Origin of the sequence: Croceivirga lutea, assembly GCF_014235875.1 — a bacterium.
Lineage (GTDB): Bacteria > Bacteroidota > Bacteroidia > Flavobacteriales > Flavobacteriaceae > Croceivirga > Croceivirga lutea.
In genome coordinates this window covers 115,344-173,014 of sequence record NZ_JACJUK010000004.1, presented here as the reverse complement: position 1 = coordinate 173,014, position 57,671 = coordinate 115,344, and the positions used below count along the sequence as shown (strand labels likewise).

Annotated in this window: 58 protein-coding genes (2 of these 58 cut by a window edge); 27 read left to right on the top strand and 31 right to left on the bottom strand. The window is 34.3% G+C overall.

Annotated elements, in window-relative coordinates; genetic code table 11:
• From H5V42_RS09160 to uvrB, 7 genes are all read left to right on the top strand, one after another.
• Positions 1 to 461, top strand: partial view of a T9SS type B sorting domain-containing protein gene (locus H5V42_RS09160; RefSeq protein WP_185782861.1) — the 3' portion only. Its footprint begins 11,917 nt before the window's first position; only the last 461 of its 12,378 coding nucleotides appear in the window; its start codon lies off the left edge, out of view; it ends in the stop codon at positions 459 to 461.
• 27 nt (positions 462 to 488) lie between these two features.
• A complete protein-coding gene (locus tag H5V42_RS09155) occupies positions 489 to 2,567 on the top strand; it encodes a DUF11 domain-containing protein (protein ID WP_185782860.1) in 2,079 nt (692 codons plus the stop codon).
• Positions 2,568 to 2,632: 65 nt separating this feature from the next.
• Complete coding sequence (locus tag H5V42_RS09150; RefSeq protein WP_185782859.1) at positions 2,633 to 3,529, top strand: ABC transporter ATP-binding protein; 897 nt, start codon at positions 2,633 to 2,635, stop codon at positions 3,527 to 3,529.
• 2 nt (positions 3,530 to 3,531) lie between these two features.
• Positions 3,532 to 4,365, top strand: a complete 834-nt coding sequence (locus H5V42_RS09145; RefSeq protein ID WP_185782858.1) for an ABC transporter permease — start codon at positions 3,532 to 3,534, stop codon at positions 4,363 to 4,365.
• A gap of 26 nt (positions 4,366 to 4,391) precedes the next feature.
• A complete protein-coding gene (locus H5V42_RS09140; protein WP_185782857.1) occupies positions 4,392 to 6,125 on the top strand; it encodes a T9SS type B sorting domain-containing protein in 1,734 nt (577 codons plus the stop codon).
• Positions 6,126 to 6,154: 29 nt separating this feature from the next.
• On the top strand, positions 6,155 to 7,612 hold the full coding sequence (locus H5V42_RS09135) for a T9SS type B sorting domain-containing protein (RefSeq protein ID WP_185782856.1): 1,458 nt from the start codon (positions 6,155 to 6,157) through the stop codon (positions 7,610 to 7,612).
• A 22-nt stretch (positions 7,613 to 7,634) separates the two neighbouring features.
• Positions 7,635 to 9,623, top strand: a complete 1,989-nt coding sequence (uvrB, locus tag H5V42_RS09130; RefSeq protein ID WP_185782855.1) for an excinuclease ABC subunit UvrB — start codon at positions 7,635 to 7,637, stop codon at positions 9,621 to 9,623.
• A 149-nt stretch (positions 9,624 to 9,772) separates the two neighbouring features.
• Here uvrB and H5V42_RS09125 read toward each other — a convergent pair whose 3' ends face one another.
• From H5V42_RS09125 to H5V42_RS09105, 5 genes are all read right to left on the bottom strand, one after another.
• Positions 9,773 to 10,198, bottom strand: coding sequence for an Hsp20/alpha crystallin family protein (locus tag H5V42_RS09125; RefSeq protein WP_185782854.1), 426 nt, complete (start codon positions 10,196 to 10,198; stop codon positions 9,773 to 9,775).
• Positions 10,199 to 10,319: 121 nt separating this feature from the next.
• Entirely contained in the window at positions 10,320 to 10,721 is a 402-nt protein-coding gene (locus H5V42_RS09120; RefSeq protein WP_185782853.1) for a TerB family tellurite resistance protein, read from the bottom strand.
• 111 nt (positions 10,722 to 10,832) lie between these two features.
• A complete protein-coding gene (locus H5V42_RS09115; RefSeq protein WP_185782852.1) occupies positions 10,833 to 11,162 on the bottom strand; it encodes a hypothetical protein in 330 nt (109 codons plus the stop codon).
• 483 nt (positions 11,163 to 11,645) lie between these two features.
• Complete coding sequence (gene sucC / locus H5V42_RS09110) at positions 11,646 to 12,842, bottom strand: ADP-forming succinate--CoA ligase subunit beta (RefSeq protein WP_185782851.1); 1,197 nt, start codon at positions 12,840 to 12,842, stop codon at positions 11,646 to 11,648.
• Between the two features lie 98 nt (positions 12,843 to 12,940).
• Entirely contained in the window at positions 12,941 to 13,579 is a 639-nt protein-coding gene (locus H5V42_RS09105; RefSeq protein ID WP_185782850.1) for an LON peptidase substrate-binding domain-containing protein, read from the bottom strand.
• 151 nt (positions 13,580 to 13,730) lie between these two features.
• Here H5V42_RS09105 and lysA point away from each other — a divergent pair, with 151 nt between their 5' ends.
• Entirely contained in the window at positions 13,731 to 14,972 is a 1,242-nt protein-coding gene (gene lysA / locus H5V42_RS09100; protein WP_185783028.1) for a diaminopimelate decarboxylase, read from the top strand.
• A 62-nt stretch (positions 14,973 to 15,034) separates the two neighbouring features.
• Positions 15,035 to 15,547: a thioredoxin family protein gene (locus H5V42_RS09095; protein ID WP_185782849.1), complete on the top strand. Its 513-nt coding sequence runs from the start codon at positions 15,035 to 15,037 to the stop codon at positions 15,545 to 15,547.
• A 64-nt stretch (positions 15,548 to 15,611) separates the two neighbouring features.
• Here the strand turns inward: H5V42_RS09095 and guaB are convergent, their stop codons facing one another.
• Positions 15,612 to 17,084 (bottom strand): IMP dehydrogenase, encoded by a 1,473-nt coding sequence (gene guaB / locus H5V42_RS09090; protein ID WP_185782848.1) that lies wholly within the window; start codon positions 17,082 to 17,084, stop codon positions 15,612 to 15,614.
• Positions 17,085 to 17,220: 136 nt separating this feature from the next.
• Here guaB and H5V42_RS09085 point away from each other — a divergent pair, with 136 nt between their 5' ends.
• Both H5V42_RS09085 and H5V42_RS09080 read left to right on the top strand, forming a co-directional pair.
• On the top strand, positions 17,221 to 17,568 hold the full coding sequence (locus H5V42_RS09085; protein ID WP_185782847.1) for a DUF6686 family protein: 348 nt from the start codon (positions 17,221 to 17,223) through the stop codon (positions 17,566 to 17,568).
• A 191-nt stretch (positions 17,569 to 17,759) separates the two neighbouring features.
• Entirely contained in the window at positions 17,760 to 19,970 is a 2,211-nt protein-coding gene (locus H5V42_RS09080; protein WP_185782846.1) for a TonB-dependent receptor family protein, read from the top strand.
• A gap of 48 nt (positions 19,971 to 20,018) precedes the next feature.
• On the opposite strand, the gene H5V42_RS09075 is transcribed toward H5V42_RS09080, so the two are convergent.
• Both H5V42_RS09075 and H5V42_RS09070 read right to left on the bottom strand, forming a co-directional pair.
• Positions 20,019 to 20,888: a hydroxymethylglutaryl-CoA lyase gene (locus tag H5V42_RS09075; RefSeq protein ID WP_185782845.1), complete on the bottom strand. Its 870-nt coding sequence runs from the start codon at positions 20,886 to 20,888 to the stop codon at positions 20,019 to 20,021.
• A gap of 68 nt (positions 20,889 to 20,956) precedes the next feature.
• Positions 20,957 to 21,577 (bottom strand): LysE family translocator, encoded by a 621-nt coding sequence (locus H5V42_RS09070; protein ID WP_185782844.1) that lies wholly within the window; start codon positions 21,575 to 21,577, stop codon positions 20,957 to 20,959.
• 163 nt (positions 21,578 to 21,740) lie between these two features.
• Here H5V42_RS09070 and H5V42_RS09065 point away from each other — a divergent pair, with 163 nt between their 5' ends.
• Positions 21,741 to 22,064, top strand: a complete 324-nt coding sequence (locus H5V42_RS09065; RefSeq protein ID WP_313792143.1) for a Dabb family protein — start codon at positions 21,741 to 21,743, stop codon at positions 22,062 to 22,064.
• Here the strand turns inward: H5V42_RS09065 and H5V42_RS09060 are convergent, their stop codons facing one another.
• The 3 genes from H5V42_RS09060 to H5V42_RS09050 are packed head-to-tail and all read right to left on the bottom strand — an operon-like array spanning position 22,065 to position 24,123.
• Positions 22,065 to 22,598 carry a DinB family protein gene (locus H5V42_RS09060; RefSeq protein ID WP_185782842.1) on the bottom strand — a complete coding sequence of 178 codons (534 nt, stop codon included), beginning with the start codon at positions 22,596 to 22,598 and terminating at the stop codon, positions 22,065 to 22,067.
• A gap of 10 nt (positions 22,599 to 22,608) precedes the next feature.
• Positions 22,609 to 23,649 (bottom strand): quinone-dependent dihydroorotate dehydrogenase, encoded by a 1,041-nt coding sequence (locus tag H5V42_RS09055; RefSeq protein WP_185782841.1) that lies wholly within the window; start codon positions 23,647 to 23,649, stop codon positions 22,609 to 22,611.
• Between the two features lie 51 nt (positions 23,650 to 23,700).
• Positions 23,701 to 24,123, bottom strand: coding sequence for a hypothetical protein (locus tag H5V42_RS09050; RefSeq protein WP_185782840.1), 423 nt, complete (start codon positions 24,121 to 24,123; stop codon positions 23,701 to 23,703).
• A 96-nt stretch (positions 24,124 to 24,219) separates the two neighbouring features.
• Between H5V42_RS09050 and pepT the strand changes: the two genes are divergently transcribed.
• Together pepT and H5V42_RS09040 are read left to right on the top strand one after the other, a co-directional pair.
• Positions 24,220 to 25,464: a peptidase T gene (gene pepT, locus H5V42_RS09045; protein ID WP_185782839.1), complete on the top strand. Its 1,245-nt coding sequence runs from the start codon at positions 24,220 to 24,222 to the stop codon at positions 25,462 to 25,464.
• Positions 25,451 to 26,050 carry a YdeI/OmpD-associated family protein gene (locus H5V42_RS09040; RefSeq protein WP_185782838.1) on the top strand — a complete coding sequence of 200 codons (600 nt, stop codon included), beginning with the start codon at positions 25,451 to 25,453 and terminating at the stop codon, positions 26,048 to 26,050. The genes pepT and H5V42_RS09040 overlap by 14 nt, the downstream gene beginning before the upstream one ends.
• 1 nt (position 26,051) lies before the next feature.
• Here H5V42_RS09040 and H5V42_RS09035 read toward each other — a convergent pair whose 3' ends face one another.
• From H5V42_RS09035 to nusB, 4 genes are all read right to left on the bottom strand, one after another.
• Positions 26,052 to 27,398 carry a Gfo/Idh/MocA family protein gene (locus H5V42_RS09035; protein WP_185782837.1) on the bottom strand — a complete coding sequence of 449 codons (1,347 nt, stop codon included), beginning with the start codon at positions 27,396 to 27,398 and terminating at the stop codon, positions 26,052 to 26,054.
• 90 nt (positions 27,399 to 27,488) lie between these two features.
• On the bottom strand, positions 27,489 to 27,779 hold the full coding sequence (yajC, locus tag H5V42_RS09030) for a preprotein translocase subunit YajC (RefSeq protein WP_185782836.1): 291 nt from the start codon (positions 27,777 to 27,779) through the stop codon (positions 27,489 to 27,491).
• A 7-nt stretch (positions 27,780 to 27,786) separates the two neighbouring features.
• A complete protein-coding gene (locus H5V42_RS09025) occupies positions 27,787 to 28,266 on the bottom strand; it encodes a DUF1573 domain-containing protein (protein ID WP_185782835.1) in 480 nt (159 codons plus the stop codon).
• Between the two features lie 41 nt (positions 28,267 to 28,307).
• The gene (gene nusB / locus H5V42_RS09020) at positions 28,308 to 29,249 is read right to left on the bottom strand and encodes a transcription antitermination factor NusB (RefSeq protein ID WP_185782834.1); all 942 of its coding nucleotides are present in this window, start codon (positions 29,247 to 29,249) and stop codon (positions 28,308 to 28,310) included.
• Between the two features lie 168 nt (positions 29,250 to 29,417).
• On the opposite strand from nusB, the gene H5V42_RS09015 reads away from it, so the two are divergent.
• The 3 genes from H5V42_RS09015 to H5V42_RS09005 all read left to right on the top strand — a co-directional run bounded on the left by H5V42_RS09015 (position 29,418) and on the right by H5V42_RS09005 (position 34,216).
• Positions 29,418 to 31,184, top strand: a complete 1,767-nt coding sequence (locus H5V42_RS09015; RefSeq protein WP_185782833.1) for an ABC transporter ATP-binding protein — start codon at positions 29,418 to 29,420, stop codon at positions 31,182 to 31,184.
• Positions 31,185 to 31,243: 59 nt separating this feature from the next.
• On the top strand, positions 31,244 to 31,606 hold the full coding sequence (locus tag H5V42_RS09010) for a PUR family DNA/RNA-binding protein (protein WP_185782832.1): 363 nt from the start codon (positions 31,244 to 31,246) through the stop codon (positions 31,604 to 31,606).
• An 84-nt stretch (positions 31,607 to 31,690) separates the two neighbouring features.
• Positions 31,691 to 34,216 (top strand): M14 family metallopeptidase, encoded by a 2,526-nt coding sequence (locus H5V42_RS09005; RefSeq protein ID WP_185782831.1) that lies wholly within the window; start codon positions 31,691 to 31,693, stop codon positions 34,214 to 34,216.
• Here H5V42_RS09005 and H5V42_RS09000 read toward each other — a convergent pair.
• Positions 34,191 to 35,216 carry a 1-acyl-sn-glycerol-3-phosphate acyltransferase gene (locus H5V42_RS09000; RefSeq protein ID WP_185782830.1) on the bottom strand — a complete coding sequence of 342 codons (1,026 nt, stop codon included), beginning with the start codon at positions 35,214 to 35,216 and terminating at the stop codon, positions 34,191 to 34,193. The genes H5V42_RS09005 and H5V42_RS09000 overlap by 26 nt on opposite strands.
• A 166-nt stretch (positions 35,217 to 35,382) precedes the next feature.
• On the opposite strand from H5V42_RS09000, the gene H5V42_RS08995 reads away from it, so the two are divergent.
• The gene (locus H5V42_RS08995) at positions 35,383 to 35,940 is read left to right on the top strand and encodes a thioredoxin family protein (RefSeq protein WP_185782829.1); all 558 of its coding nucleotides are present in this window, start codon (positions 35,383 to 35,385) and stop codon (positions 35,938 to 35,940) included.
• Between the two features lie 12 nt (positions 35,941 to 35,952).
• Here the strand turns inward: H5V42_RS08995 and H5V42_RS08990 are convergent, their stop codons facing one another.
• Positions 35,953 to 36,480, bottom strand: coding sequence for a YfiT family bacillithiol transferase (locus H5V42_RS08990; RefSeq protein ID WP_185782828.1), 528 nt, complete (start codon positions 36,478 to 36,480; stop codon positions 35,953 to 35,955).
• Between the two features lie 112 nt (positions 36,481 to 36,592).
• Here H5V42_RS08990 and H5V42_RS08985 point away from each other — a divergent pair, with 112 nt between their 5' ends.
• Entirely contained in the window at positions 36,593 to 37,243 is a 651-nt protein-coding gene (locus H5V42_RS08985; protein WP_185782827.1) for a peroxiredoxin, read from the top strand.
• Positions 37,244 to 37,601: 358 nt separating this feature from the next.
• Here the strand turns inward: H5V42_RS08985 and H5V42_RS08980 are convergent, their stop codons facing one another.
• The gene (locus H5V42_RS08980) at positions 37,602 to 38,534 is read right to left on the bottom strand and encodes a peptidylprolyl isomerase (RefSeq protein WP_185782826.1); all 933 of its coding nucleotides are present in this window, start codon (positions 38,532 to 38,534) and stop codon (positions 37,602 to 37,604) included.
• A gap of 150 nt (positions 38,535 to 38,684) precedes the next feature.
• Between H5V42_RS08980 and H5V42_RS08975 the strand changes: the two genes are divergently transcribed.
• Positions 38,685 to 39,812, top strand: a complete 1,128-nt coding sequence (locus tag H5V42_RS08975; protein WP_185782825.1) for an acyltransferase family protein — start codon at positions 38,685 to 38,687, stop codon at positions 39,810 to 39,812.
• Here the strand turns inward: H5V42_RS08975 and H5V42_RS08970 are convergent.
• Together H5V42_RS08970 and H5V42_RS08965 are read right to left on the bottom strand one after the other, a co-directional pair.
• A complete protein-coding gene (locus H5V42_RS08970) occupies positions 39,809 to 41,206 on the bottom strand; it encodes a M28 family peptidase (RefSeq protein WP_185782824.1) in 1,398 nt (465 codons plus the stop codon). The genes H5V42_RS08975 and H5V42_RS08970 overlap by 4 nt on opposite strands.
• Positions 41,203 to 42,084, bottom strand: coding sequence for a PPK2 family polyphosphate kinase (locus tag H5V42_RS08965; protein WP_185782823.1), 882 nt, complete (start codon positions 42,082 to 42,084; stop codon positions 41,203 to 41,205). The genes H5V42_RS08970 and H5V42_RS08965 overlap by 4 nt, the downstream gene beginning before the upstream one ends.
• 166 nt (positions 42,085 to 42,250) lie before the next feature.
• Here H5V42_RS08965 and H5V42_RS08960 point away from each other — a divergent pair, with 166 nt between their 5' ends.
• Positions 42,251 to 42,970 (top strand): hypothetical protein, encoded by a 720-nt coding sequence (locus H5V42_RS08960; RefSeq protein ID WP_185782822.1) that lies wholly within the window; start codon positions 42,251 to 42,253, stop codon positions 42,968 to 42,970.
• Between the two features lies 1 nt (position 42,971).
• Here the strand turns inward: H5V42_RS08960 and H5V42_RS08955 are convergent, their stop codons facing one another.
• The 10 genes from H5V42_RS08955 to H5V42_RS08910 form a co-directional block, all read right to left on the bottom strand.
• Complete coding sequence (locus H5V42_RS08955; protein ID WP_185782821.1) at positions 42,972 to 44,135, bottom strand: sigma-54-dependent transcriptional regulator; 1,164 nt, start codon at positions 44,133 to 44,135, stop codon at positions 42,972 to 42,974.
• Between the two features lie 10 nt (positions 44,136 to 44,145).
• Positions 44,146 to 44,976 (bottom strand): DUF6268 family outer membrane beta-barrel protein, encoded by an 831-nt coding sequence (locus H5V42_RS08950; RefSeq protein ID WP_229665662.1) that lies wholly within the window; start codon positions 44,974 to 44,976, stop codon positions 44,146 to 44,148.
• Positions 44,977 to 45,027: 51 nt separating this feature from the next.
• Positions 45,028 to 45,933, bottom strand: coding sequence for a mechanosensitive ion channel family protein (locus H5V42_RS08945; protein WP_185782819.1), 906 nt, complete (start codon positions 45,931 to 45,933; stop codon positions 45,028 to 45,030).
• Entirely contained in the window at positions 45,918 to 47,258 is a 1,341-nt protein-coding gene (locus H5V42_RS08940) for an ABC transporter permease (RefSeq protein WP_185782818.1), read from the bottom strand. Before H5V42_RS08940 ends, H5V42_RS08945 begins: the two co-directional genes overlap by 16 nt.
• Complete coding sequence (locus H5V42_RS08935) at positions 47,258 to 48,187, bottom strand: ABC transporter ATP-binding protein (RefSeq protein ID WP_185782817.1); 930 nt, start codon at positions 48,185 to 48,187, stop codon at positions 47,258 to 47,260. Before H5V42_RS08935 ends, H5V42_RS08940 begins: the two co-directional genes overlap by 1 nt.
• Before the next feature lie 211 nt (positions 48,188 to 48,398).
• Positions 48,399 to 49,511: a molecular chaperone DnaJ gene (gene dnaJ / locus H5V42_RS08930; protein ID WP_185782816.1), complete on the bottom strand. Its 1,113-nt coding sequence runs from the start codon at positions 49,509 to 49,511 to the stop codon at positions 48,399 to 48,401.
• 9 nt (positions 49,512 to 49,520) lie between these two features.
• Positions 49,521 to 50,090, bottom strand: coding sequence for a nucleotide exchange factor GrpE (locus H5V42_RS08925; RefSeq protein WP_185782815.1), 570 nt, complete (start codon positions 50,088 to 50,090; stop codon positions 49,521 to 49,523).
• Between the two features lie 127 nt (positions 50,091 to 50,217).
• A complete protein-coding gene (locus H5V42_RS08920) occupies positions 50,218 to 51,174 on the bottom strand; it encodes a TIGR01777 family oxidoreductase (protein WP_185782814.1) in 957 nt (318 codons plus the stop codon).
• 140 nt (positions 51,175 to 51,314) lie between these two features.
• The gene (gene mnmD / locus H5V42_RS08915; RefSeq protein WP_185782813.1) at positions 51,315 to 51,977 is read right to left on the bottom strand and encodes a tRNA (5-methylaminomethyl-2-thiouridine)(34)-methyltransferase MnmD; all 663 of its coding nucleotides are present in this window, start codon (positions 51,975 to 51,977) and stop codon (positions 51,315 to 51,317) included.
• 5 nt (positions 51,978 to 51,982) lie between these two features.
• Complete coding sequence (locus H5V42_RS08910) at positions 51,983 to 52,447, bottom strand: DUF4920 domain-containing protein (RefSeq protein ID WP_185782812.1); 465 nt, start codon at positions 52,445 to 52,447, stop codon at positions 51,983 to 51,985.
• Between the two features lie 105 nt (positions 52,448 to 52,552).
• Here H5V42_RS08910 and H5V42_RS08905 point away from each other — a divergent pair, with 105 nt between their 5' ends.
• Positions 52,553 to 53,620: a branched-chain amino acid aminotransferase gene (locus H5V42_RS08905; protein WP_185782811.1), complete on the top strand. Its 1,068-nt coding sequence runs from the start codon at positions 52,553 to 52,555 to the stop codon at positions 53,618 to 53,620.
• Positions 53,621 to 53,646: 26 nt separating this feature from the next.
• Here H5V42_RS08905 and H5V42_RS08900 read toward each other — a convergent pair whose 3' ends face one another.
• Positions 53,647 to 54,033 carry a pyrophosphohydrolase domain-containing protein gene (locus H5V42_RS08900; protein WP_185782810.1) on the bottom strand — a complete coding sequence of 129 codons (387 nt, stop codon included), beginning with the start codon at positions 54,031 to 54,033 and terminating at the stop codon, positions 53,647 to 53,649.
• A gap of 331 nt (positions 54,034 to 54,364) precedes the next feature.
• Between H5V42_RS08900 and H5V42_RS08895 the strand changes: the two genes are divergently transcribed.
• The 5 genes from H5V42_RS08895 to H5V42_RS08875 form a co-directional block, all read left to right on the top strand.
• The gene (locus tag H5V42_RS08895) at positions 54,365 to 54,544 is read left to right on the top strand and encodes a hypothetical protein (protein WP_185782809.1); all 180 of its coding nucleotides are present in this window, start codon (positions 54,365 to 54,367) and stop codon (positions 54,542 to 54,544) included.
• A 16-nt stretch (positions 54,545 to 54,560) separates the two neighbouring features.
• Positions 54,561 to 54,926, top strand: coding sequence for a fluoride efflux transporter CrcB (gene crcB / locus H5V42_RS08890; RefSeq protein WP_185782808.1), 366 nt, complete (start codon positions 54,561 to 54,563; stop codon positions 54,924 to 54,926).
• Positions 54,927 to 55,178: 252 nt separating this feature from the next.
• Complete coding sequence (locus H5V42_RS08885; protein WP_185782807.1) at positions 55,179 to 55,517, top strand: P-II family nitrogen regulator; 339 nt, start codon at positions 55,179 to 55,181, stop codon at positions 55,515 to 55,517.
• Positions 55,518 to 55,542: 25 nt separating this feature from the next.
• On the top strand, positions 55,543 to 56,799 hold the full coding sequence (locus H5V42_RS08880; RefSeq protein WP_185782806.1) for an ammonium transporter: 1,257 nt from the start codon (positions 55,543 to 55,545) through the stop codon (positions 56,797 to 56,799).
• 105 nt (positions 56,800 to 56,904) lie between these two features.
• Positions 56,905 to 57,671: the 5' portion of an outer membrane beta-barrel protein gene (locus tag H5V42_RS08875; RefSeq protein ID WP_185782805.1), read on the top strand. 268 nt of this gene lie beyond the right edge of the window; only the first 767 of its 1,035 coding nucleotides appear in the window; it begins with the start codon at positions 56,905 to 56,907; its stop codon lies off the right edge, out of view.

The window sequence follows — 57,671 nt, the reverse complement described above, 5'->3', positions numbered from 1 at the left end:
AAACTGATATTAATGAATTTACAGCCATAGCAATTGGCGGTACAGGTCAAGGTACTTATACCTTTACCGTAGATGATAACCCACCTACAAATTCAGAAGTGTTCTATATAACAGAGACAAAGACCTATTTTGTAACTGTTACAGATGAAAATGGTTGTAGCGTTTCTGCCCAGATAGCAATGGAATTTATTGATATTGAAATCCCAGATTTCTTTACCCCAGATGGTGATTCTCTAAATGATACTTGGGCACCTAGAAATATAGAATCATACGAAAACATTTTTATCAAGATTTATGATAGATACGGTCGTACTTTATATTTCTTTAATGGAAATCAAGATGGATGGGACGGTAGATATAATCTTGAAAATATGCCAACGGGTGATTATTGGTATATCATCAAACTAAATGGTCCGCAAGATGAACGAGAGTTTATTGGGCATTTTACCCTATATCGATAATTAAATAGTATAAAATTAGCTAATTAAATGAGTTCGGTTAAATATTTGTACCAACTATTACTTACACTAGTTATTCTATTAACAGCGGGTCAAATTCAAGCGCAGCTGAGTGATTTGCATTATTTACCACCGCTAAAACAAGGAACGAACAATGGCGCAATTCAACAGCAATTAATTTATCTATCAACACCTGAAACTACCGCATTTACAGTAAACGCCTATAGAGGAACGGCTACAACACCAATTGCAACATTTACAATTTCCAATGTTAGTCCTGGAGTTTATAATTTACCAAATGGAAATAATAATATTACCCTTGTAGATAACAATCATACAGGTATTGAATTAACAGACGCCGGACTACGTTTTGAAGCACCTAGCGGAAACAATTTCTACGTAAATTATAGGGGGCGTTCGAATTCACAAGCGGCTTCATTAACTTCTAAGGGTAGGGCTGCTTTAGGTAGAAATTTTAAATGGGGAGGGGTACCAAATTTGGGTTCTGAAAATTCTAAATCAAACACTTTGGGCATTATGGCTACAGAGGATAATACAATTATTGATTTAACAGGTTATGACCCTAATTGTGAGTTTAGAGTAGGTAATGATAGAGCTGGCATTACAGCAGATACTTACCAAATTGAGCTAAACGCTAACGAATCATTTGTTTTTGAAACATATATTGGTAAATCTCCAACTCAAGCTCATGAAGATGGCTGGATTGGTGCATCTATAATAGCAAATAAAGACATTGTTATAAGTAATGGTTCGCTTAACTATGGTAGACAAGCAAATAATAGTAATAGAGATGCAGGTATTGACCAACCTGTTCCTGTAAATAGATTAGGTAAAGAATATGTATTTATAAGAGGTAACGGAAATTCTAATGGTTGGACAGAATTTCCATTAATTATAGCAACAGCCAATAATACAGAGATTTTTGTTAACGGTTCCACAACAGCTATTGCAACAATTAATGAAGGAGAATATTTTGAAGTTCCAAGTAGTAATTATTCTTCCAATACAGCTGGTGCAAATATGTATGTGCGTACCTCTAAAGATGCCTATGCCTATCAATGTATTGGTGGGTCAACCGCCGCATACACTCAAGGTTTAAACTTTGTGGCTCCGGTAAGTTGTCTTTTACCAGATACTATGGATAACATTCCAAATATTGAAGATGGTGCTGGTGTAAATATGACTGGTGGGGTCACAATTATAGCTGCAAGTATAACCCCAGATGCTAATATTACAGTAACTGATGACACTGGAGTAGTAACACTACCCTCTTCCACAGCTGTTGTGGGAACAACAGATTGGAAAACTTTTTACATTCCTAACCTTACTGGTAATGTAAGTGTGACATCTACTGGTCCTATAGCAGTTGGCTTTATAGGTTTTAATGGCGCAAGAGGTATAGCTGGGTATTTCTCGGGCTTTGATAATGCACCTGATGTTGATTTAGCAATAACCGGTAATAACTGCCTTCCAGGAGCAGTTTTAGAAATTGCAAATGGCGAATTTTTTGATGCATATCAATGGTTCGAAAATGGCAATCCAATAGCTGGGGCTACTTCATCTACATATAGTGCAAATACTGCGGGAGATTACTTTTTGAGAGTCACAAGAGGGCCATGTAGTTACGACTCTAATGCCATCTCTGTCTATTATTGTAATCCTGATATTTCATTAAATAAAGCTGTCGACAATAATGCTGTAACAGATGGAGATTTGGTTAATTTTAGTATTACAGCTGAAAATTTTGGATATGACCCTGTTACTAATTTAGTAGTTACTGATATACTTCCTAACGGACTTGAGTTTATTTCGGCAACCGCTACTACAGGAAGTTTTAGTTATCCTAATTGGAATGTTGGCACACTAAATCGGGGGCAATTAGAGACCTTGAATATTGTAGCAAAGGCAAGAATTACCAATATTTATATGAATACAATGACGCATACAAATACGGTAACAAATAGCCAAGACCAGACAGATTCAAATATTACTTTAGATAACCCATCAGTTGATGTTTTGGTTACTATGATTGCACCAACAACAATAATTACAAACCGAAGAATTACAGTTAGAGTCAATAAAAACTAACTTTTAGTGTAACATTTTTGATTGATTATCGTCAAGTATGCATAAATCAATCAAAAAAACACAGCTTGAGTACAATTCTAACAGTTAACAACCTTACTAAAAAATTTGGTTACCTCACTGCTGTAAATAATCTTTCTTTCACCATAGAAAAAGGAAATGTTTACGGTATTCTGGGTCCAAATGGTAGCGGAAAATCTACAACACTAGGTATCATCTTAAATGTTGTAAATAAAACATCTGGCAATTTTAGTTGGTTTGGGGGGCAGACTTCTACCCATGAGGCACTTAAAAAAGTTGGTGCAATAATTGAACGACCAAATTTTTATCCGTACATGTCTGCAGTAAAAAACCTTAGACTAGTATGTAAAATTAAAGAGGTTCCAGTTGATAAAATTCAAGAGAAGTTAGAATTAGTTGGACTTTGGGAACGTAAAGACAGCAAATTTAAAACGTATAGCCTTGGAATGAAGCAGCGCTTAGCCATTGCCTCTGCTCTATTGAACGACCCCGAAATTTTAATCCTAGATGAACCCACCAATGGTTTAGATCCTGCAGGTATACATCAAATACGTGAAATAATAAAGAAGATAGCCGCTCAAGGCACCACAATATTACTAGCTTCTCACCTACTTGATGAAGTTGAAAAAGTATGTACCCATGTAGTTATTTTAAGAAAAGGCGAAAAGTTATATGCTGGCCCTGTAGACAGTATGTTAGCTAGTCATGGCTTTTTTGAACTTAGAAGTAACAATTTATCGCAACTAGAAGAATTGTTAAGTAACCATGCAAGTTTTGGAAAAATAGAAAAATACAACAGCACCTTAACCGCTTATTTAAAAGAAGAAATGGCCTCTGAAGAACTCAATCAATTTCTTTTTAACAAAGGTATTGTATTAGGGCATCTTGTTAAACGAAAAGAGAGTTTAGAAGAACAATTTTTAGAATTAACCAAAAACAAATAAGCATGGTACGTTTACTCAATATAGAATTCATAAAACTTTGGAATAATCGTGCTAGCAAAATTTTAATATTAGCATATTTTATTCTCTTAACTTCTATTGCACTAATTGCTGCAATAAAATTTGATATTGGTCCCGTTAAATTTCATTTAGCAGAACAAGGCATTTTTAACTTTCCATACATATGGCATTTTAACACTTTTATTACTGCAATTTTCAAGTTGTTTCTAGCTATAGTTATTGTTTCAATGATGGCTAATGAATACAGTAATAAAACCATTAAACAGAATTTAATTGACGGACTATCAAAAAAAGAATTTATTCTTTCAAAATTTTTGACCGTCATCTCATTCGCTGCAATATCAACAGTATTTGTTTTTGTAGTTTCTATGATACTTGGTTTGGTGTATTCTGACTATAACGAGCTCTCTATAATTTTCTCTGATTTAGAATTTCTACTTGCCTTTTTTGTAAAACTGGTAGGCTTCTTTTCGTTTTGTCTTTTTCTAGGAATCTTTGTTAAAAGGTCAGCCTTTGCACTTGGATTTTTAATTCTCTGGCAAATTTTTGAAGGATTTGTAAGAGGTATGATTAGATGGAAACTACTAGACGGCACAGATACAGACCGAGTAATGGCTTTTTTTCCATTGAATGCTATGTTTAACTTAATAGATGAACCCTTCTCCCGACTTAGTGCGGTGCAAAATGTAGCAAGTCAAATTGGAGAAAAAATAGAATTAGACTATGCAGTTCATTGGTATGAAATTTTAATAGTTCTCGTATGGACGGCGATTTTCATCTATTTATCTTATGCGTTACTAAAAAAGCGTGATTTATAGTATCTTTCTTTGGTGGAAGATGCTGTATGAAAAAGAAATTGCTCCTTTTACTTACCCTAGTATGGTCGGTTTTGTGCTACCCGCAAGATTGCCCAAATCTCATTAGTCCCACTAATGGAAGTTTGCAAGTTGTTGTTGAAACTAACATTATTTGGGAACCTGTGGTGGGGGTTCAAGCCTATATTATTTCATTAGGCACCACCCCTGGCGGTACTGATATTGTAGATTCTTTCAATGTAGGTAGCGATACCTCTTATCAACCCCCCTTAGGATTACCAGAAAACACAGAAATTTTTGTGACCCTTACCCTTTTCTTTTTTGATAGAGAAGATGTTATTTGTGAAAGCCAAAGTTTTACCACAGAAACAATTTTAGAGGCTCCCTTGTGTAGTGATGTTGTTTTCCCAATCAATGGTGCAATAAACGTAAGTCCAGAAACTAACATTGTTTGGGAGTACGGTTATAAAGCTTCTGGTTACATTCTTAATATTGGAACCACACTAGGTGGCGGAGAAATTGTTAATGATTTAGATGTTGGCAATCAATTAAACTTTAGACCTGCCACTGATTTACCTCCAGAAACGCGGATATATGTTAGCGTTACACCATATAATTCTATTGGTCAAGCAACTTTTTGTTCAACTTTTACATTCATCACTAGCTTACCTACCAGCCTTCCTGGATGTACTAATTTAATAAGTCCATTAAACGGTGCTACCAACGTACCCTTGACTCCCCTAATTGAATGGAATGCTGTTACTGGGGCAAATGGTTATAGAGTTACCATAGGTTCTAGCCCTACAAACTCTGATGTGTTAGATAATACCACATTTACAACCACAAGTACATTAGTCTTAGATTTTGAACCAAACAATACGTTTTTTGTTACCATAATTCCTTTTAATGATGCTGGTGATGCTATTGGTTGCCAGCAAGAAGCTTTTTCTACGCAACTAGGTTGCGGCCCTCACTTTGACCCAGCTACAGGCGAATTAGTTACCTTAAATCCTGAGTTTGAATTTTCTAATACGTTTTCTTTTTGCGAAAATCAAACCCCCTTAATAATTGATGGTCCAGAAGATGCTGATGGATATCGTTGGTTTAAGGTTAATGAATTTAGAGATGATGAGCTACTCTCCGAAACATCAACAGTTGAAATTTCAGAAAATGGAGATTATTATCTCGAAGCCTACACGCTTGTTTTAGGCAGCGGGGAACCGTTAGAATGCCCCACAACAAAGATGTTCAGTGTGGTTTCATCAGAACAACCTGTTATTTCTAATGTTAGAATGGTAGAAAGCGTCTCTGGTTTAAATTTTACTATTGAAACGGCCAACAATGGTAATTTTGAATTTGCTATTGATGATAGTAATGGTCCCTACCAAGACAGTAATGTTTTTACCAATATAGAACCAGGTAACCATGTATTTTACGTTCGAGACAAGGGTGGATGCGGTGTAGATGAATGGATTTTTGAACAAGATTTAACTGTAGAGGGTTTTCCAAAATTTTTTACTCCCAATGGTGATACTGCAAATGATTTCTGGCAATATGTTAATCCGCCAAATGAAGAAGAAGTCGTATTTCCTCAAATATTAATTTTTAACAGATACGGTAAATTACTAAGAGAAATTAGCTCAACATCCAAGGGGTGGGATGGCCGATTTAATGGTCAACCGCTACCAGCAGGAGAATTTTGGTTTCGAGCTATAGATGAACAAAATAAAGTCTATCAAGGACATTTTACCTTAAAGCGATAAATTATTGTAAATTAGAATATTGCTATGTTGTGAGAACAATTCTATCCATATTGGCTTGTCTGTTGTTTGGTGTTTTTGGTTTACAAAGTCAAGAATGCCCAAACCTTATATCGCCTTATGATGGAGAAGAAGGTGTGCCTGTTGATGCCCCTATTTATTGGGAGGATGTTGACCATCCTAAATTTGTTGGTTATCTAATTTCTCTTGGAACCACCCCTGGTGGAGAAGATATTCTTAAAAAACGTTCTGCAGGTGTAACCAGTGAATTTATTTCCCCTATTGGCTTACCAGATGACACAACTATTTATGTTACCATAAGCATGTTTATTGCAGGGCAAGACCAAGTGGTTTGCGCCTCACAAAGCTTTAGTACGAGTGATGTTGTTACCCCACCTGATTGTACAGAATTGAACTCCACAATTACCCCTCCGCCAAGCATACGAGGAACTTTTATAAGTTGGTATTATGCGTATACCGCCACAGGTTATTACTTAACTGTTGGTACTAGCGAGGGCAGTAATGATATTTTAGACAACTTTGATGTTGGCAACCAACTTAGCTTTGAGATTTTACCCGCCCTACCTGAAGACACAGAAATTTTTGTACGAGTTACACCCTATAATGAAAATGGAGAGGCGTCTAGTTGTAGTTCAGAAAATTTTTTATCTCTTGCGGTTACTGCAGATGTTTGTAGTTCTTACTATAATGCAAGCCAAGGCGGTGTAATATATCCAAGTCCGCAATTAACCTTTCCTGATAAAGTATTTATTTGCACCACTGACCCTGATAGGCGTTTCAAAGTTCAAGATCAAGCAGATGGTGCCAGATGGTTTTTTATTAATGAATCTGGTGAAGAAACCTTAGTTTCATCTGACCTTGATGTAAAATTTGAACAACCAGGACAATATCGTTTAGAAGCTTTTAATGATTTGGTAACTGCGGTATCCACTATTGAATGTACCTCAAGTAAAACATTTAATGTGTATGTTTCTGAGAAACCAGAGATAATTGCCGTTGATGTTGAAGGTAATCCTGAAAATCGAAGGGCTACTATAAGTGTTTCTGGTAGTGGTGACTACGAATTTTCGTTAGACGAATTTGGGGATTACCGTTCCTTTAGAGAATTTAACGGACTAGGTCCTGCAGAGCAGAAAATTTATGTTCGAGACCGTAATGGTTGTGGAACCTCAATTGCAGTGGTACCCAAAGTATTAAGTGCTGCCGATTTTCCTGCATTTTTTACACCAAACAATGATTCTAGTAACGATAACTGGGCGTTTAATCCTAGAGACCGAAAAATAGCTGCTCTTGTGGAGCGTATTAGAATATATGATAGATATGGCAGACTTTTAACCATGCTCATGCCAGATTCTAAAGGCTGGGATGGCACATATGATGGTCAACTACTTCCGCCCAGCGATTATTGGTTTATAGCTGAAACAATATCTGGAGATACTATTAAAGGGCATTTTACCCTAAAGCAATAACAGCATTTGTATCTTTACAACTATGAAGTTTAAGGTAGTTTCAGAGTTTAAACCAACAGGCGACCAGCCGCAAGCCATTAAGCAATTAGTTAAGGGAATTGATAATGGTGACCCATATCAAGTCTTACTTGGTGTTACTGGTTCCGGTAAAACATTTACGGTAGCAAACGTGGTAGCAGAGGTTCAAAAACCTACCTTGGTTTTAGCACATAATAAAACGCTTGCAGCTCAATTGTACTCTGAGTTTAAACAGTTTTTTCCAGAAAATGCAGTAGAATACTTTGTGTCGTATTATGACTATTACCAACCTGAAGCCTATATACCTACTTCTGGTACTTATATTGAAAAAGATTTATCTATAAACGAAGACATTGAAAAACTTAGATTAAGCACCACTTCTTCACTTTTATCTGGCAGAAGAGATGTAATTGTTGTTGCTTCGGTATCTTGTTTGTACGGTATTGGTAACCCCATTGAGTTTCAAAAAAATGTGATTAAAATTGAACGAGACCAAGTTATTGCGCGTACCAAACTGCTTAAATTATTAGTTCAAAGCTTGTATTCTAGAACAACCGCAGATTTTAGAAATGGCAACTTTAGGGTTAAAGGTGATGTGGTAGATGTTTTTCCAGGATATGCAGACCATGCCTATCGCATTCATTTCTTTGGTGATGAAATTGAAGAAATTGAAGCTTTAGACCCCTTCAACAATACGGTTATAGAAAAATATGAACGCTTAAATATCTATCCTGCCAATATGTTTGTTACCTCGCCAGATGTACTTCAGAACGCGATAAGACAAATACAAGATGACCTAGTAAAACAAATAGATTACTTTAAAAGTATTGGCAAACCTCTCGAAGCTAAAAGACTAGAAGAACGTACCAATTTTGATTTAGAAATGATTAGAGAATTGGGTTATTGTTCTGGTATAGAAAATTACTCTCGTTATCTAGATGGTAGAGATCCCGGAACAAGACCATTCTGTTTACTCGATTATTTTCCTGAAGATTACTTAATGGTTATTGATGAAAGCCATGTAACCATACCGCAAGTTCATGCCATGTATGGCGGTGACCGTTCTAGAAAAGAGAATTTGGTGGAATACGGTTTTAGACTACCCGCCGCATTAGATAATAGGCCACTAAAATTTGAAGAGTTTGAAATGCTTCAAAATCAGGTGCTTTATGTAAGTGCTACACCCGCTGATTACGAATTACAATTGAGTGATGGTGTTTATGTGGAGCAAATTATTAGACCAACCGGACTTTTAGACCCCATAATTGATGTTCGACCTAGCGAAAACCAAATTGATGATTTAATTGAAGAAATTCAGCAACGTGTAGAATTGGATGAGCGAACTTTAGTAACCACGCTTACAAAGCGAATGGCTGAAGAGCTTGTAAAATACCTTACGCGTATTAATGTGCGCTGTAGATATATTCATAGTGATGTTGACACCTTAGAACGAGTTGAAATAATGCAAGATTTGCGTAAAGGGATTTTTGATGTTCTGGTGGGGGTAAACCTGTTAAGAGAAGGCTTAGATTTACCTGAGGTTTCACTGGTAACTATACTAGATGCTGATAAAGAAGGCTTTTTACGTAGCAATCGCTCCTTAACCCAAACGGTTGGTAGAGCAGCTAGAAACCTAAATGGTAAAGCCATAATGTATGCTGATAAAATCACAGACAGTATGCAGAAAACAATAGATGAGACCAACTATCGCCGTGAAAAACAGATGCAATATAACACTGATAATAACATTACTCCTAAAGCACTAAATAAAAGTCTAGATAGTGTTTTGGCTAAAAATTCAGTATCGACATATCATTTTGAAAAAGAAGCTATGCGTGCCGCTGAACCAGATTTAGAATATCTAACTCCTGAACAGAAAGATAAAATTATCAGAGATAAACGTAAGGCCATGGAGAAAGCGGCTAAAGAACTAAACTTTATGGAAGCCGCGAAATTACGAGACGAGATTAAAATGCTGCAAGAGCAAGAATAAAAAGAAAGCGCTCCGTAAACACGGAACGCTCTCCTTAACTAACCAACTAAACAAACGCTGACAACAAGTGGTTGTCAGCATTTCAGCAAAATGTTTTGCTGAAACCAACCAATCATGAAACACCTTTAGACGGTGCACTCTGAATATTGTTACGCTATTTCAATTAACCTCTTTGGCTTAGGTAAAGCCTCTTGTTTTTTAGGCAAGGTTAATTTTAAAACTCCGTTTTCTTGAATTGCATTTATTTTATCTTCATCAATGGTTTTTGGTAACGTAAATGAACGTTTAAAAGCACCATAAGAGAATTCTTTACGAGTGTAATTATCTTCTTTGGTTTCCCTTTCAGTCTTTACTTCAGAAGAAATAGTTAATATGTTTTCATTGACCTCTATATTAACATCATCTTTATGTAAACCTGGAATTGCCATGTGCAATTCAAAACCATTTTCGTTTTCTTTGATATTTACAGCAGGAATATGGGTTCTATCGTTTTCTAAACCTCCGAACCAATCTGTGGTCATCATATCATTAAACAATGCAGGAAATAATACGTTGTTGTTTTTTAGTAAACTCATGTCTTAATATTTTTTGATTCAACTTGTTTTTTAATTTCAAGCTGTAGAGGACAAAAGTTATACCGATAGTAATATTATGTCATTTTGACACTTTTTAGTAGAATATTAGTGACATTTTGTCTTAATTGAAGTGTGTTTTAAAGATTTTAATCAGTTTATCAGCCGGGATAGCATTGTTAGGATACAAATGCATGGTTTCTAGAACTTGGTCTATAGCTGATGGAGATAGTCCCATTTTTATCCCAATTTCATGTAAAGACTTGAGCTCTGAAAGACTTTGTTGGTGATCAACATTCATTAAAAGTAAGAGTCTATGAAATTGAACCAACCTATCTCCCAATCCTTTTAAAACTAATGTTTCAGTTGAATTATGAAATAAGTCATCAAAAGATTTTTTACTAACACCTAAATGCTGAGCCACATTAAACATAAAGTCATATTCAGACTCTTTAATAGTTTCATCTACTCTAGCAAAAGCTATTAGCTGTGATAGAATGCCCAATTTTTCATCATAAGTACTCATAAAATCTCTTGGCTATTGGTATTAGTACAACTCTAAAAAAGATAGAATCGTATATAAATAACAAAATCCTGGCGTTGCCAGGATTTATAGCTAATTCAAATAACCAGTTTTTTAAGCAGATATACGTACTGGAACCGTATAGATTTTTCCTTCTTCAATCTGTGAGAAATCCACTTTCTGGTAATTTAAACGACCTTTAACAAAGCCCTCTAATTCTACACTTTCAGTGTTGATTGATAAGACAACGATTTCTCCTTCTTGGTTAACAGTAAAACGTACGTCTGCGGTCAAGTCATCAACAATATTAAAGTTGTTGTTTACTAACATTGACTGAATTTGATTGCTTAATGCTTTTGAAGGGTTTTCAGCGGGGTCTGCAGCAAAAGCGCTTGTTGTTAAAAAAATTGCCGCTGCGAAAATTGATAAACTAATTTTTCTCATGATGATTTCGTTTTTAATGATTGATAAATTTGATGAATATGCTATAAAGACGTTCAATTTTTGCGAATGTTACATTGAAACTTCCTTTTAACATAACTTTAATGAAACTGGGTTTACAATTCGTTGCAAAGCTAAAATCAAACTAGGTTTCTTTTGCTATCCAAAACTTTGAATTAATGGTTATTTAATTTTGTTAACCTTAGAGTAAAAGTATATTAGATTAAGGTAGGCCTACCTTTTTAATAAAGAATGACAACGTCTTATAGGAAGTTAAAGATGAATGTTAAGACTTTAGTCTAATTAGTTGAATTATTAGAAGTAAAAAGCCCGCCTTTATTACAGATAATTAAATGTGCTAATGTTAGCTAAATGTTAGGTAATTAAAGTAGCACTCAAACTTTAGAAACAGCTATGAACAACGCCACAAAAATTAGCATAAAAAAGGGGCCAAAAGGGCCCCTTTTCCAGTAAGGTATTAAAATACTAGTTAGCCAAAAGCTCTTCTACTTTATCAGCAGCTTCTTTAAATTGTACAGCTGAATGCACTGCTAAACCAGAATTATCAATAATCTCTTTTGCTATTTCTGCATTGGTACCTTGTAAACGAACTATAATTGGTACCTGTATTGCGTCTCCCATATTTTTGTAGGCATCTACCACACCTTGAGCCACACGATCACAACGAACAATGCCTCCAAAAATATTTATTAAAATAGCTTTTACGTTAGGGTCTTTTAAAATTATTCTAAAAGCTTCCTCTACTCTTTTAGCGTCTGCAGTACCACCAACATCTAAGAAGTTTGCAGGTTCACCACCAGCCATTTTAATTAAATCCATTGTGGCCATTGCAAGACCAGCACCATTAACCATACAACCAACGTTACCGTCTAAATCAACGTAATTTAAACCTACAGCTTTTGCTTCAACTTCAATAGGATTTTCTTCTCTTAAATCGCGCATTTCAGCGTAAGTCTTTCTACGATAAAGAGCGTTGTCATCAATGGTAACTTTGGCGTCTACGGCCATGATTTTATCATCTGATGTCTTCAACACTGGATTAATCTCAAACATACTTGAATCACTCTCAACATATGCTTTGTACAACGCAGAAACAAACTTTGTCATCTCTTTAAATGCCGTACCAGATAAACCTAAATTAAAGGCAATTTTACGTGCTTGAAATGGCATTAAACCAACAGCTGGGTCAATTTCTTCAGTAAAGATTAAGTGTGGTGTTTTTTCAGCAACCTCTTCAATATCCATTCCGCCTTCTGTAGAATACATAATCATGTTTCTACCTGTTGCCCTGTTTAATAAAACAGACATGTAGAACTCACTTGTCTCGCTATCACCAGGATAGTAAACATCTTCAGCAATTAATACCTGATGAACTTTTTTACCTTCAGCTGAAGTTTGTGGTGTAACTAAGTTCATACCAATTATACTACCTGCTAATTCTTCAACTTCTTTCAGGTTTTTGGCTAATTTAACACCACCACCTTTTCCACGACCACCTGCGTGTACTTGCGCTTTAATTACGTGCCAACCTGTACCCGTTTCTTGTGTTAACTGCTTTGCAGCATCAACAGCTTCTTTTGCATTATGAGCAACAATTCCGCGTTGAATACGTACACCGAAACTGGCTAAAATTTCTTTTCCCTGATATTCGTGAAGATTCATGTCTATTTTGAATTTTAATATGAACAAAAATAGGAAACCCTATTCGCAAATAATAATCTTATTTCTAAAAATGCTTTGGTTTGTTCAACTGTTAACATTTAATTCTTTAATCCTTTAAAATCTAAAGGGTCAAAATTTTTAAAATGTCCATTTAACTCAATTACTGTTTTAGTTCTATTTATTTGATTTAGTACTAAAATGGCATTTTCTAAATGAGTAAGTATATAATTTAATCGTTCTGTCTCTTCTGTTAATTGCAGTAATTCAAATTCTTGGTCAAAAGACAGACCCATTTTGTGTGCAAATGCATAACTATTGAATTTTTCTAAAGTCGTTGGCGGCATTTGAACTTCCATTAAGCTATAAAGTTCTTTTATTTTTTGAAGCACTTCTTTACGTAATGCTTCTGATGCGTTAAATTCAGAATCTAAGAATTCAATTTTTCCTCCTGCATAGAGTTTACCTTCCATTTGATTTTCAAACGAGAGTAGCTTAAATACCTGTCTAGCAACACAAACAACATCTAACTCACCACTTTCGTAAGTATTAACCACTTCCACTAATTGTACCTCTGTACCGTACTCCAACTTATTATTGATGTAAACCGGTATGCCAAATGTCATAGCGTCTTCTCTACAATCATGTATTAATTGCAAATAACGTTCTTCAAAAATGTGTAAAGGCACGGTTTCTCCAGGATAAAAAACAGATTGCAAAGGGAATAGCGGTAACTTCATAATGGTTATTTGGCTAAAAATAGAAAGCGATAGTAAAACCACCAAAAATAATGCATTGTTATTAATATAACATTTTGTTGTTTTTCTTTGTATTGTTTTAGGAATTTTGGTGAACTTTGCAGTTCTCTTAGCTTTATAAAAAATTTTAATGATGCAGGCTACACAATTACTTTCTATTGCCCAAGAATTTGGAGCTCCGGTATACGTATATGATTCTGAAAAGATTAGTTCACAATTTAACAGGTTAACTAACGCCTTTAAAAATGTATCTAGTCTTAGACTTAACTATGCAGTAAAGGCACTTTCAAATATTGCAATACTTAAATTGATGAATAGCTTGGGTAGCGGACTAGATACCGTTTCCATACAAGAAGTAAAGCTTGGACTATTAGCAGGTTTTTCTCCAGAAAAAATAATTTATACACCAAATGGGGTTTCTTTAGAGGAAATTGAAGAAGCGGCTGCTTTAGGAGTTCAAATTAATATTGACAACCTATCTATTTTAGAACAATTTGGTAGTAAGCATCCAGATATACCGGTGTGTATTAGAGTAAATCCGCATGTAATGGCTGGTGGTAATTCCAATATTTCTGTAGGTCACATTGACTCTAAATTTGGAATTAGCATTCATCAGATTCCGCATCTTTTACGAATTGTTGAACTTACTAATATGAACATCAACGGTATTCATATGCATACCGGTAGTGATATTCTTGATATTGATGTCTTCTTATACGCTTCAGAAATTTTATTTGAGACGGCAAAGAATTTTAAAAATCTAGATTTTATTGATTTTGGTAGTGGTTTTAAGGTTCCATATAAAGAAGGAGATATTCAAACCAATGTAGAAGAGTTAGGAAAAAAACTTTCGACCAAATTTAATGAGTTCTGTAAAGAATATGGAAGAGAGCTCACCCTTGCGTTTGAGCCTGGAAAATTCTTAGTTAGTGAAGCTGGTTTCTTTCTTGCAAAAGTAAATGTAGTTAAACAAACCACTTCAACCGTTTTTGCCAGCGTAGATTCTGGATTCAATCATTTAATTAGACCTATGCTTTATGGCTCTAGGCATGAAATCATAAATATTTCTAATCTAGAAGGGCGTGAACGCTATTATTCAGTAGTTGGTTACATCTGTGAGACAGATACATTTGGCAGCAATCGTAGAATCAACGAAATTTCTGAAGGCGATATCCTTGCGTTTAAAAATGCAGGTGCGTATTGTTTTACTATGGCGAGCAACTATAATTCTAGATACCGCCCGGCTGAAGTTCTTTGGCACAAAGGCAAAGCGCATTTAATAAGAGAACGCGAAACCTTTGACGATATCTTAAGAAATCAAGTAGATGTTGAAGACCTATTTCAAGTAAAGAAGTTAAAAGCTGAGGCGAAATAATTTGGCATAATTTTCGTTAGTTTTGGTATAGTTTGAAGACTATACCCCTAAACTATTATTTTATGTTAAGAATTATACTTTCCACACTATTTATACTATTATCGTTTACGCTTTCTGCCCAAGAAATTGAATGGATAACTTTCGAAGAGGCTGTTGCGGAAACCCAAAAAGAAGGTAACACCAAAAAGGTATTTATTGATGTGTACACCGATTGGTGTGGCTGGTGTAAAAAAATGGATAAGGATACCTTTCAAAATCCGGAAGTTGCCGCTTATATGCAAGAACATTATTTAATGGTTAAGTTTGATGCTGAAGGCAAGGAACCTGTAAACTATGATGGTCAAACTTTTGAGTTTGTACCCTCTGGAAGAAGAGGTTACCATCAATTAGCAGCTGCTTTAATGAAGAACCGTTTAAGTTACCCTACAGTTGTATTTTTAGATGAAAATATGAATTTGCTATCACCTGTTCCAGGATTCCAAAAGGTTGACCCATTCTTGCAAATTGCTAGATATTTTGGAGAAGATATTTATAAAGAAAAAGATTGGAAAACCTACGCAGGCGTAGGTAAATAAATAACTCAAACAATAAAAAAAAGCCCCTTATTGAGGGGCTTTTTTTATTGTATTTGTTTTACGTTTATCTGCTGTAATTCGGACTCTCCTTGGTAATAGTTACATCATGTGGGTGACTTTCTGCAATTCCGCTAAAGGTGATTTTTACAAATTTGCCCGAATCTTGTAAAGTGGGAATATCCTTGGCACCACAATACCCCATACCCGCGCGTAAACCTCCTATAAATTGATGCATACTTTCATACAATTCACCTTTATAAGGTACACGACCTACGATACCTTCTGGTACTAATTTTTTAATATCATCTTCAACATCTTGGAAGTAACGGTCTTTACTTCCTTCTTTCATAGCTTCAACAGAACCCATTCCGCGATAGCTTTTAAATTTTCTTCCTTCGTAAATAATAGTTTCGCCAGGAGACTCTTTTGTGCCAGCTAATAAAGAACCTAACATGACCGTATCGGCGCCAGCGGCAATTGCTTTAGGTATATCACCTGTATATCTAATTCCACCATCTGCAATAACCGGTACACCACTACCTTTTATAGCTGCTGCAACTTCTAAAACTGCAGAAAACTGTGGAAAACCCACCCCTGCTACTACACGGGTTGTACATATTGAACCAGGTCCAATTCCTACCTTAACTGCATCAGCACCTGCTTTAACTAAATACTTTGCAGCTTCACCTGTGGCAATGTTGCCTACAACCACATCTAAATCAGCATATGCTTTTTTAACCTCTTTTAAGATAGTAACCACACCTTTAGTATGACCGTGCGCTGTATCAATAATTATGGCGTCTATACCTGCAGCCACTAAAGCACCAGCACGTTCAACAGCATCAGGAGTAACTCCAATTGCTGCTGCAACACGCAACCTACCATATTGGTCTTTATTTGCTATTGGCTTCTGCGTAAGTTTAGTAATATCTCTAAACGTAATTAATCCAACTAGTTTATAGTTATCATCAACTACCGGAAGCTTTTCAATCTTGTGATCTTGTAATATGTCTTCTGCCTCTTCAAGCGTAGTACCTACGCCTGCGGTAACTAAGTTTTCAGAAGTCATTACCTCTCCAATAGGTCTATCATTATTCTTTTCAAAACGTAAATCCCTATTTGTTACTATTCCAATGAGCTTTCCTTCTGCATCAACTATAGGAATACCTCCAATACTATGTTCTTTCATGCTTGCTTTAGCATCCTTAACATAAGAACTTAATGGTAGGGTAACTGGGTCTAGAATCATTCCACTTTCAGCACGTTTTACTTTACGCACTTTAATAGCCTGCTGCTCAATGGTCATGTTTTTATGTAAAACACCAATACCCCCCTCACGAGCCATAGCTATGGCCATCTGCGATTCGGTCACCGTATCCATTGCGGCCGAAACCACAGGAACATTTATTCCAATGTTACGGGTGAATCTTGAACGAATATCAACCTCTCTAGGTAAAACTTCTGAAAATGCTGGAACTAATAATACGTCGTCATAGGTAAGACCTTCTCCAACGATTTTGTTTAGGTGAGCTTGCATAGCAATTACGGATTAATTGCGTGCAAAGATACTCTTTTTAAAGTTTCTGTTACCTTATAAACTTTTCACAAAAATTTAATTAATTTTATTTAGACTCGTTTTAAATAAAGATTTAATTTTGAGTTAAACTTACGCCATGTGTAGTCAATTTAAAGTACTTAAAACCAGTAAGAACGGACTCCTAACCTATTGTGCCGCAAGCAAACTTTTTCAGCTGGTTTTCAATAACTTATGTTTTGAATTGTATGAATGGGAGTTGAAAGCTTTTAAAGAATATCTGTTTGAAGTGGATATAAACTATTGGGAAGAACAGTTATCCAATTCTAGAAACCCAAGAAAAATACCATTATCTGTTGGTGCAAAACATTTTATTATTTTACTAAATCAACAAGAGTTGTTGGAATTAAAAACGTTACTTACAACAAAAAATAAAGTTAGGTTACTCAAACCTACTGAACTAGTATACGAATACTCAGAAAACTAATTTTATGTGTTCTCATGAAATTAGTGCGTTTGAAAGCGGCCTTTAGGATTCGGCCGCTTTCTTTTTTAACATTTACAATTAACTGACATTCAATTCTTAATGTTAAGTTATTTTTATTTATTCCAAATAAGCTTTTTTATTTCAATTTTGTAAAATAGATTTGCGTCGTTATTTAAAAATAGTCTAAATAAATGAAGTGTTTTCTAACTAGCTTATCTCTAATTTTATTCGCGAATTCTTTTGCACAAGACCAACAATCAGACTCCATTAAGCTTATGGAAGTGGTTATTTCTGCAAAGAAAATTTTTGGAAGTAAATTTGCCGCCGAAAACCGCACAGGTTCGTCTTACTACATTTCCCCTGAAGAAATTAAGAAATTTAATTATACAGATGTAAACCGAACTTTACGCCAAGTTCCTGGAGTTAATGTATATGAAGAAGATGGTTTTGGTTTAAGACCAAATATTAGTTTACGCGGTACTTCTCCTGAAAGAAGCGCCAAAATAACCTTAATGGAAGATGGTGTTTTAATTGCACCTGCTCCCTATAGCGCGCCTTCTGCATATTACTTTCCTACAATTTCAAGAATGCAGTCTGTAGAAATATTAAAAGGTAGTAGCCAAATACAATATGGACCCTATACCACGGGTGGGGCTATTAATATGCTTTCTACGGAAGTTCCAAACCAATTTGGGGCCTTTGTTAATACACGTTATGGCAGCTTTCAAAGCGGTAGTATACATGCTCTTTTAGGCGATAGTAAAAAGAATTTTGGTTACGCCGTTGAATATCTTAATTACAATTCTAACGGATTTAAAGAACTTGACAATGGAGGTAATACTGGGTTTGACAAAAATGATTTGGTTGCAAAATTTAAAGTAAACACAAATCCTGAAGCGGCTGTTAATCAAGAATTTGAATTAAAATTTCGATATTCAGATGAAACCTCAAACGAAACTTATCTAGGGCTTACCCAAAGTGACTTTAACGCATCCCCCTTTAGACGCTATGTAGGTTCTGAGAGAGACCAAATGAACACAGAACATCTGCAAATTATGGGTACTCATACCCTTAAATTCTCAGACTATTTTGTTATTACAACAACAGGGTATATCAACGATTTCAATAGAAACTGGTACAAAACAGATTTCATTACCATAGATGGCGAAAGACAAGGCATAGGTACTGTTTTTGGTGATGTTGATACGTATGCCAGCTATATTGATTTAGCAAAAGGTACTGTTGATAGTAATGGTGACGACTTTTTAAATGTTAGGGCTAACAATCGTGAATATTACTCAACAGGGATACAATCTAAGCTTGACTATCATTGGAGTGGTGAAAACACTTTTCATGATATCGAAATAGGTTTGCGTTATCATTATGATGAAGAAGATAGATTTCAATGGATAGATGATTATGCTATCGCAAATGGTAGTATGCTACTAGTAAATGCCGGAGTTCCTGGAACAAACGCAAATAGAATTAGTGAAGCAAGAGCATTCGCAAGTTACGCGCAATACAAGGTAAAGTTTAACAATTGGACTATTATGCCAGGTATTAGATATGAAAACATAAGATTAAATCGTCTTAATTATGGAAATAATGATGTTGAAAGAACGGGTATTGATTTATCTGAAAGAGAAAACAATGTAGATGTATTTATTCCTGGAATAGGATTTAACTACAACTTTTCAAATGTTTCTGTTTTTGGCGGTGTGCATAAAGGATTTTCTCCTCCGAGTAATCAACCCGGTGAGGACCCAGAAGAAAGTATTAATTACGAATTAGGCTCCAGATTTAGTTATGCCGGAATTTCTGGTGAAGTGGTTGCCTTCTATAATGATTATAGCAATCTCTTAGGTAGTGATTTGGCTGCAACCGGAGGCACAGGTTCTTTAGACCAATTTAATGCGGGCGAAGTAAAAGTTCAAGGTCTAGAAGTTTTAGTTAACTATAATTTGTTACCAAATTCAACACAGTATGCGCTACCTATTACTTTAGGTTATACTCTCACTGACACAGAGTTCTTAAACAGTTTTGGAAGTGAAAATGATATTTGGGGAACGGTTAATGCTGGAGATGAGCTACCTTATATTTCTAAGCACCAATTTAATGGTAGTTTATCTTTTGAACATTCAAAATATGAGATTAATCTAAACGCCAAATATAACGGTGCTTTTAGAACTCAAGCAGGCACAGGCACTATACCTGATAATGAGTTGGTAGATTCCAACTTTATTTTTGATTTAGGTGGAAAATACAGATTTAGTAACAATGTTGCTATTTCAGCAAACATCATTAATCTATTTGATGAAACTTATGCGGTAGCTAGGGTTCCTGCAGGTCTAAGACCAGGACATCCGTTAGGGGTTTATGCTGGTTTAGAGTTACGATTGTAAAAAAATAAACCTATAATTAATGTAAAGCTCAGCATTGCTGGGCTTTTTTTAATGATACATTTTAAAAATGTCGTTGGCTTTATTATAAGCAGCTTCAAAAACCAACCAATTAACACCAGAATCTATTTTATGCTCATTAAAGTATGAGAGCATTTTTTCTGTTGGCATATTTCCTGTGAGCTCGTCTTTAGCCATTGGGCAACCCCCAAAGCCCTGAATTGCACCGTCAAATCTTCGGCAGCCAGCTTCATAAGCAGAGGCCACTTTCTCATGCCATTTAGTTGGAGTGGTGTGCAAATGGGCCCCAAATTCTACCTTTGGATATTTGGGTATTAGATTAGAAAACAAATAGGTAATTATTTCTGGCGTAGATGAGCCAATGGTATCAGAAAGCGATAAAATAGTAGCACCCATATCCGCTAATTTTTCGGTCCATTCCCCTACGACATCAACATCCCATGGGTCTCCATAAGGATTGCCAAAACCCATAGAAATATAGGTGACCACTTGTTTATTGCTCTTAGCTGCGATTTCTAATATTTCTTTCAAAATATCCACAGACTGGGCAATAGTTTTATGCGTGTTACGCATTTGAAAGTTTTCTGAAATACTGAATGGGTAACCTAAAAAATCAATTTCGGAGTGCATTGCAGCGTCATTAGCACCTCTTACATTAGCTACTATTGACAAAAGTTTAGTTTTGGTTTTAGATAAATCTAACTTACTTAACACTTCAGCAGTATCAACCATTTGTGGAATTGCCTTAGGGGATACAAAGCTTCCAAAATCTAAAGTATCAAATCCGCAACCTAATAATGCTTGAATATACTTTACTTTTTTTTCTGTAGGAATAAATTGTTTTATACCCTGCATAGCATCTCTAGGACATTCTATGATTTTAACTTTAGGTTGCGACATGTTTCAAAATTACCACTATTTCAACTGTAAATATGTTTAGCTTTTTCTAAAAAATAGAGCTAGCGTTTTTAAGCTATCAGTAAATAAATTGCGATACCTAAAAAGACAACTATCTGCATCCACCTTAAAAAAACACCAACTTTAGGGGTTTGGGATAAAAACTTTGAAACACTACCGGCTCCTAAGGCAATACTGCCAAATACCAAACTTGAAACAACTATAAACAAGAGGCCTAATACATAAAATTGGATTACCGTAGGTAACTGAGCACTAAATAAAAATCCTGGGAAAAAGGCTAAAAAAAAGATAGTCACCTTAGGATTAAGTACATTCATAAAAAATCCTTTTTTAAATAAACTCCATTCTCCTTTTTTTTCTTGCTCAGAACTAGAAATTTGTATTTGACCATCACTTTTATAAACCAAAAACGACAAATAAAGTAAGTAGACTACCCCTAGTATTTTTACAATCCAAAATAATTCTGCCTTTTCTCTAATTAATGTTGATACGCCAAAGGCTACCAAGGTGGTATGTATTAGGCATCCTGTCATTAATCCTGCTACAACAGCAAGACCTTTTTTACTTCCATGAGCTAGGCTTAAGGTTAAGACAAAAATATTATCTGGCCCTGGTGATATTGCCAACGCAAGTGTTGCCATTATAAAACCTATAAGTATTTCTAAATTCATTCTAGAAAAATACGAATTTGAACCACTAAGATTTGTATTTTGTACCAACTTAAAAAACTAGCTAATGCGTTCAAAATATTTATTATTCGCTTTGTTACTGGGAATGGTCATTAGCATATCATTCGGGTTTGTAATGTTTACAAACTCTGCAAATAAAGAGGCAATGAAAACCATTAAAAGTGACAAAACACTACGACATGTTGTATTATTTAAATTTAAAAAATCAGCCACCGACGCCAATATAAAAGCTATTGAAGAAAGCTTTGAAGGACTACCTTCTAAAATAAAAGAGATTAAAGATTTTGAATGGGGCACTAACAATAGTCCAGAAGGGCTTAGTAAAGGTTTTACCCATTGTTTTTTTGTAACCTTTGAAAATGAAGAAGGTAGAAGCACCTATTTGCCTCATAAAGCACACAAGGCCTTTACTGAGCTAGCCTCACCTCATATTGAAGATGTTTTAGTTATAGACTACTGGAAAGAATAGTTACCAAGTGTATTCTGGTGGTTCTATACCATTCATTCTTAAATAAAGATTAGATTTTGCTCTATGATTAGCCATATGGTCTTGTACATAGAATAATGCAAAAGCTCTACTTACAATGTTTCCGCTATGATACATTTTACAGGTCTCATCTAATTTATCTTGCTCAACAGTATAAATTATGCTTGTGGTGTAATCAAAACTATCTTCCAACAACTTTAAAATTTCTGCCTTAGTCATTTTTGAAGCATCTGGTGTGTTAGGAGTTACATCCATACCTAAAACATAGCGTTTTGTGAGTAACTCAGAAGCGTGGGCAATATGCACCATTTGCTCACCAAATGTTTTACTAACCTCAGTTGGCTTGTAGGAATACAACTCTTCTGGCATTGCCTTAGCAACATCTAAACAATGTCTTTTGGCTTCTAACCAGACCGGTAAATACATTTGGGTAAATTCCGTTTTAGGTGTTTTATCAGATTGGGCGTTACCTACCAGAAAAGAAATTGCAAATGCTACAAGAAAAAACTTTTTCATGCGAAAGAATTTAGTGTTCCTCTCTCAAGATAGCTTTATTGATATTCTTAACCAAACTTGGACCTTCGTATATAAAACCAGTATACAATTGTACTAAATCTGCTCCAGCTTTTAATTTTTCTAATGCATCTTGTGGTGAGTGTATACCCCCAACCCCAATTATTGGAAAAGCTTTGTTACTTTTTTCTGCAAGAAAACGAATAACTTCTGTGCTTCTATCTTTTAAAGGTTTACCACTTAGGCCCCCTACTTCTTCAACCAACAACATATCTGACTTTAATCCTTTTCTAGAAATTGTTGTGTTGGTTGCAATTACGCCTTCAATTTTGGTATTTGCAACAATTTCAATAATGTCTTCTAACTGCTCATTAGTTAAATCTGGTGCAATCTTTAATAGTATAGGTTTTTCTGGTAACTGATGTACTTGAGCCAGTTTTTTGCTCTCTCTTTTTAAACTATTTAAAATAAACTCAAGCGGCTTTTTATCTTGTAACTGTCGTAAACCCGGTGTATTAGGTGAACTTACATTTACTACAAAATAATCTACATGTTTAAATAAGGCATCTAGGCAGATTAAATAATCTCTTGCCGCATCCTCATTTGGGGTTACCTTGTTTTTTCCGATGTTACCTCCAATAAGAACATTTTTGTTCTTCTTTAAGCGTTCTACAGCTTCAAATACACCATTATTATTAAAACCCATTCGGTTGATAATGGCTTCATCCTTTTTTAATCGAAATAACCGCTTTTTAGGATTTCCAAGTTGGGGTTTTGGCGTTAGCGTACCTATTTCAACAAATCCAAAACCAAAGTTGGCTAATTCTTTATACAGTTTAGCGTCTTTATCAAAACCAGCTGCTAAACCAACTGGATTTTTGAATTTAATACCAAAAACCTCTTTTTCTAATTTTTCATCTTCTACTACAAACACACTTCTAAAAAGACCTCCTAAACCTAATGCGGTCAGAATTTTTATCATTTTAAAAGAAAAATGATGTGCTGTTTCTGCGTTTAAAAGAAAAAGTAGTGGTTTAATTAGGTAGTGGTACATTCAAAAGCTTTTAGCAAAAATAAAAACTTAAAAATGCACAAACAGCATTCTTTATTTTTTTTCGACTGCTAACCTTGTAGAATAAATTGGACTGCGATTAATAGAATTACACATTTCAACATAAAGGTTATATTGCTTATCATTAAACGTACCTAACAAGCGTTTATCTAACAATCGTAAATTAGCACGCATACTATCTAGCAACACTCGGTATTCTAAAGACAGTTTTAATAAATCTTCGGGTGAACTCTGAGCGTGTGTTTCCAAAAGGCTTTTTGCTCTAATCCTAAATATTTCATTTCTAAATTCTAGTTCTGCTCCCCAATTTTTTAATTTTTCTTGTTGAATAGAATCCAATTGAAAAAATTTAATTATTTCTTCATGATGCCCGCCACCAACACCTAAATTACAATCATCTTGTGCGTTTGAATATACACTTAAACTTAGAATGGTTAGAAATATGAATCGTTTCAAACTGAAAAAAATTAAAGCACGAAAGATAGTAACCTATTGCATTTTTTAAAATCTAAATGGGATGAACATTCATTAAATTTGATAAAAAGCAATTATATGGAGCAGTTACTCCCCCGATTCTTAGCTTATGTAGCTATTGATACGCAAAGTAATCCTATTTCTAAAAAAACTCCAAGTACTGAGAAACAATGGGTACTTGCCAAAAAATTAGTTTTGGAGCTTCATCAAATAGGTTTGCAAGAAGTCTCAATTGATGAAAATGGTTATATCATGGCCTCATTGCCCTCTAATATAAATAGAGCTGTTCCTACTATAGGGTTTATCTCACATTATGATACTTCGCCTGATTTTACGGCTTTTAATGTAAAGCCTCAAATTATTGAGAACTATGACGGTGGTGACATTATTTTAAATGAAAAAGAAAACATTGTGCTTTCTCCTGATTATTTTGAAGAACTTTTAAATTACAAGGGTCAAACGCTTATCACCACTAACGGTAAAACACTACTAGGAGCAGATGATAAGGCGGGTATTGCTGAGATAATTACGGCAATGGAATATCTCATAAATCATCCGGAAATTGAACATGGCACTATACGTATTGGTTTTACACCTGATGAAGAAATTGGTAGGGGTGCTCATAAATTTGATGTAGAAAAATTTGGCGCAGAATGGGCCTATACAATTGACGGAAGTCAATTAGGTGAGCTAGAATTTGAAAATTTTAATGCGGCAACAGCCAACGTAATTTTTAAAGGAAAAAGCGTTCATCCGGGATACGCAAAAAATAAAATGGTCAACGCTATTTTATTGAGTAATGAATTTTTGAGTTTATTACCAGCCAATGAAGTTCCGGAGAAAACCGCAGACCGTGAAGGATTTTTTCATGTTCATAAGATATCCGGAAGTATAGAAAAAGCGGAGCTCAATTTTATTATTAGAGATCATGACCAACAACATTTTGATGCTCGAAAAGAAGTCTTGTATACCATAGCAGAAAAACTCAATCAAAAACATGGTGATTGCGTGACTGTTGAAATCAAAGACCAATACAAAAATATGCGTGAGAAAATTGAACCCGTTTTTCACATTGTTGAAATTGCTGAAGAGGCAATGCATCAATTAGGCATTACGCCTATTATTAAACCTATTAGAGGAGGTACAGACGGTTCACAATTGAGTTTTATGGGTTTACCGTGTCCTAATATTTTTGCTGGTGGGCACAACTTTCATGGTAAATATGAATACATACCTTTAGAAAGTATGGAGAAAGCGGTTTTAGTAATTGCCAAGATTTGTGAATTAACCGCAACAACAATTCATAAAAATGGAGAAAAATAAAACAGCAGAAGACTACTTTGAGCAAGAGGACCAATTTAAAGATGCCATCTTAAAATTGCGAGATATCGCTTTAAAAACCGAAGCTGTTGAAACCTGTAAATGGGGTATACCTGTTTACACGATTAGCAAAAAAAATGTTTTTGGAATTTGCCGATTTAAAGATTTTTTTGGGGTTTGGTTTTTTAACGGCGTGTTTCTTAAAGACCCTAAAAAAGTATTGCGAAACGCCCAAAAAGGTAAAACTAAGGCTATGAGGCATTGGAATTTCACTAAGATTGAAGAAATTGATACTGACGGGGTTCTAGCATATATGAAAGAAGCTATAGCTAATCAAAAATTGGGTAAGGTTGTTCTACCCCAAAAGAAAAGTTCTTCATTTAAAATTCCAGAACTACTACAAATAGAATTGGATTCGCTCCCAGAACTAAAAGACGCATTTGAAACATTTTCTACCTTTAAACAGAACGAATTTTGTGAATACATATCCCAAGCAAAACAAGAAAAAACCAAACTTCGAAGGTTAGCCAAAATAATACCACTGATATTGTCTGGCACTGGTCTTAACGATGCATATCGCAAAAGTTAAATTACACTTTGGGTAACAGCCAACCGTTATGGTAATTTGCTTTTAAATGCGAATTTGCTTCGGTATTTGATAACTTTTTTGTGGCAGAATCCCAATAAATTCTTTCTCCAGTTTTAAAAGCAACATTGCCCAAATGGCATACCATAGCCGCATCATAACCAACCTTTAAGGGTGCTTTTAAATCTGAGGAACTCTTACTTTTTAAAGCATCTAAGAAATTTGCTGTATGTAAGTCTAATGCGTTAGCATCACTATTTTGCAAAGGCACAGCTTCAATTTTTGGTCCATTGTTTTGACTCCAATGCGGTCGGTCATTTTCAGGAATTACCTCCCAACCTCCTCTATTTAAAACTAATGTTCCGTTATTTCCAATAAATGCAATACCGTGGTCTCGACCATAATTACCGTTATCTATGCCCGTAGCATGCTCCCAAAGCAATGAAAAGTTATCAAACTCGTAAACAGTTTGTAAGGTGTCAGGGGTTTCTTGAGCATCATCTGGGTAAGCGTACTTACCGCCAATAGCCATGACTGATTTGGGGTCAGAAGCCTTCATCCCGTATAACGCATAATCAATTAAATGCACACCCCAATCCGTCATCAAACCTCCTGCGTAATCCCAAAACCACCTAAACGAAAAATGAAATCTATTTCTATTAAACGGTCTATTTTCTGCTGGGCCTAACCACATTTTATAATCTACCCCAACTGGTACAGTACTATCTGCAACTTTAGGTATGGAACCCATCCAACCTTGGTAAGCCCATGTTTTAACCAACCTAATTTGACCCAATTTACCTGAATGCACATAATTAATAGCATCTACAAAATGAGGTTGACTGCGTTGCCATTGCCCTATTTGAACTATTCTATTTGAGTTAGTCACTTTACGTAACATAAGTTCACATTCTTCTATAGAATTGGCAATTGGTTTTTCACAATATGCATCTTTACCTGCATCTAAAGCATCACATAATTGCAAACAGTGCCAGTGGTCTGGCGTTCCTATGATTACAAAATCAACATCTTTGTCTTCTAATACCTTTCTGTAATCTGTATACCATTTGGGTTTTTTAATATTTGCTTTTTCTAATTCAGCAGTTTTTTCACGCAAAACATTTTCATCAACATCACACAAAGCAACAAGTTCTACCTCGCTCTTTTTCAAAAACGAAAGTAGATTGGTAAAACCCATGCCACGACAACCTATTAAAGCAAACTGAATTTTATCATTAGCACTTACTTGCTTTCGCATGGTAGCTAAAAGCTCAGTCGGAAATAAAAATGAAGTTCCCAAAGCTGAGAGGTAGAGTGAACCTGATTTTATGAAGTTTCTTCGGTTTTGCATGGCGGTATATAAAGTTGATTACTAGCCATAAGATAATAAAAAAAGCCCCGACCATGTGGTCGGGGCTTTTTAGAATTTTTCTAAGAACTCTTAATTCTTTTTTGCCGCAGGTTTCAGTTTTTGACTGCCTTCCATAGAAATGGCAGACCTATCAAATTTAAGTTTACCAGCCATGGTTTCTATAATGCAAGAATTGTTATCTTCATTTAAATCAACAATCTTGCCATACAAACCACCTTTGGTCATTACTTTGTCACCTCTTTTTAATTCTGAAGCAAACTTTTTTTCATCCTTTTGTCTTTTAATTTGTGGTCTTATCATAAAAAAATAAGCTACTACAAAAATTAACAATAAGGGTAGAAATTGTCCTAATCCTTCCATCTAAAATTTAGCTTTTAACTGGTCCAGCAGCTGCAGTTCCTTTAGGGTTTACAAATGCTTTAATACGCAATAACTCTTGACCTTTTTCTGTATTTGCAGTTACCGTAATAGTTTTAGTTACTTGGTTTTGACCAGAACCATTAAACTTAACTAACAACTCACCAGTATCACCTGGAGCAATTGGTTTGTCTTTTGGCCATTCTGGCACTGTACAACCACAACTTGCTTTTGCATTTGTAATAATCAAAGGAGCATCACCAGTATTAGTAAATTTAAATGTAGTTTCTTGCGGAGTTCCTTGTTCAATAGTACCAAAGTCATGTTCCATTTTTTCAAATGCCATTTTTGCTACTTTTCTTTGTGCAACATCTCTATTAGCCGCTACTTCTACATTTTCTGTATTAACCTTATCAGCTGCCTTGTCTTTGCAAGAAGTTGAAAACAAAACAAGCGCCGAAAAACTTAGTAAACCAAATATTCTCTTCATTTCTTGACTTTTAAATTTTTGTAAAAATAATGAATTATGCATTAAAGTAAACCTCTTCCTATTTTTTGGAGTTTACCCTCTGCTTTATATTCTTTAACTAACTTATCTAAAATACCATTAATAAATATGCTACTTTTTGGCGTAGAATATTCTTTAGCAATTTCTAAATACTCATTGATGGTAACTTTTTCTGGTATTGATGAAAAGTTCAACAATTCGCAAATAGCCATTTTTAAAAGAATATAATCTATTTCTGCGATTCTATCTTTATCCCAATTTGGTGTTTTACCCTCTATCTCTTTTTCTAATTTATCATTAGTTAAGAGTGTTTTTGTTAAAAGTTCATTTGCATAGACCAAGTCTTGTTCATCTTTATACAACTTAGGTGTAAAAAAATTAGGGTTGTTCTCTAAAGAAGCCTTGCGTAATCTTTTTAAAATAAAAGTGTTTACTATTGGAATATCATCTACCCAAGTAAGCCTTTCATCTTCGAAAAAGTCATAAATTTTATCGTTGGGAGCAACTAAGTCTTTAAATATAGCTAGAACTAACTCTTTATCCGCTTCAAAATCAGAACCTTCTTGTTGCATGTATTTTTTGTACAACTTGTGGTTTGTCATTTCTTTATAGACAACCTTTACGTATTCCTCATTAATATCCCAATGCTCAAGCTTTCGCTTACTTAGCTCTGATTTTAGAGCTTCATTAGAAGTTAATTGTACTAGTAAACGGTTACTAACAAATTTGTTTTTATCAGGATAGGAATCCTCTTTTGAAGATAAATATTTTTTAGAGGAAACATGCTTTTGTGCTAGTCTGTGTAACTCTATTAGAAAACTCAGCATTAATAAATAGAGCGTATACATATTATCGATACTGAACTTCAAAAACTTTTCTTGTTTTTGTAACGACTCATCGTTAGACTGAATGAGTGCGTAAATACATTGCATTACTTTAACACGAATGTGTCTTCTTGTTAACATCTAAAAGAACTATTTTGTTGGTTGGTGATGGTTCACGCGGCTAAATTAGAATTATATTTTTAGTCTACCTACCTCTTGGTGCTATCTTATCAGTTTTATAACATTAAACGAAATAAGTAAACCCTATCTTTGACAATTGTTGGCTTAATGAACTTCTTCAATTAGTACATGAAAGAATTACAATACCTCAATAAATACCTTAAAAAATATTGGCTTAAGCTGCTTTTAGGGGTAATTATTACAATTATTGCAAGAGTGTTTTCTCTTGTTATGCCTTCTTATGTTAACAAATCTATTAAGGCTGTTGAAGGCTCGGTGAACGGAACTTTATCTGTGCCAGAAGCAGAATCTCTTCTGTTAGAATATATATTAATAATTATTGGTGCGGCTTTATTATCAGCCTTGTTTACTTTTTTAATGCGCCAAACTATTATAAATGTTTCTAGATATATTGAATACGATTTAAAAAATGAAGTATTTGACCATTATCAATTATTAAGTCTCAATTTTTATAAAAAAAATAGAATTGGTGATTTAATGAACCGTATTAGTGAGGATGTTGGACAAGTTAGAATGTATGCAGGGCCTGCTATTATGTATGGTATACAAACGCTAACCTTATTTGCGTGTTTAATACCATTAATGTTTATTAAAGCGCCAACGTTGGCCGCTTACACTTTATTACCCTTACCTTTTTTGTCCATTCTTATTTATCAAATAAGTAAAATAATTCATCAGAGAAGTACTAAAGTTCAAGAGTTTTTATCTAACCTTTCTACATTCACACAAGAATCATTTTCTGGAGTTTCGGTTATTAAAGCTTACGGTTTAGAACCAAAAATGAATAGTGAATTAAAATCTTTAGCTCATGAAGGAAAAGAAACTAGCATGTCTTTAGCCAAAGTAAATGCTTGGTTTTTCCCTTTAATGATTTTGCTAATTGGTATAAGTAACATTTTAGTGATTTACATTGGTGGCAAACAATATATTAATGGCACTATTACATCTGTAGGTATAATTGCAGAATTTATTCTTTACGTTAATATGTTAACATGGCCAGTGGCAGTAGTAGGTTGGTTAACATCAATTGTGCAACGGGCAGAGGCTTCACAAAAAAGAATTAATGAGTTTTTAAATGAACAACCTTCTATTACCAATACAGAACAAAAACCAACTCCTGTTGAGGGTAAAATAGAGTTCAAAAATGTGTCTTTTACTTATGAGGATACTGAAATTACTGCACTTAATAATGTTTCTTTTACTATTGAGCCCGGACAAACAGTAGCTTTTTTAGGTAAAACAGGCTCTGGTAAATCTACCATTTTAGATTTAGTAGCCCGTTTGTATGATGTCTCATCTGGCGAAATATTAATTGATGATGTGCCCGTTCAAAAATTAAATTTAGATTCTCTACGAAGTGCTATTGGTGCCGTACCACAAGATGCATTTTTATTTTCTGATACCATAGCAAATAATATTCGTTTTGGAAAAGAGAATGCTACTCAAGAAGAAATAGAAAACGTTGCAAAAAAAGCAGCGGTTCATAATAACATTATGGGCTTTAATAAAAAATATGATACTATTTTAGGTGAACGAGGAATTACACTTAGTGGAGGTCAAAAACAACGTGTTTCAATTGCTAGAGCCTTAATGAAGGATCCTACAATTTATCTCTTTGATGATTGTTTATCCGCCGTTGACACGGAAACTGAAGAAGAAATACTTACCAATCTTCAAAAAGAATCTAAAGCTAAAACTACACTAATAGTAAGTCATAGAGTTTCTTCAGCTAAGAATGCAGACAAAATTTTGGTGCTAGAAGATGGTATAGTTTTACAAGAGGGTACTCATGATAAACTAAATGCTACTGAAGGTTATTACAAAGAGCTGTATTTAGACCAGTTAACAGACAAACATTCCTCAAAAGTTGGTTGATTAACTTTTTTTTCACATTTTTGGTTGAATAAACTAAAGTTTAAGATACATAAATTACCATGGGGGGAAAAGATTTAATGGATCAAGAAGAAATTTATTCTAAGGTACTTAGAGCCGGCAGACGCACTTACTTCTTTGATGTAAGAAGCACAAAAGCAGGCGATTATTACTTAACCATTACAGAAAGTAAAAAGTTTACACATGATGATGGTTCTTTTCATTACAAAAAGCACAAAATCTATTTATACAAAGAAGATTTTACGGCATTTAAAGACATTATGACAGAAATGATGGATTACATTGTTGATGAAAAGGGAATGGAAGTGATTTCAGAAAGACATCAGAAAGATTTTAACAAAGTAGATGAAGAAAATACTTCTGATGTTGAAAGTTTTACTGATGTAGATTTTGACGATATTTAAAAAAAAACTTAAAAATTACATTGAACGGCCTGTTTTAACAGGCCGTTCTTTATTTTAGGAGTTGACTAATTCAAATCAACTCAAATGAAATTTAAATTTCTACTTCTCACAGTACTATTTACTTCTTGGTTATCTGCTCAAGAAGAGCTGACTTTAGATTATTATCTACCACAAAATGTTACTTACGATTCGGCGATTCCAACTCCTAAACAAATTATAGGTCATGAGGTGGGCGAATGGCATGTTACACATGATAAATTAATGTTTTACATGCAAACTCTTGCTGCAGCAAGTGATAGAATTACTATTGAAAATAGGGGACAGACTTTTGAAGGTAGACCAATTCTTTTGTTAACCGTAACAACTCCTGAAAATCATAACAACATTGATAAAATAAGAGCGGACCATATTGCTTTAACAGAAAAATCTGGTGCCAGCTTAAATACTGCAGACATGCCTATTGTGGTTTATCAAGGGTTTTCTATACATGGTAACGAGCCAAGTGGTTCTAATGCTGCATTAGCCTATGCGTACTATTTAGCTGCAGCTCAAGGCTCTGAAATTGAAAGTCTATTAGGTAATACCATTATTCTTTTAGACCCTAGTTTTAATCCAGACGGTTTACAACGTTTTGCGTATTGGGCTAACGTTCACAGAAGTCAAAATTTAAATCCAGACCCTAACGATAGAGAATATAGTGAGGTTTGGCCTGGAGGTAGAACAAATCATTATTGGTTTGATATGAATAGAGACTGGTTACCAGTACAATTACCAGAAAGTAGGGCTCGTATAAAAACGTTTCACAAATGGTTACCTAATATTCTAACTGATCATCATGAAATGGGCACGAATAGTACATTTTTCTTTCAGCCAGGTGAACCTACGAGAGTACATCCGTTAACGCCGAAAATTAACCAGGAACTAACTGCAGAAATTGGAACCTATCATGCCAAAGCTTTAGATAAAATTGGCTCCCTATATTATTCAGAAGAAAATTATGATGATTACTATTACGGTAAGGGTTCTACTTTTCCTGATGTAAATGGTAGTATTGGCATTTTATTTGAGCAAGGTAGTTCTAGAGGACATATTCAGGAGAGTGAAAATGGTATTCTCACCTTTCCATTTACTGTAAGAAATCAATTTACGACAGCTCTATCTACTATTGAAGCTGCAAAAAATATGCGTTCAAAAATTTTAGATTACCAACGTCAATATTACAAAGACATTCTTTCTGAAGGTGCTAGTAATAGAACAAAAGCTTATGTTTTTGGTGATGAAAAAGATGCAGCCAAAACTTGGCATTTAGCTGAAATCTTAGAACGTCATAAAATAAAGTTTCATGAACTTGCTAGTGATGCTAAAATTAATGGTAAGCAATATAAAAAAGGTAACGCCTACGTAGTTCCTATGAATCAAAAAAATCCGAGACTGATAAGAGCTATGTTTGAAAAAAGAACACAATTCACAGATAGTTTGTTCTATGATATTTCTGCGTGGACTTTTCCTCTTGCATTCAATTTAGATTATACAGAGTTAACTACTTTAACTAATGCAGGCAATGAAATCACAAAACTTGAACCTCTACAAGGCGGTGTGACTGGTAAGAGTGCATATGCATATTTATTTGAGTGGCATGAGTATTACTCTCCAAAAGCTTTGAATGCAATTGTGAATAAAGGTATTCGGGCTAAAGTTGCCAAAACCCCATTTACATTACAAAGCAAAAGTTATGATTACGGAACTATTATGATTCCTGTTCAAAATCAAAACTTAAATGCTGACGACCTGTATACTTTTTTAAGCGATGTTGCTAAAGAAAGTCATTTAACTATCACCGCTGTTTCTACGGGTTTAACTAAAGGTATAGATTTAGGGAGTAATGATTTTGACCCTATTAAAAAACAGCAAGTGGCTATTTTGGTAGGTGACGGTGTTCGTTCGTATGACGCAGGTGAAATTTGGCATTTATTTGATACGCGTTACAATATGAAAATAACCAAATTAGATACCAAAGATTTTAATAGAACAGATTTAAGTAGATATACAGACATCATAATTCCAAGTGGTTGGGGTTCTGCTATGTTAGATAAAAAAGGCGCTGAAAAACTAAAAACTTGGGTTAGAAATGGTGGAACAGTAATTGGTTTTAGAACCATTGCTAATTGGTTTAAGAACAACGACTTTTTAAAATTAAAAATGCGTGAAGATACCCTTGTGGCTAAAAATATAAGATTTGACCAGAGAAACGATTTTAGAGGTGCTCAAGTAACCGGAGGGGCCATTTTTGAAGCTAAAATTGATAGATCTCACCCAGTGGCCTTTGGGTACAAAAACAATAGCTTACCATTATTTAGAAATACTAATATTTATTTAGAACCTGAAGAGGATAGTTACAACAACCCTATTCAATACACCAATAATCCTTTATTAAGTGGTTATATCTCCGAAGAGAATGAAGAACTAATAAAGAACAGTGTTCCTTTTAAGGCTAGAAGAATGGGTAGTGGTCGCGTAATTCTATTTACAGACAATACTAATTTTAGAGCATTTTGGTATGGCACCAATAAACTAATGATGAATGCTATTTTCTTTGGGCAAATGATGTAAAATCCATTTTTATTAAAATTATGTTTAAAGCGGCATGGATTACTACAAGTAAACATGCCGTTTTTACTTTAAAGAAAAATAATAGCAACCCTAACAGTAATAAATAAAATAGAGGCATAGCTAAAAGACCATATCCAAAGCGAAATGTATCTTTAAATTCATCTTCAGGAACTTTTGGTTTTAACCAAAATCGCCAAATTTGTATCACAGGAAAATTGATAACTTCAAATACTAAGCCTTTTAAATATGAAAATAAATTAGGTGTATTACTTTTTGGCAACTGACTATAAGTATTGGAATCAAATGCTGCATTTACTAATTCAGGTTTGGTGAAATCAACATTATGTATTTCATTTAGAATACCATCATATACATCTTCATCAATATGAACTGTAAGCTTTTGTAATGCTGATGTTACCTTTTGTTTTGTGTCTTCAATAGTTGCTTTGCCTAAGTTCGAATGTTTATTTTTTACTATAATAGGCTCTCCAAAATACAATGAGCATGAATCTGGAAATGCAGTTGCCCTTTGATAATTTTGACCAATAGGTATTAAATGTAAATCCATTTTAGGATTCCTCTCTAAAGCGCTATTAATTATTCTAGTAAATCCTTTACTAAGTGGTCTTACTCTTCTTTTTAAACTGTGATTTGCTTCTGGAAATAAAGCTATAGCTTCATTTTTATCTAACAATTGTGCACAACGTTCAAAAACCTGTTGATTTTTCTGCAACTTATTTTTTCCGTCACGAATTCTATAAATAGGTAACATCTGTAAAAAATTAAAAAAGCCTATTAGTCTTTTTTGATTAAAAACATCAGCCCTAGTTAAAAACCATGGTTTTACAGAAACGTGAGTTACAATTAAAAGTACATCTAGCAATGCATTTTGATGATTACTTAAAAAAAGAATAGGTTTGTTTTTAGGAACATTTTCTAAACCAATTATTCTAATTCTTTTAAAGTAAAATAAAAGTGCACAACGAATTAGAATCTTCAATAAATTGTATCCTATAGCTTTAATGATAAATAATTTGCGATAAAAAGAGTATTCCTTACTTATTCTGAAAACACAAGATAAGCTTTCCGATTTATTTTAATCAACAAACCTTTGTATTTTGTCTTTTCAAGAACAACCACTTAATTTAAGCTAAATAAGAAATAGAATGGCCCGCACACCAAGTAATATGTTAGCCTTAGGAACTAAAGCTCCCAACTTTGAACTTTTTGATACAACAACTAATGCTAAACTTTCTCTACAAGAATCTAAAGGAGAAATTGGTACAGTGGTAATGTTTATATGTAATCATTGTCCTTTTGTAATTCATGTAAACCCCATGATAACAACTCTAGCCAAAAAATACCAAAAAAAAAGTATTGGTTTTATAGCTATCTCTAGTAATGATGTTGTCAACTATCCAGATGATGCGCCGCACTTAATGACAAAAGTTGCTGAAAAAGAAGGATATACCTTTCCCTATTTGTATGATGAAACTCAAGAAATTGCCAAAGCTTATGATGCCGCTTGTACTCCAGATTTCTACTTATTTAATGAAAAACTCGAATTGGTTTATAGAGGCCAATTAGATGATTCTAGACCAGGTAATGGCATTCCACTTACAGGCGAAGACCTGATCAACGCAATTGAACAATTATTAAATAATCAACCAATTACCATTGAGCAAAAGCCAAGTATTGGATGTAATATTAAATGGAAAGTTTAATTACATACTTATTTACCATCCTTTACGTTCAATCAGATTTTTAGCATGCGCATAATGATGCGCCCCATGCCATGCATATCTGCCCACATTTTCTTCTAAAGATGTTTCTTGGTTATTTTCTGGGTGTATAAACGTTCTCTTTAATTGTTCTGACGATAATCCTTTTAAAAGATAAACAAGTTTTGCATGTATTGCCTTTAGGTGCAGTAATGACATATCTATTGGGGCAGATTTTGTATCAAACAGGTTAGCCCATTGTTTTTCATCATATGCCTTAATTACGGGTGTATCCTCTGTTAACGCCCACTTAAATCGTATATAACTATTATGATGACTATCAGATACATGATGTACTAATTGTCTTAAAGTCCATCCACCGGGTCTATATGGCGTTTCTAATTGTTCATTATTTAGGGTGCCTACTAAATCTTCAAATTTCTTAGGAAGTTCTTCTATTTCTTTTATCCAGCTCTTTATATTTTGCTGTGTTATATTCTCTGGTTTGTAAAATTTACCAATGGGGTATTTTAGGTTTTCCATGCGAATTTATTGTCAGGATAAAAGTAAGAAACTTTAATATAGTTTTAACCCAGCACAAACAGTGCAAATTTGTTTAATCTATAAATTTGATAGGAATTTAAAACAACATAAAATGGCAACACTAAGATTGGGCGATACCGCTCCAGATTTTACAGCAGATACTTCTCAAGGCACTCTTAACTTCTATGATTATTTAGGTGATGGTTGGGGTATTCTTTTTTCTCACCCAGCAGATTTTACTCCAGTTTGTACAACTGAATTAGGTACTGCTGCAAAATTTAAAGATGAATTTGATAAGCGTAATGTAAAAATGATAGCATTGAGCGTTGACCCGCTCGAATCTCATCACGAATGGATTAAAGATATTAACGAAACCCAAAATACGTTAGTAAACTTTCCTATAATTGCTGATGAAGATAGAAAAGTTGCTGAGTTGTATGATATGATTCATCCTAAGGCCGATGCTAAATTTACGGTTCGTTCTGTATTCATCATAGCGCCTGATAAGAGTATAAAACTAACCTTGACTTACCCGGCGTCTACAGGAAGAAATTTTTACGAACTTTTAAGAGTTGTAGACTCTCTACAACTTACCTTAAATCATAAAGTAGCCACTCCTGCAAATTGGAAAAATGGTGAAAAAGTTGTGGTTAGTCCATCGATACCTACCAAAGAGGCTAAAGAAATGTTTCCAGAGGGTGTTGAAGAAATTAAACCGTATTTACGATTTACTGCAGACCCATTTGCCGCTACTCAAGTATAAGTAGAAAATTGCAATATTTGCTTAAAGCCTTTCAAATTGAAAGGCTTTTTTTATGGGCTATTTTAATTCTGTTGTATTGTAATTTTTTACTACTTTAAGTTGGTTATGTTTTTACGCAACCTTTTCTTTAAACTTTCCTCTAATTACTAATTAAACGTTAAAACAAAGTAGGGTTTTTCAACGTTTAATTGTTTAACAACCACAATACCCTTTAAATGAACACCTTTTTAACCGTACTTCTGCTTTTAGTGGCTCTTAACCTCATTTTACTTTTGGTAAGTGTTAATCGAGTAGCTAAATAAAAGAACCCTTCTCAAAAATGAGAAGGGTTCTTTTATTTTATGAATATTGGTATTTCTTATTGAACATTCATTAATTCAACATCAAATATCAAAGTAGCATTTGGAGGAATTACTCCACCTGCTCCTCTACTACCATATCCTAAATCAGAAGGTATAACAAACCTAGCTTTATCGCCAACTTGTAAAAGTTGAATTCCTTCATCCCAACCAGAAATTACTTGCCCCACTCCTAATTGAAAATCAATTGGTTGTTTACGTTTAAATGAAGAATCAAATACTTCACCATTAGGTAGGCTACCCTCATAATGTACAGAAACGGTTTTCCCTTTTTCTGCTTTGGCACCAGAACCTTTTTGAATTACTTTATAACGAAGACCAGATGCTGTTTTTTCAAAACCAGCAGCTAACTTTTCTAGCTCTGCTTCTGCTTTTTCTTTTGCTTCTGCAATTCTTCTTTCTCTCTCACCATCAAAAGTTCTAAAAGCCTCAATAGCATTAAATTGTTCAGCCTCTTCACCAACTCTTACAATTTCTAAGCTTTCAATTTTATCACCCTGAGCAATGGCATCAACGACTTCTTGTCCGCTTTCAACTTTTCCAAATACGGTATGTTTGCCATCTAACCAAGGTGTAGGTACATGTGTTATAAAAAATTGACTTCCGTTTGTACCAGGACCCGCGTTAGCCATTGATAAAATTCCAGGGGTATCATGTTTTAAATCGTCATGTATTTCGTCATCAAATTGATATCCGGGAGAGCCTGTACCTGTTCCTTGAGGGCATCCACCTTGAATCATAAAATCTGGAATAACTCTGTGAAAGTTTAAACCATCATAATAAGGTGTTCCTTGAGGTTTGGCCCCATTTTCCATATTACCTTCTGCTAAAGCCACAAAATTACCTACGGTAGCAGGGGTCTTATCATGTGTAAGCTTTACCAAAATTTCACCTTTTGTTGTATTGAATTTAGCGTAAATTCCGTCTTGCATGCTGCTTTTTTTTATTTGGTTTGCAAAGATAACCCTTTACATTTTTGTTGTTCAACGAAAATATTTCCCTTTTGAGTAAAAAATACACTTACAGAGATTGTTACCATTATTTTTATGGATTCATTAACATTTATCAACTTATACTAACTAATGACTGATCAAGGTTTTAAACCTGACTCTAAACAATCGAAGCGGTTTTATCAAATAGATTTGTTAAGATTTATAGCCGCTATGGGAATTGTTTTAGCGCATTATCTTTTTAGAGGATATAGAGCTGACAATTTAAGTGTTATTAGTTTTGAAGAATTAGGAGATTGGATGAAATACTTCTTTGTATTCATTGACCTATTCTTTATCATTAGTGGTTTTGTAATTACACTTTCTATTAGGGGAAAAACACTACGAGAATACGTTAAATCTAGAGTTTTACGTGTTTTTTCTGTATACTGGGTTTGTGCACTTATAACTTATCTTGTAATTGTACTTTTTGGCGCTCCACGGTTTAATGCAAGTTTTACGCAGTTTTTAGCTAACCTTACTTTAATGCATGATTTAATGGATATTGAAGCATTAGATGGTGTTTATTGGACTATGGTTATTGAAGTTAAATTCTATTTACTCTCTGCCGTTTATGTAGCCATACAGCACTTTAAAAAGGTTACCATAGAAGCTTGTGCGTATCTCTGGCTAGGCTTGAGTGTATTATACGTTTTCTTTTCGCATACAACTATTATGTTTTTGGCAAATCTTGCGTTAATCTTAGAATGGGCCCCTGCCTTTATTGCTGGCATGCTAATGGCTAGAATGTATAAAACTAATAAAATTACGGTAGTGAATGGTATGGCCTTAATCACATGTGTTTTGCTGTCTGTTTATCATAGATTGCATTTCATCATGGGTGCAGCTATGTATTTTAAAACCGATGCCTCTGAACCCTTGGTTGTAGGATTAGTAGTTTTAATGTACTTATTGGTGTTTCTAATAGTTAGAAATAAACTGAAGTTTCTTAATAAACCTTTCTTTATATATCTTGGAATATTAACTTACCCTTTATATCTATTGCACCAAAATATTGGTTACATTATTTTTAATAATCTAAATGAATATCTCAACAAATATGTTATTCTCTCCTTTACAATTCTGTTCATGTTGGTATTAAGCTATATTTTAAACAGATATGTTGAAGCTCCAATAACTAAATACCTCAATAGTATATTATCTACTGTAAACAGAGGCCGAAAAAAAATTAAAGCGCAATTGATTACTACAAATGATTAACCTTTAATTTTAATTGGTTGGTCAAAACCATATTTATCTACCAAATACACTAAACTCGCCATTGTTGCTGCACCTAGCTGCAATTCTCGTTGATTTACGTGTTCAAAAGTATCATTTTCCGCATGGTGATGGTCAAAATAGCGCTGGCTATCTGGTCTTAAGCCAGAAAGCACAATATTTTCATCTTTTAAGGGGCCAACATCTGCTCCACTTCCACCTCTAACAAACATGTGAATCAAATACGGCTCAAATAGGGGTTTCCAGCTACTAATTTTTTCAAAATTGGTGTCTGAACAATCAAAAGAAAAACCTCTTGGGCTAAATCCGCCAGCATCACTTTCTAAAGCAAATACATGAGTTTCTTTTTTATTCTTTGCTACTTCGGCATATTTGTTACCGCCTCGTAAACCATTTTCTTCATTCATAAAAAGTACAACACGTAATGTTCGCTTTGGTTGGTAACCAGTGGCCTTAAATAATCGTAACACATCCATACTTTGAACACAACCTGCACCATCATCGTGTGATCCATCGCCTAAATCCCAAGAATCTAAATGTCCGCCAACAACCATTATTTCGTTCGGAAATTCGTTTCCGGTAATCTCACCAATAACATTATAAGACTTCACATCATCATATTGTTTGCAATTTTGATTGAAATAAAACTTAACGTTAGGATTTAATTTTAAAGTAGTACTTAATAGTTCAGCTGAATTAGTGCTGATTGCAGCTGCCGGTATACGATTTTCCACTGGTGTATCGCCATAACTCATAGAACCGGTATGCGGATAATCATCTAATCGTAAGTTCATGGAACGAACAATTACTCCTGCTGCACCATATTTACCAGCTTCGGCGGCACCAGAATACCGCTGATCAACACATCCACCATAAGAGGAGAATGTACTAATTAGGGTAGGATTCATAGGTCTATTGTAGAATACTATTTTACCTTCAATTTTAGCTCGTCCAAGTTTTTCCAGTTCTTCTATACCTTGAACCTCAATTATGTTTGCCTTTAGTCCCCCTTCTTTAGTTGCGACTGAACCCCCAAGCGCACAAATAGGAACATTTGTGGTATGACCAGGTTTAGTTTCAAAATAAGCGTATTCTGGTGTGCCGCGCACCCATTTTGGCACCATAACTGGTTGTAGCCAAACTCTATCTAAACCTAAAGAATCTAATTGCCTTTTAGTATATTCAACAGCTTCTTGCGCTTGTACTGAACCTGACAAACGACCACCAATTTGATTGGATAAATAATTTAACCATTCATACGCCTGAGGTGCCGTTAAAGACGTATCATAAATTTTTTTAATTTGCTTTTCATCTTCTTGCTGTGCTATTACATTAACAACACTAAATAGAAGGGCTACAACTACTAATTTTCTCATTGTTCTTTTTCTAGTTCTTGTCTGAAAGTTTCCAAGTTAGTTTTTATTTCTTCACTAAGTTCAGGTTCTTCTATGTCTTTGTATTTTTTTAACTCATTCAATAAAATACTCGCCACTAAAAGCCGAGCCGCTTTCTTATTATCAGCAGGGATAACATACCAAGGAGCATGAGGCTTTGATGTTTTGTCGATAACTTTTTGGTAGCATTCTTGATAACTATGCCATAGTTTACGCTCTTTCATATCACTAGGTGAAAATTTCCAATTTTTTTCCTTTAATCGAATTCTGCGTAAAAGTCTACGGCTTTGTTCTTCTATTGAGAGATTTAAGTAAAACTTAAAAATTAGTGTACCGTTTTCGCTAATGTGGCGCTCAAAATCATTTATTTGCCGGTATCTATTCTCCCAGAATTCATCATTAATATCTGAAATTGAGTTTATATGCGGTATGTTTTCACCCAAGATATATTCTGGGTGTACTTTTGTGACCAATACATTTTCATAATGTGTTCTATTAAACACTCCAAATTTTCCACGTTCTGGTAAAGCAATATAATGTCTCCAGAGATAATCGTGTTTAAGCTCTTTAGTGCTGGGAACTTTAAAGCTATGCACTACAATACCTCTCACATTAAAGTCTTTAAAAACCTCTCTAATTAAACTATCCTTACCGGCTGTATCCATACCCTGTAAACATATTAAGACACTATATTTTGCATGTGCATACATGGTGTCTTGAAATTTACCTAGGTCTCTACGAATGTCTTTTAACTCATCTTTTAGCTCATCTTTAGATAAACCAAAATCTTCATAAGTAGTAAAGTTTTTTAAAACAGTGGGTTTATCTACTTTGAACTTTTGCCAACTAATTTGCTTCATAAGTTGAATATAGTTTTTATGCTATTCCTTTCAAAGAGAAAACAATGCATTTTAGCAGAAACTCTATTTATTGAAGGTTTCTGAAAGAATAAATTGGAAGAATACCGATGTTTTTTCGCCTAAAGAATACCACCTCTTAATTTTAGTGGTCCAAATCTTTTTAACTGTGAAAACCTACAAAAAAATCGTCTTTTTTATTTGTTTGATTTTGGCCCTTATTGGTTTTTATATGATGGCCTCATTTAAAACGTACAACGCTTGTGAGTTTGCAACTAATAACATTGAACTTATAAGAAATCAAGTACATAGTGCATTAAATTCCAATGATTTAGAAATGATAAAATTCTACAGTCAAAAGGCACTAACTACGCTACCAAAAACAAAAACTTTATTTACAGATTGCGGTTGCTTAGTTGCTAACAAACATCTAGACTTAACAGCATCTAACCTTACCTACGCCTCTGAAAGCAATTTAATTCCGAAATCTAAAGAGTATTTACAAATTGCCTACAGTAATACTATATTAAGTATTCAATTACTTAAAGACTTCGAAAAAGAAAGTGAAAGTTTTTACGGCGATAATGTTCTAGAAATGAATACTCAAAAAGCCTACAAAACCAAGGGTGAAGTAGTTAAGCCAGAAGGCAAATTAAGACAAGAACGAATTAACGAAACAATTGAAACTTATAAAGCATCTTTAAATGATGTTGTAAATAACGTTGAATGTGAAGAGGCCTTTAGTTTCATTAGTAGAGTTGTAAATATCTCTAAAGAACGGCTAAAAGATGAATCACTTTCTGAAACCAGACGAGATTATCACAAACGTATTTACGAAATATCTTTAAAAGCACTTATTAGTTTAGAAGGTTGTAAATTAGAAGAATAAGCTATTTGCTTGCAAAAAGCTTTACATCCTCTTCACTTACTTCTTTACCGCCCAAAATTATTAGTCGTTCAACTACGTTGCGCAGCTCTCGTATATTGCCTGTCCAATCGTATCCTTTTAAAAGTTCGATGGCTTTATCTGAAAATGTTTTTAAGGCAGTTCCTTGTTCTTGAGCTATCTTTTTAGCAAAATGATTTATCAATAAAGGAATATCATTTCTACGGTCATTTAAAGCGGGGACTTTTATTAAAATTACTGCAAGTCTATGATATAAATCTTCTCTGAAATTACCGTCAGCAATTTCTTTTTTGAGGTCTTTATTGGTAGCTGCGAAAACCCTAACATCGACCTTAATATCTTTATCTGAACCTACTCTAGATAATTTATTTTCTTGAAGCACACGTAACACTTTTGCCTGTGCAGATAAACTCATATCACCTATTTCATCTAAAAATATAGTGCCTTTATTTGCTGCTTCAAATTTACCTGCCCTGTCTTTTACTGCTGAAGTAAATGCCCCTTTAACGTGACCAAATAATTCACTTTCAATTAATTCTGAAGGTATTGCAGCGCAGTTAACCTCAATAAACGGACTAGATGAACGCGGACTTTTTTGATGTAACCAATGCGCAACCAACTCTTTACCGGTACCGTTTGAACCCGTAATCAATACACGAGCATCTGTTGGAGCAACTTTTTCAATAATATCCTTTATAGTATTGATTTCGCTGCTATCGCCAATCATTTCATAATTCTTACTTACCTTCTTTTTTAGAATTTTATTCTCAACCACTAGTTCTTTTCTATCTAAGGCATTTCTAACTGTGGTTAATAATCTATTTAAATCTGGTGGCTTAGAAATGTAATCAAATGCACCTAAGCGCATGGTATTTACCGCAGTATCTAAATCACCGTGCCCAGAAATCATAATAAATGGTATTTCGGGCTTAATTTTCTTAACACTTTCTAAGACTTCAACGCCATCCATTTTTGGCATTTTAATATCACAAAGCACCAAGTCAAAATCTTCTTTTTTAAGTAACTCCAGTCCTTTTACTCCATCTTCAGACTCTTGAACTTGATAAGAATCACTTTCTTCACTAAGTATTTTTACCAATACTCTTCTTATAGCAGCTTCATCTTCAATGACTAGTATTTTTGACATATGTCTTACTTTAAAAAATTGATAATTTAAATCCCGTTCTAAAATACAGATTAGATTCTTCATTAAGGGTAAAAACACGCTGTTGATTGTCTCCTCTTAATATTGCTGATTGATATAAAGTCTGACCCGCAACAGCAAAAAACGAAAATTCATCCGTAATTCTATATTGATATTCTAAACCAGAAACTACGGCCGATAGTGATAGCTTAGAGCCTACTCGACCTTCTGGTAGTTCTATATTGTTTTGAACATTTATAAAATAACCGTCCAATAATAATGCCAATTGTAAAGACTGTTTTTTCCAATGGTATTTTAAATTGCTTCTTGTGGTACCCATGGTGTACGACCAATTAGGATGAAATTTTTTGTAATAGCTAATAATGGGTAATGGAAATGGTAAGCCTGTAGTACTGTTAAAACTTAAACCTGCTATAATTCTAAATGGTTTATCTGTGTTATTTACACTTTTTAATAAGGTGGCTGTGGCGTTAAAAAAGAAATCGTCTGATAATGTGCTTCCACTAAAATTAGAAGCTAAACGTGGAGTTAGAATGGCAATTAAACGCCAATTTTCATTCCATTTAGTAACGTAGCCAATATTTAAATCTAATATGTGCAAACGTTCCAAATCGGCAGTATCAAATGGAAATTGCTTATCATACTTAATGTTAAAGAAATTATACTCACTTCCTATAATTAAATATGTTTCTTTTGAAACTTCAAAAGGTATATTCAACACCCCTTTAAACCTAGTAGTTGTGATACCTGCATCATTCTTAGGAATATTTAAACCTTCAACTCTAAAGAGGTCTGAGCTTTGCGCAATACAGGTAGCTGTCAACAAAAATGTTGTACAACACCATAAAATTATAAACAACTTAGATTTCACTAATTATTTTTGAAAAAGATGTACATCTCTTTGTGGGAACGGAATAGTAACGTTGTTTTCTCTAAATTTCTTATCTATGATATATCTAATCCCGCTCTTTATTTTAGGATCACTAAAACTATCGTTAGTAAAAAAGTGAATAGAAAATATTAAAGCTGAATCTCCAAAATCATCAAAAGTTACAAATGCTTTTGGATTTTTAAGTACGCCTTTTTGTTCAGCAGCGGTTTCAATAAGCAATTGGGTTACCAAATCAACATCACTACCATAAGCAACACCAACGCTTACAGCTTCTCTTGTTGTTTTGTGATTTTGGGTATGGTTGTAGACAATATCACTTATAAATTTATGGTTGGGAATAATAATTACCTTATCATCTCTAGTAATTGCTCTTGTTGTTCGCAGTTTAATTTCAAAAACCTTTCCTACTTTTCCATCGATAGAAACCACATCTCCTACTCTTAACGATTTATCTACAATAATAAAAATACCTCCTATAATGTCTTGAAATAGCTCTTGAAGCGCTAAACCCAAACCCACGAACAGGGCGGCCGAGGCGGTTAAAATAACGGTAACATTAATACCTGCAGCACTTAATGTTAAAAGAATAACTACTAGATAAATTATGTACCTGGCAAACTTAAAAACACTTATAAATTTAAGTTTGTCATCTTGCTCCATTTTTCGGGTTAGAAATTTTCTTAACCAGTTTAGCAAATAGGTGGTAAAAATAAATGCTACTATTAATAGAATTAAAAGACCAACGGTTAGATGTATTGTACTCTCTCCCGTGGGTATATGAAAACCAAGATTTAAGAATTCTTTGATGGAACCCCATACATCTTCTTCAATAATTTCTTTTATTTCTTGAGGTACTACTAGCATTAATCCACCTAATATTTTAACCATTTGTACAGCTCTTTATAACTTGGTTTTTTACCGTACATTAAAATTCCAACTCTATAAATTTTAGCTGCTAGCCAAACTATGGCTATAAAAGTTAAAACCAAAAATAGAATAGATAGCCCAAATTGCCAATAGGGTACACCACCTTCACCAATTCCACTTGGTAACCGCATTAGCATAACAATTGGAGAGGTTAATGGAAAAAGAGAAAAACCTACAGCTATAGGCCCATGCGGATTGCTAAAAACCGAAAAGAATCCAACATATATAGCCAACATAAGTGGTAATATAATTGGAAATATAAATTGTTGTGTATCAGTCTCATTATCTACAGCTGCACCAATAGCTGCATAAATTGAACTGTAAATAAAATAACCTAATACAAAATAGAGTAAAAAAGAACTCACAAGGGTAAACCATGGTATGTTTAAAATTTCTCTACCAACAGATTTTATTTTCTCAAAATCTTCTGGAGAAAAATCTTGAGCAGCACCCGCGGTCATAGTCTGAATATTTGACCTATCTAGTAAAATCATTGGGTCTATACCAAAAACTGCCAAAGCAACTATTAATAATATTCCGCCCGCAACAACCCAAATGGTGAATTGTGTAATACCAGCTAATGACGTGCCAATTATTTTGCCCAACATTAATTGAAATGGTTTTACTGAAGAAATAATAATTTCAATAATGCGAGTTGTTTTTTCTTCTATAACACTCCGCATTACAAAACCACCATAAATAATAATAAACATCATTATTAAATAACCAAATGCCCCTCCTACCAAGGCTCTAATTATATTTAAATCTTCTAGGTTTTGTTCGCCTTCGAAAGTGGCTAAGGCCAAATCAAATTCTTTTTCTACCTCTACATATTGCTTTGCAGTAATACCTGCAGATTGTAGTCTATTTTCTCTCAATCTATCTTGAAAAACTCGTTCTATTTTAGAGAGTACCTCACTTATAGGACTATCTGTAGAATAAAAAACTGTTCGTTTAGCAACTTGTTCTATACCCGAAGAATTTGGAACATATAACAACCCATAAAAACCCAATGCAGTTGTAGAGTCTTTTGCCTTTTCTAGTGTAATATCTTTAAACTGTAAAAACGATAAAGTTTCGGTTGAGTTAAAAGAATTTTCAAAATAATTACTTTCATTTAGTACAGCTACTACACGCTGTTCACTATCATTTAGCTTAGTAAGGTATGCAATCAGAACTATCATACCAACCATGAGAATGGGACTTAAAAAAGTCATTATCACAAAAGACTTGTTTCGAACTTTTGCTAGATATTCTCTTTTTATTATCAGCCTTAGTTTTTTCATTAATGGTTTTCTTCTACGGCTTTTATAAATATTTCATTAACTGAAGGAATTTTTTCTTCAAAATAATTTATGTTACCCTTTGCCGATAGAGCATTCAAAAGTGTTGAAGTTTCTGCGCTTGGCAACTGTATATTGCAGTTAATTTGATTTTCTTCTGGTAGAATTTCTAAACCTGCGTAATCAAAACCATTTAAAATTGCTTCAGCACTAATTTTGTTCGCATTTGAAACCTGCAATCCTACTTGGTATATATTGTTTTTATAGGCTTGTTTAATATCTTTTAATCTACCATCTAATACCTTTTTAGATTTGTTTAGTAAGGTAATGTGGTCACAAAGTTCTTCAACAGACTCCATTCTGTGTGTAGAAAATATAATAGAAGTTCCTTGCTTTTTTAACTCTAGTATTTCATCTTTAATTCGGTTAGCATTTATGGGGTCAAAACCACTAAAGGGCTCATCAAAAATTAAAAGTTTTGGTTGGTGAAGTACCGTAACTACAAATTGAATTTTTTGAGCCATACCCTTAGATAGCTCCTGAATTTTTTTATTCCACCAATCACCAATCTCTAATCGCTCAAACCAATATTTTAATCGTTTGGTTGCTTCGGCTTTTGATAACCCTTTTAATTGTGCAAGATATAAAGCTTGCTCACCAACTCTCATGCTCTTGTATAATCCGCGTTCTTCTGGCAAATAACCTATTTGAGCTATATGTTCTGGCATTAAAGGAGCACCCTCAAAAAGAACCTCCCCTTTATCTGGGTGCGTAATTTGATTTATTATCCTTATTAAGGTGGTTTTACCTGCACCATTTGGTCCTAATAAACCATAAATACAATTTGTTGGTATTGTTAGAGAAACATTGTCTAACGCTGTATGCCCAGCAAATTGTTTAACAACTCCGTTGGCAGCAAGTATATGCTCCATGTATTAAATTTTATCAAAGATAGGGATATTGATTACTAAATAAGTCAGAATACTTTCAATCGAAAGTGTCCAAAATAACGTCCTTAAAAACGAAAAACCCACCCCTAAAAAATAAGGATGGGAAAAAAATTGCTATGAAAAAGAAAATTAGATACTAATAAAAGTATCAAATTCAAATATACACTTTTTAGTTAAACAAAATAGATTTAAACTATGAGAACATATCTTTTACCTTTTCAAAAAAGCTTTTGTCTGATTTTTCTGGCTTAGGAACAAAGTTTTCATCTGCTTGCATACGCTCAAAAAACTCCCTTTGTTCTTTATTTAGCTCTTTTGGCGTCCAAACATTAACATGAACCAATAAATCTCCGTTACCATAACCATTTAAGCTAGATACTCCTTTACCTCTTAATCGTAAAATTTTACCAGATTGTATGCCTGGCTCAAGCTTAATACGAACTTTTCCTCCAACTGCATCTATTTCTTTTGATGTGCCTAAGACTGCTTCAGAGAAACTTACATACAAATCATAATGTAAATTATCACCTTCTCTTTTTAATGTTTCGTGCTCTACGGTTTCTATGGCTACTATTAGGTCACCTGGCACGCCATTACCAGGCGCATTATTACCTTTACCAGAAACCTTTAATTGCATGCCTTCTTCAACACCTGCTGGTATTTTTATAGATACCGTTTCTTCTTTGGTAATCATACCTTGAGCATCGGCTCCTGCAGGTCTATTATCTATTACTTGTCCGGCACCACCACATGAACTACATGTTGCGGCAGTTTGCATTCTACCTAAAATGGTATTGGTAATTTTAGTTACCTGTCCCGCGCCATTACAAGTAGGGCATGTTTTATAAGTAACTCCACCAGCTTGTACTTTTCGTTTAACTTTTACTTTTTTCTCAACACCATTGGCAATTTCTTCTAAAGTAAGTTTAACGCGTATTCTTAGGTTGCTACCTTTTACTCTTCTTTGACCGCCACCAAAACCGCCAAATCCGCTAAAACCACCACCAAAAGCGCCTCCAAAAATATCTCCAAACTGACTGAAGATATCATCCATATTCATATTGCCGCCACCGAAGCCACCGCCTTCAAATGCAGCATGGCCATATTGGTCGTATTTTGCTTTCTTATCTGGGTCGCTTAATATCTCGTATGCTTCAGCGGCTTTTTTAAACATTTCTTCGGCTTTCTCATCACCCGGATTTTTGTCAGGATGATATTGAATAGCTTTTTTCCGATATGCTTTTTTAATTTCTGCTGCCGAGGCCCCTTTAGAAACTCCTAATATGTCGTAGTAATCTTCTTTCATATCCTATTTTTAGTTGCCAACAACAACTTTTGGATGCCTTATTATACGGTCCCCTAACTTGAAGCCTTTTTCAATTATATCAATAATTTTACCTTTCATGCTAGCGTCTGGCGCTGGTATTTGCGTAACAGCTTCATGTAATTCAGCATCAAATGTTTCCCCAACTTCTACTTCAACCTGCTCTAACCCTTTATTTTTTAAGGTATCTTTTAATTTATTGCTTATTAATTCTACTCCTTTGAACAACTCTCCGTCTTCAGACTTTGAGATTTCATTTAATGCTCTATCAAAATCATCTAAAACGGGTAATAGAGATACCATAATATCTTGGCCAGCAGTCTTAAACAGCTCAACTCTTTCTTTGGAGGTTCTTCTCTTAAAATTTTCAAATTCTGCAAACAACCTCAAAAATTTATCCTTTTCCTGTGCTAACTCTGCCTTCAAAACTTCCTCTTCATTTAAGTCTTCGCCTTCTTCTGTTGTTTCAGTTTCTACATTCTCCGCTTGAGGATTTACCTCTTGCTCTTGACCCTGAATTTCTTCATCTATGATTTCTTCAGCTTTATTTTTTCTGCTCATGGATTTTTACCTTTATTTCTTTGAGTTTGCAAAAGTATTGCCAATTACTTTAAAATGTCAAAATGTCACGTATAAATTAAAAAATCCGCCAATTGGCGGATTTTTTAATTTATTGTTAGCTAAACGCTTACGCTAGTTCTTGCTTATTAAAATTTTTTTCTTTCCTTTTTTGCGTTTGCATAAACAGGTGTTCTAAAGCACCGCAGATATTAGTATACTTAAAAATAAATCCTTCTTCTTCTATTTTTTTACTACATACGCGTTGACTAGCTAAAAGTATATAAGACATTTTTCCTAAAAAAAGCTTTAGCATAAAAGCAGGAACCTTAGGTAAAATTATTGGCTTGTTTACAAATGAAGCCACTGATTTTGTTAGTTTCCTATTGGTCACCGGATTTGGTGCTACTCCATTATAAACTCCAGATAATTGGTGACTCAACACAAAAACAAAAATTTTAGCTAAATCTTTAATATGAATCCATGATTGCCATTGCTCACCACCCCCAAGTGGTGCTCCAACATAGTTTTCTATTGGCTGCTTTAATTTTGGTAGGGCACCACCATTTAATGATAATACGAGACCAATTCTAATTTTGGCAACGCTAAGGTTTAGCGTATTAAATTCGTCCGCCGCATCTTCCCAAGCTTTAGTAACCTCACCTAAAAAGCTATCATCAACTTTAGTACAACTTTCTTCGTAATATGTGTCTAAGCTATTTGGATAAATACCTATTGCAGAAGCTGAAATTAGTTGCCTAACAGACTTAACGTTTGATTGTACAAGGCCCTTCTTTAGCGTTTTTAAAGAATCAATTCTACTATTTAAAATTTTTCGCTTGTTAGTGGGTGTCCATCGTTGCGCAATGCTTGCTCCCGCTAAATTTATGATTACATCTACGCCATCAAAACTTTTTAAGTCTATCTCATCCTTCGCAGGATTCCAATAAAATCCTTTGTAGTTCTCTTTGTTTTCAATTTTAGATGTACTAGTAGTTAGATAATTTACCGTATAATTCTTTTTCAACAATTCTTTAACCAGTTGATTACCAACAAGACCAGTAGCACCAGTTATCAGCACCTTCATATTCAGTAGTATGTTTTTGTCAAAATTACAGGTTTAACTGACTGATTTTTAATGATTACGAAAGAATTAACACTATTGAATTGTGTTTGTTAAACTTTATCATAATGTTATGCAAATACTCTTAAAGGGAGATTAAATAATTAATTTTTTAAAGCTACTAACATTTCTCTTTTACCAGGTGGCCCTTCAACTCTGTTAACAGTAAAACCTACTTCTTGCATAGCCCTTCTAACATCACCTTTTGCACAATAGGTAGTCAAAACACCTCCTTTTTTAAGCGCAATATACATGGTAGCAAAAAGCTGTTGCGACCATAGTTCTGGTTGTACTCTGGGGCCAAAAGCATCGTAATAAATGAGTTCAAATTTGTTGTCGAATTGAACATTTCTAAAGTCATCTTTAATTTTATTAAGCGAAAAAGCAGGGGTCACCTCTTCCTCCATCTCCCAAGGCAAATCATGAAGTTTTTGAAATAATGGTTTCAAATTTTCTTCACCTAATTCTTTTAGGTAATTGAGTTGATGAATTTCTTCAACAGGAACAGGAAATGCCTCTACCCCGTAATACGTAATTTGCTTTTGCTGTTTAATGCCTTCTAAAAGCGTAATAAAAGCATTTAATCCTGTACCGAAGCCTATTTCTAAAATTCGAATTTCTTTTCTCGTAATTTTATCGAGCCCATTTTTTATAAAAACATGATAAGCTTCTTGTATAGCACCGTGTTTAGAATGATAACTCTCATTCCAATCTGGTAAATGAATGGTAGTTGAGCCGTCTGCAGTTGTAATTATTTCCCGCTTCAACTACCTTAATTAATGTATACACCATTTGCCTCAAAACGATACGTTTTCTTCGGCGAAGTTATTTTTTCAATTTCTTCTTTAGAAGCACCTTCATCTTCAGCATAATGCTGTTGGTCTTCAACAGACATTTCTTCGATAAATGCTACACCATTCATTACTACGGTTTTCTCTGCAGAATTGGTTGGCACAAAAAAACCGTAATCTTTAAATCGTACAAAAACTTCTTCTCCATTAGCAAGATTTACTTTCATCCAGCAACCTTTAGCTTGGCAAACTTCTGTTATTTGACCCTCAAGTTGCGTATTTAAATTTTCACCTTTTTGGATAGAAGAAAAATCAATTGAATTGCCCAAATTTTCTTGAATTTCAAATCGCTCTCCAAACAACTCAAAACTTTCAGAAGATTGTGCAAGTATACAAATGGGTAATAAGCCTAGAAATAATACAAGTATTTTGTTAAAATTTTTCATATTCTAAAAAAATTGACGCGGTATTAACATTTTTGTAGTCCAAAGGTACAAAGCTGCCTAATATGAAGCTGGAAATACCTAATTTTATTTGTTAAATAATGGTTTATGGAAATGCAACTAAACAAAATCTCGGTTGAGAAGACCAAAGAAAGCAAGCTAGCTTCGGTAGATTTTAATAACCTACCTTTTGGTAGTATTTTTTCTGACCACATGATGGTCTGCGAATATGAAAATGGCGTCTGGTCCGCACCAAAAGTAATTCCATACCAAAAAATTTCTCTAGATCCTTCAGCTAAAATTTTTCATTATGGTCAATCCATTTTTGAAGGTATGAAGGCATATAAAGACAAAGAAGATAAGATATGGTTATTTAGACCTTTAGATAATCATAGTAGATTAAACAAATCTGCAGCAAGAATGGCAATGCCAGAAATTCCTCAAGAGTATTTTATGGAAGGCCTCTCTACGCTATTGCAAGTAGATAAAGATTGGATACCACAAACTGAAGGTAGTTCTTTATACATAAGACCGTTTATGTTTGCCTCTGGAAATGGTTTTCATGCTTCGCCCGCAGACAAGTATACCTTTTTAATTTGCACCGCACCTTCTGGTCCTTACTTTGCTGGAGAGGTTAGCGTTTTAATAGAAGAAACTTACGCAAGAGCAGCAAACGGTGGGGTAGGCTATGCTAAAGCTGGTGGTAATTATGCAGCACAGTTTTACCCTACTAAACTAGCTACAGATAAAGGCTACCAACAGGTTATCTGGACAGACGATAACACTCATGAATATATAGAAGAAGCTGGTGCCATGAATATATTTGTTCGCATTGGTGATACTTTGATAACTGCACCAACAAGTGACAGAATTCTAGATGGTATTACCCGTAAAAGTATTTTACAATTGGCGGAAAATGAGGGAATAAAAACTGAAGTCCGCAAATTAAAAGTTTCTGAAATAATTGAAGCCGCTAACAACAGTTCTTTAAAAGAAATGTTTGGTGCCGGAACTGCTGCAGTAATTTCACCTATTTCAGGTTTTGGATACCAAGGAAAAGACTATGAATTACCTAAGTTAGAAAATAGCTTTGCAGATTCTTTAAAGAAGAAAATAACTGCTATACAATACAATTTAGCTGATGACCCATTTAATTGGAGATACCAAGTAAAATAAAAAAAGCACCCAATTGGGTGCTTTTTTTATTTGTTTAGTATTGCTTTAATGTTTGGTTTAAAATAGTTTGGCCCCTTCATAACTTTACCATCTTCTCTATAAATAGGTTTACCATCTTTACCTAGTTTGCTCATGTTACTATTATGAATTTCGTTAAAAACCTCTTCAATTTTATGCTGCATGCCATGTTCTAGTATTGTACCACATAAAATGTATAACATATCTCCTAAAGCATCGGCTACTTCAACCAAATCATTATCTTCACAAGCTTCTAAATATTCTTCATTTTCTTCTTGCATTAATTTAAAACGCAATCTATTTTTTTGTTTACCTAAATTGGCTTTTGGTGAATTAAGCACTCCCAATCCAAAGGCTTTATGAAACTCCTTTACTGCATTAATTTTTTGATTCATTTGATGTAATTTTGTCCAAATTCACAAGCTATGCCATTTTCTTCTGGGCAACTAATATTTGCACTCCTATTTATAGTTGTATTTACAATTATTATCGTTTTATCTTACAAAAAGGACAAAAATCTTCATAATAAGAATTATAAAGGCGCAAAATGGGTCCTTTATTTATTGATTGGATTTATAATTATTCTTTTTGTAATAAAGAATGTCTTAAAAAATTAACCAATTATTTGATTACACCACAAAAATGCCGCGTTACGCAACATTTTTCTTAATAAAAAGTTATTGCTTAAGAAAACCTGTACTTTTGTATTCAAATAACCTAGTCAATATGACGACCTTTTTTGGAATCTTGACCATACTATTAGCAATTAACGCCATCTTACTGATTTTCAGTGTAAACGGCGCTAAAGAAAGCTTCAGAAGAACGTTTATGAAGGTCTCTGAAAATGCTATTCCAAAAGCGTTACCAAAACAAATTTCTGAACCCGAATACAAAAAAGCGGTTTAGGTTATACCTTTAAGGTATGAAACAAATTCTTCTAGTCTTTCTAGGAGGCGGTTTAGGTAGCGTAACAAGATACCTTATCTCCAAAAGTTTAAATCCATATCTAAGCAATTTCTTTCTTGGAACTTTTACCGTAAATATTATTGGCTGTTTTTTAATTGGTCTTATTCTAGGATTATCTGCTAAAGAAAACCTTATTTCTTCTAACACCACACTTTTACTAGCAACAGGATTTTGTGGTGGCTTTACTACATTTTCAACTTTTGCGTTTGAAAAACACTCCTTACTAAAAGCTGGTGACCTCACTAATTTTGCTATTTACCTTGCCTTAAGTGTCATGGTTGGTATTGCTGCCGTAGCTGCTGGTCTTTATTTTTCTAAATAATACTAATCACACCCCCATTTTTTTACAGAATTAACACTTAATCGGGTTTTCTTATCAATTTATCACAATTGATAGAATTCGCTCAAGGCGATTAATTGGGCATATCAAAAATATATAGTTGTATTTTTTTGCATACCCCTAAAAAAAGAGGGTATATTTTTTATTTATCTAAAAAATGAATCAATACCCCTCGTTTTTAATAGGATTAAATTTTCGTTAACATATATTTGGCACTCAATTAATTATTTAATCATGAAAAAAGTCGAGGCAATTATTCGAAAGTCAAAATTTGATGAGGTGAAAAAAGCACTGCATCAAATTGAGGTGAACTTCTTTAGCTACTGGGATGTAACTGGAGTTGGAAATGAAAAACAAGGACACGTATATCGTGGTATATCTTATAGTACTTCAGATATACAAAGAAGATACATATCCATAGTAGTATCTGATGAGTATCTAGAGAAAACGGTGCAATGCATTTTAGATTCTGCTGAAACCGGTAACGTTGGAGATGGAAAAATCTTTGTTAGCGATATAGTAGAAGCTTACAGAATTAGAACAAAAGAAAGCGGTCAGGCCGGCATTAACTAACATCAAACCAACAAACTTTATTATTATGGAAGCAGGATTATTTACAGCTAACAACGTATGGATGATGATTTGTACCGCTTTGGTATTTTTCATGCACCTTGGATTCTCTTTTTTAGAAATAGGTCTAACTAGGCAAAAGAATACAGTTAATATTCTATTTAAAAATGTATTTATTATTACCGTAGGATTACTACTTTATTACATAGGTGGCTTCAACCTTATGTACCCAGGTTTTGAAGATGGTGATTTCGGATTTTTAAAATTTGCAGGTTTTGGTATTGCGGCCCCTGAAAACGGTATGACACCTGAATATGCTGATGGTGGTTACACTTGGTGGACAGATTTTCTATTTCAAGGAATGTTCGCTGCCACGGCAGCAACAATTGTATCTGGAGCAGTAGCAGAACGTGTAAAACTAGGTCCGTTTATGATTTTCACCATTGTTTATGTTGGGTTGGTATACCCAATAGTAGGTTCATGGCAATGGGGTGGTGGATTCCTTTCTTCTTTAACTTACGGTGAAGCCGAAGGTTTCTATGATTTTGCAGGTTCAACTTTGGTACACTCAGTAGGTGGATGGGCGGCACTTATTGCCATTTATCTTTTAGGTGCCAGAATTGGAAAATTTGGCGAAGATGGTAAACCAAAAGCAATACCAGGTCACAGTTTACCTTTAGCAGCGGCAGGTGTATTAATTTTATGGTTAGGATGGTTTGGATTTAATGGTGGTTCTGTTTTATCTGCAGACCCAGAATTAACTTCGTTAGTTTTAGTAACAACCTCTTTGGCAGCAGCAGCTGGTGGTGTTTCTGCATTCCTTACCTCTTGGATAAAATACAAGAATTATGACCTAACCATGTTCATGAATGGTATTTTGGGAGGTCTAGTTGGTATTACCGCAGGTGCAGACCAAATGTCACCTAACGAAGCTGTTATTATTGGTTTAATCGCAGGTGTTGTAATTGTTTTTGGTGTTGCACTTATAGATAAATTAAAATTAGATGACCCAGTTGGTGCTGTAGCGGTACACTTAATCTGCGGAATCTGGGGTACACTTGCGGTAGGTATTTTTGGAGCCCTTGCAAGTTTTGACCAATTCTTAGTTCAATTAGCAGGTGTAGGTGCTGCAGCTACATTCTGCACAGTAACGGCATTTATTATTCTATTTACAATTAAGAAAATAGCAGGTATTAGAGTTTCTGAAAAAGAAGAGCTAGAAGGTTTGGACCTACACGAGCATGGTATGGAGGCTTACGCTGATTTCCACGCTCACGAAAACTAAATAAAAAGCAACGGAGTGTTTGGCAGAACACTCCGTTTAGTAACCTTTTCAAATACACAAAATTTAAAAACAACAGCCTGTTGTTCAGGCCTAATTATTCATATTATGAAAGCGATTACAATTACAAAATACATAAAAAAATCACTATTACTAGTAACAGCATTAGTTACCTTAACTGCAGTTGCTCAAGATGACGATACTACAAGTCCATTATCTTTTTCTGGTAGTGTAGATGCTTATTTTAGAACTACGTTTAACGATGCCGGAGACGCTACGACAGCTACTCCAACATCTTTTGCAAACCAAACTGGTTTTGCTCTAGGTATGGCCAATTTAATTGGTAGTTATGAATCTGGTTCTACCGGTGTAGTAGTTGATTTAGTTTTTGGCCCCAGAGGTACTGAAGCTACGTTTAACAACGATGTTTTAAACGGTATTATCAATCAGGCCTATGCATATTGGAATGTTTCTGAAAGCACAACCTTAACTATTGGTCGTTTTAATACATTCTTAGGGTATGAGGTAATAGCTCCACAAGCTAACTTCAACTACAGCGTATCTTACTTATTCTCAAATGGTCCATTCTCTCATTTAGGGGTTAAAGCAGATTTTGCTTTATCTGATGATGTTAGCTTAATGCTTGGTATTATGAACCCATGGGATACCAATGATATTAGTGGAACTGGTGAATATTCTTTAGGAGCTCAATTAGGTGTTTACGGTCAGTTTCTTAACCTTTACTACGACAGTGGTAAAAACGGAGGTTTAGGTTTTGAAATTGATTATACTGGTGGTGTAGATATTTCTGAGGACTTCTTCTTAGGGGTTAACGCTGCATACAATACTAATGATGAAGCTGATACTGGTTTCTA

What these genes read in the sequence shown, in the direction of transcription:
- H5V42_RS08905 (WP_185782811.1), top strand. Translation starts at nt 52,553, where the DNA reads ATGGAAATGCAACTAAACAAAATCTCGGTTGAGAAGACCAAAGAAAGC.
- H5V42_RS08910 (WP_185782812.1), bottom strand. Translation starts at nt 52,447, where the DNA reads ATGAAAAATTTTAACAAAATACTTGTATTATTTCTAGGCTTATTACCC.
- H5V42_RS08885 (WP_185782807.1), top strand. Translation starts at nt 55,179, where the DNA reads ATGAAAAAAGTCGAGGCAATTATTCGAAAGTCAAAATTTGATGAGGTG.
- H5V42_RS09080 (WP_185782846.1), top strand. Translation starts at nt 17,760, where the DNA reads ATGAAGTGTTTTCTAACTAGCTTATCTCTAATTTTATTCGCGAATTCT.
- H5V42_RS08920 (WP_185782814.1), bottom strand. Translation starts at nt 51,174, where the DNA reads ATGAAGGTGCTGATAACTGGTGCTACTGGTCTTGTTGGTAATCAACTG.
- H5V42_RS08995 (WP_185782829.1), top strand. Translation starts at nt 35,383, where the DNA reads ATGGCCCGCACACCAAGTAATATGTTAGCCTTAGGAACTAAAGCTCCC.
- nusB (WP_185782834.1), bottom strand. Translation starts at nt 29,249, where the DNA reads ATGTTAACAAGAAGACACATTCGTGTTAAAGTAATGCAATGTATTTAC.
- H5V42_RS09040 (WP_185782838.1), top strand. Translation starts at nt 25,451, where the DNA reads ATGGAGAAAAATAAAACAGCAGAAGACTACTTTGAGCAAGAGGACCAA.
- H5V42_RS08985 (WP_185782827.1), top strand. Translation starts at nt 36,593, where the DNA reads ATGGCAACACTAAGATTGGGCGATACCGCTCCAGATTTTACAGCAGAT.
- H5V42_RS08990 (WP_185782828.1), bottom strand. Translation starts at nt 36,480, where the DNA reads ATGGAAAACCTAAAATACCCCATTGGTAAATTTTACAAACCAGAGAAT.
- H5V42_RS09085 (WP_185782847.1), top strand. Translation starts at nt 17,221, where the DNA reads ATGTGTAGTCAATTTAAAGTACTTAAAACCAGTAAGAACGGACTCCTA.
- H5V42_RS09145 (WP_185782858.1), top strand. Translation starts at nt 3,532, where the DNA reads ATGGTACGTTTACTCAATATAGAATTCATAAAACTTTGGAATAATCGT.
- H5V42_RS09140 (WP_185782857.1), top strand. Translation starts at nt 4,392, where the DNA reads ATGAAAAAGAAATTGCTCCTTTTACTTACCCTAGTATGGTCGGTTTTG.
- H5V42_RS08955 (WP_185782821.1), bottom strand. Translation starts at nt 44,135, where the DNA reads ATGTCAAAAATACTAGTCATTGAAGATGAAGCTGCTATAAGAAGAGTA.
- H5V42_RS09055 (WP_185782841.1), bottom strand. Translation starts at nt 23,649, where the DNA reads ATGTACCACTACCTAATTAAACCACTACTTTTTCTTTTAAACGCAGAA.
- H5V42_RS08925 (WP_185782815.1), bottom strand. Translation starts at nt 50,090, where the DNA reads ATGAGCAGAAAAAATAAAGCTGAAGAAATCATAGATGAAGAAATTCAG.
- H5V42_RS09095 (WP_185782849.1), top strand. Translation starts at nt 15,035, where the DNA reads ATGTTAAGAATTATACTTTCCACACTATTTATACTATTATCGTTTACG.
- H5V42_RS09120 (WP_185782853.1), bottom strand. Translation starts at nt 10,721, where the DNA reads ATGAGTACTTATGATGAAAAATTGGGCATTCTATCACAGCTAATAGCT.
- dnaJ (WP_185782816.1), bottom strand. Translation starts at nt 49,511, where the DNA reads ATGAAAGAAGATTACTACGACATATTAGGAGTTTCTAAAGGGGCCTCG.
- crcB (WP_185782808.1), top strand. Translation starts at nt 54,561, where the DNA reads ATGAAACAAATTCTTCTAGTCTTTCTAGGAGGCGGTTTAGGTAGCGTA.
- H5V42_RS09060 (WP_185782842.1), bottom strand. Translation starts at nt 22,598, where the DNA reads ATGAAAAAGTTTTTTCTTGTAGCATTTGCAATTTCTTTTCTGGTAGGT.
- H5V42_RS08945 (WP_185782819.1), bottom strand. Translation starts at nt 45,933, where the DNA reads ATGGTTAAAATATTAGGTGGATTAATGCTAGTAGTACCTCAAGAAATA.
- yajC (WP_185782836.1), bottom strand. Translation starts at nt 27,779, where the DNA reads ATGGAAGGATTAGGACAATTTCTACCCTTATTGTTAATTTTTGTAGTA.
- H5V42_RS08880 (WP_185782806.1), top strand. Translation starts at nt 55,543, where the DNA reads ATGGAAGCAGGATTATTTACAGCTAACAACGTATGGATGATGATTTGT.
- H5V42_RS09105 (WP_185782850.1), bottom strand. Translation starts at nt 13,579, where the DNA reads ATGAAGTTACCGCTATTCCCTTTGCAATCTGTTTTTTATCCTGGAGAA.
- H5V42_RS09070 (WP_185782844.1), bottom strand. Translation starts at nt 21,577, where the DNA reads ATGAATTTAGAAATACTTATAGGTTTTATAATGGCAACACTTGCGTTG.
- sucC (WP_185782851.1), bottom strand. Translation starts at nt 12,842, where the DNA reads ATGAATCTTCACGAATATCAGGGAAAAGAAATTTTAGCCAGTTTCGGT.
- pepT (WP_185782839.1), top strand. Translation starts at nt 24,220, where the DNA reads ATGGAGCAGTTACTCCCCCGATTCTTAGCTTATGTAGCTATTGATACG.
- H5V42_RS08980 (WP_185782826.1), bottom strand. Translation starts at nt 38,534, where the DNA reads ATGCAAGACGGAATTTACGCTAAATTCAATACAACAAAAGGTGAAATT.
- lysA (WP_185783028.1), top strand. Translation starts at nt 13,731, where the DNA reads ATGCAGGCTACACAATTACTTTCTATTGCCCAAGAATTTGGAGCTCCG.
- H5V42_RS09005 (WP_185782831.1), top strand. Translation starts at nt 31,691, where the DNA reads ATGAAATTTAAATTTCTACTTCTCACAGTACTATTTACTTCTTGGTTA.
- H5V42_RS09125 (WP_185782854.1), bottom strand. Translation starts at nt 10,198, where the DNA reads ATGAGTTTACTAAAAAACAACAACGTATTATTTCCTGCATTGTTTAAT.
- H5V42_RS09115 (WP_185782852.1), bottom strand. Translation starts at nt 11,162, where the DNA reads ATGAGAAAAATTAGTTTATCAATTTTCGCAGCGGCAATTTTTTTAACA.
- H5V42_RS08965 (WP_185782823.1), bottom strand. Translation starts at nt 42,084, where the DNA reads ATGAAGCAAATTAGTTGGCAAAAGTTCAAAGTAGATAAACCCACTGTT.
- H5V42_RS09035 (WP_185782837.1), bottom strand. Translation starts at nt 27,398, where the DNA reads ATGCAAAACCGAAGAAACTTCATAAAATCAGGTTCACTCTACCTCTCA.
- H5V42_RS08935 (WP_185782817.1), bottom strand. Translation starts at nt 48,187, where the DNA reads ATGGAGCATATACTTGCTGCCAACGGAGTTGTTAAACAATTTGCTGGG.
- H5V42_RS09155 (WP_185782860.1), top strand. Translation starts at nt 489, where the DNA reads ATGAGTTCGGTTAAATATTTGTACCAACTATTACTTACACTAGTTATT.
- H5V42_RS09025 (WP_185782835.1), bottom strand. Translation starts at nt 28,266, where the DNA reads ATGAAGAGAATATTTGGTTTACTAAGTTTTTCGGCGCTTGTTTTGTTT.
- H5V42_RS08895 (WP_185782809.1), top strand. Translation starts at nt 54,365, where the DNA reads ATGACGACCTTTTTTGGAATCTTGACCATACTATTAGCAATTAACGCC.
- H5V42_RS09065 (WP_313792143.1), top strand. Translation starts at nt 21,741, where the DNA reads ATGAAAACCATTAAAAGTGACAAAACACTACGACATGTTGTATTATTT.
- guaB (WP_185782848.1), bottom strand. Translation starts at nt 17,084, where the DNA reads ATGCAAGCTCACCTAAACAAAATCGTTGGAGAAGGTCTTACCTATGAC.
- H5V42_RS09075 (WP_185782845.1), bottom strand. Translation starts at nt 20,888, where the DNA reads ATGTCGCAACCTAAAGTTAAAATCATAGAATGTCCTAGAGATGCTATG.
- H5V42_RS09015 (WP_185782833.1), top strand. Translation starts at nt 29,418, where the DNA reads ATGAAAGAATTACAATACCTCAATAAATACCTTAAAAAATATTGGCTT.
- H5V42_RS08970 (WP_185782824.1), bottom strand. Translation starts at nt 41,206, where the DNA reads ATGAGAAAATTAGTAGTTGTAGCCCTTCTATTTAGTGTTGTTAATGTA.
- H5V42_RS09010 (WP_185782832.1), top strand. Translation starts at nt 31,244, where the DNA reads ATGGGGGGAAAAGATTTAATGGATCAAGAAGAAATTTATTCTAAGGTA.
- H5V42_RS08975 (WP_185782825.1), top strand. Translation starts at nt 38,685, where the DNA reads ATGACTGATCAAGGTTTTAAACCTGACTCTAAACAATCGAAGCGGTTT.
- H5V42_RS08900 (WP_185782810.1), bottom strand. Translation starts at nt 54,033, where the DNA reads ATGAATCAAAAAATTAATGCAGTAAAGGAGTTTCATAAAGCCTTTGGA.
- uvrB (WP_185782855.1), top strand. Translation starts at nt 7,635, where the DNA reads ATGAAGTTTAAGGTAGTTTCAGAGTTTAAACCAACAGGCGACCAGCCG.
- H5V42_RS08940 (WP_185782818.1), bottom strand. Translation starts at nt 47,258, where the DNA reads ATGAAAAAACTAAGGCTGATAATAAAAAGAGAATATCTAGCAAAAGTT.